Origin of the sequence: Halogranum amylolyticum, assembly GCF_900110465.1 — an archaeon.
Lineage (GTDB): Archaea > Halobacteriota > Halobacteria > Halobacteriales > Haloferacaceae > Halogranum > Halogranum amylolyticum.
The window spans coordinates 439,395-494,974 of the sequence record NZ_FODV01000002.1; the positions used below are offsets into that span (position 1 = coordinate 439,395).

55 protein-coding genes and 3 pseudogenes (1 of these 58 only partly in view) are annotated in these 55,580 nt (G+C 67.0%); 26 read left to right on the forward strand and 32 right to left on the reverse strand.

From position 1 onward, the window contains the following. Window positions 1-883, forward strand: partial view of an AAA family ATPase gene (locus tag BSG17_RS05445; RefSeq protein WP_089821792.1) — the 3' portion only. 68 nt of this gene lie to the left of the window's left edge; the window shows 883 of its 951 coding nt (coding positions 69-951); the start codon falls outside the window, past its left edge; its stop codon occupies window positions 881-883. A 262-nt stretch (window positions 884-1,145) separates the two neighbouring features. On the opposite strand, the gene BSG17_RS05450 is transcribed toward BSG17_RS05445, so the two are convergent. The 4 genes from BSG17_RS05450 to BSG17_RS05465 are packed head-to-tail and all read right to left on the reverse strand — an operon-like array spanning window position 1,146 to window position 4,586. Beyond that, complete coding sequence (locus BSG17_RS05450) at window positions 1,146-1,643, reverse strand: DUF7519 family protein (protein ID WP_244531486.1); 498 nt, start codon at window positions 1,641-1,643, stop codon at window positions 1,146-1,148. Continuing rightward, a complete protein-coding gene (locus tag BSG17_RS05455; protein ID WP_089821796.1) occupies window positions 1,640-3,019 on the reverse strand; it encodes a DUF58 domain-containing protein in 1,380 nt (459 codons plus the stop codon). Before BSG17_RS05455 ends, BSG17_RS05450 begins: the two co-directional genes overlap by 4 nt. Then, entirely contained in the window at window positions 3,016-3,579 is a 564-nt protein-coding gene (locus BSG17_RS05460; protein ID WP_089821798.1) for a DUF7269 family protein, read from the reverse strand. The genes BSG17_RS05455 and BSG17_RS05460 overlap by 4 nt, the downstream gene beginning before the upstream one ends. Next, on the reverse strand, window positions 3,576-4,586 hold the full coding sequence (locus BSG17_RS05465; RefSeq protein ID WP_089822017.1) for a DUF4129 domain-containing protein: 1,011 nt from the start codon (window positions 4,584-4,586) through the stop codon (window positions 3,576-3,578). The genes BSG17_RS05460 and BSG17_RS05465 overlap by 4 nt, the downstream gene beginning before the upstream one ends. A 94-nt stretch (window positions 4,587-4,680) precedes the next feature. On the opposite strand from BSG17_RS05465, the gene BSG17_RS05470 reads away from it, so the two are divergent. The 3 genes from BSG17_RS05470 to BSG17_RS05480 all read left to right on the forward strand — a co-directional run bounded on the left by BSG17_RS05470 (window position 4,681) and on the right by BSG17_RS05480 (window position 6,312). Then, window positions 4,681-5,220 (forward strand): NTPase, encoded by a 540-nt coding sequence (locus BSG17_RS05470; RefSeq protein ID WP_089821800.1) that lies wholly within the window; start codon window positions 4,681-4,683, stop codon window positions 5,218-5,220. A 244-nt stretch (window positions 5,221-5,464) separates the two neighbouring features. Further along, on the forward strand, window positions 5,465-5,962 hold the full coding sequence (locus BSG17_RS05475) for a DUF7261 family protein (RefSeq protein ID WP_089821802.1): 498 nt from the start codon (window positions 5,465-5,467) through the stop codon (window positions 5,960-5,962). Window positions 5,963-6,078: 116 nt separating this feature from the next. Further along, on the forward strand, window positions 6,079-6,312 hold the full coding sequence (locus BSG17_RS05480; protein WP_089821804.1) for a helix-turn-helix domain-containing protein: 234 nt from the start codon (window positions 6,079-6,081) through the stop codon (window positions 6,310-6,312). A gap of 290 nt (window positions 6,313-6,602) precedes the next feature. On the opposite strand, the pseudogene BSG17_RS05485 reads toward BSG17_RS05480, so the two are convergent. The 5 genes and pseudogenes from BSG17_RS05485 to BSG17_RS05500 form a co-directional block, all read right to left on the reverse strand. After that, a pseudogene (locus BSG17_RS05485) lies at window positions 6,603-8,218 on the reverse strand (Na+/H+ antiporter NhaC family protein). 212 nt (window positions 8,219-8,430) lie between these two features. After that, a complete protein-coding gene (locus tag BSG17_RS05490) occupies window positions 8,431-8,643 on the reverse strand; it encodes a hypothetical protein (RefSeq protein WP_089821806.1) in 213 nt (70 codons plus the stop codon). A 100-nt stretch (window positions 8,644-8,743) separates the two neighbouring features. Beyond that, entirely contained in the window at window positions 8,744-8,893 is a 150-nt protein-coding gene (locus BSG17_RS26785; RefSeq protein ID WP_170864716.1) for a hypothetical protein, read from the reverse strand. Between the two features lie 56 nt (window positions 8,894-8,949). Continuing rightward, window positions 8,950-9,285, reverse strand: coding sequence for a HalOD1 output domain-containing protein (locus tag BSG17_RS05495; protein WP_089821808.1), 336 nt, complete (start codon window positions 9,283-9,285; stop codon window positions 8,950-8,952). 152 nt (window positions 9,286-9,437) lie between these two features. Beyond that, window positions 9,438-10,226 (reverse strand): helix-turn-helix transcriptional regulator, encoded by a 789-nt coding sequence (locus BSG17_RS05500; protein WP_089822019.1) that lies wholly within the window; start codon window positions 10,224-10,226, stop codon window positions 9,438-9,440. A gap of 215 nt (window positions 10,227-10,441) precedes the next feature. Between BSG17_RS05500 and BSG17_RS05505 the strand changes: the two genes are divergently transcribed. From BSG17_RS05505 to BSG17_RS28580, 3 genes and pseudogenes are all read left to right on the forward strand, one after another. Then, window positions 10,442-11,395: a DMT family transporter gene (locus BSG17_RS05505; RefSeq protein WP_089821810.1), complete on the forward strand. Its 954-nt coding sequence runs from the start codon at window positions 10,442-10,444 to the stop codon at window positions 11,393-11,395. Between the two features lie 85 nt (window positions 11,396-11,480). Further along, the gene (locus BSG17_RS05510; protein WP_089821812.1) at window positions 11,481-11,852 is read left to right on the forward strand and encodes an Hsp20/alpha crystallin family protein; all 372 of its coding nucleotides are present in this window, start codon (window positions 11,481-11,483) and stop codon (window positions 11,850-11,852) included. A gap of 66 nt (window positions 11,853-11,918) precedes the next feature. Then, window positions 11,919-12,350: pseudogene (locus tag BSG17_RS28580) on the forward strand (AAA family ATPase); the annotation flags it as partial. A 78-nt stretch (window positions 12,351-12,428) separates the two neighbouring features. On the opposite strand, the gene BSG17_RS05520 reads toward BSG17_RS28580, so the two are convergent. From BSG17_RS05520 to BSG17_RS05535, 4 genes are all read right to left on the reverse strand, one after another. Beyond that, window positions 12,429-13,439: a metal ABC transporter permease gene (locus BSG17_RS05520; protein ID WP_089821814.1), complete on the reverse strand. Its 1,011-nt coding sequence runs from the start codon at window positions 13,437-13,439 to the stop codon at window positions 12,429-12,431. Further along, on the reverse strand, window positions 13,436-14,218 hold the full coding sequence (locus BSG17_RS05525) for a metal ABC transporter ATP-binding protein (RefSeq protein ID WP_089821815.1): 783 nt from the start codon (window positions 14,216-14,218) through the stop codon (window positions 13,436-13,438). The genes BSG17_RS05520 and BSG17_RS05525 overlap by 4 nt, the downstream gene beginning before the upstream one ends. Then, the gene (locus BSG17_RS05530) at window positions 14,215-15,300 is read right to left on the reverse strand and encodes a metal ABC transporter substrate-binding protein (protein ID WP_089821817.1); all 1,086 of its coding nucleotides are present in this window, start codon (window positions 15,298-15,300) and stop codon (window positions 14,215-14,217) included. The genes BSG17_RS05525 and BSG17_RS05530 overlap by 4 nt, the downstream gene beginning before the upstream one ends. A 141-nt stretch (window positions 15,301-15,441) precedes the next feature. Further along, window positions 15,442-15,924: a hypothetical protein gene (locus tag BSG17_RS05535; protein WP_139246554.1), complete on the reverse strand. Its 483-nt coding sequence runs from the start codon at window positions 15,922-15,924 to the stop codon at window positions 15,442-15,444. A gap of 268 nt (window positions 15,925-16,192) precedes the next feature. Here BSG17_RS05535 and BSG17_RS05540 point away from each other — a divergent pair, with 268 nt between their 5' ends. The 9 genes from BSG17_RS05540 to BSG17_RS05575 all read left to right on the forward strand — a co-directional run bounded on the left by BSG17_RS05540 (window position 16,193) and on the right by BSG17_RS05575 (window position 22,932). Then, window positions 16,193-16,957 carry a sugar phosphate isomerase/epimerase family protein gene (locus tag BSG17_RS05540; RefSeq protein WP_089821821.1) on the forward strand — a complete coding sequence of 255 codons (765 nt, stop codon included), beginning with the start codon at window positions 16,193-16,195 and terminating at the stop codon, window positions 16,955-16,957. A gap of 96 nt (window positions 16,958-17,053) precedes the next feature. Then, the gene (locus BSG17_RS05545; RefSeq protein WP_211609062.1) at window positions 17,054-17,545 is read left to right on the forward strand and encodes a hypothetical protein; all 492 of its coding nucleotides are present in this window, start codon (window positions 17,054-17,056) and stop codon (window positions 17,543-17,545) included. Beyond that, window positions 17,542-19,104, forward strand: a complete 1,563-nt coding sequence (locus tag BSG17_RS05550; protein WP_089821825.1) for a sodium:solute symporter family transporter — start codon at window positions 17,542-17,544, stop codon at window positions 19,102-19,104. The genes BSG17_RS05545 and BSG17_RS05550 overlap by 4 nt, the downstream gene beginning before the upstream one ends. Continuing rightward, window positions 19,104-19,550, forward strand: coding sequence for a hypothetical protein (locus tag BSG17_RS05555; RefSeq protein ID WP_089821827.1), 447 nt, complete (start codon window positions 19,104-19,106; stop codon window positions 19,548-19,550). Before BSG17_RS05550 ends, BSG17_RS05555 begins: the two co-directional genes overlap by 1 nt. Before the next feature lie 107 nt (window positions 19,551-19,657). Beyond that, the gene (locus BSG17_RS26790; protein WP_170864717.1) at window positions 19,658-19,813 is read left to right on the forward strand and encodes a hypothetical protein; all 156 of its coding nucleotides are present in this window, start codon (window positions 19,658-19,660) and stop codon (window positions 19,811-19,813) included. Between the two features lie 227 nt (window positions 19,814-20,040). After that, window positions 20,041-21,222, forward strand: a complete 1,182-nt coding sequence (locus BSG17_RS05560; RefSeq protein WP_089821829.1) for a LolA family protein — start codon at window positions 20,041-20,043, stop codon at window positions 21,220-21,222. A gap of 303 nt (window positions 21,223-21,525) precedes the next feature. Next, the gene (locus BSG17_RS05565) at window positions 21,526-21,897 is read left to right on the forward strand and encodes an ArsR/SmtB family transcription factor (RefSeq protein ID WP_089821831.1); all 372 of its coding nucleotides are present in this window, start codon (window positions 21,526-21,528) and stop codon (window positions 21,895-21,897) included. 1 nt (window position 21,898) lies between these two features. After that, a complete protein-coding gene (locus BSG17_RS05570; protein ID WP_089821833.1) occupies window positions 21,899-22,216 on the forward strand; it encodes a DUF7521 family protein in 318 nt (105 codons plus the stop codon). 437 nt (window positions 22,217-22,653) lie between these two features. Then, complete coding sequence (locus BSG17_RS05575) at window positions 22,654-22,932, forward strand: YgaP family membrane protein (RefSeq protein ID WP_089822021.1); 279 nt, start codon at window positions 22,654-22,656, stop codon at window positions 22,930-22,932. 310 nt (window positions 22,933-23,242) lie between these two features. Here BSG17_RS05575 and BSG17_RS05580 read toward each other — a convergent pair whose 3' ends face one another. Next, window positions 23,243-23,968 (reverse strand): helix-turn-helix domain-containing protein, encoded by a 726-nt coding sequence (locus BSG17_RS05580; RefSeq protein ID WP_089821835.1) that lies wholly within the window; start codon window positions 23,966-23,968, stop codon window positions 23,243-23,245. A gap of 106 nt (window positions 23,969-24,074) precedes the next feature. On the opposite strand from BSG17_RS05580, the gene BSG17_RS05585 reads away from it, so the two are divergent. Further along, window positions 24,075-24,944 (forward strand): SDR family oxidoreductase, encoded by an 870-nt coding sequence (locus tag BSG17_RS05585; protein ID WP_089821837.1) that lies wholly within the window; start codon window positions 24,075-24,077, stop codon window positions 24,942-24,944. Here BSG17_RS05585 and BSG17_RS05590 read toward each other — a convergent pair whose 3' ends face one another. From BSG17_RS05590 to BSG17_RS05600, 3 genes are all read right to left on the reverse strand, one after another. Next, window positions 24,945-26,384, reverse strand: a complete 1,440-nt coding sequence (locus tag BSG17_RS05590; protein WP_089821839.1) for a short-chain fatty acid transporter — start codon at window positions 26,382-26,384, stop codon at window positions 24,945-24,947. Between the two features lie 197 nt (window positions 26,385-26,581). Next, entirely contained in the window at window positions 26,582-26,941 is a 360-nt protein-coding gene (locus BSG17_RS05595; protein WP_089821841.1) for a DUF7344 domain-containing protein, read from the reverse strand. Window positions 26,942-27,090: 149 nt separating this feature from the next. After that, on the reverse strand, window positions 27,091-27,708 hold the full coding sequence (locus tag BSG17_RS05600) for a DUF6663 family protein (protein WP_089821843.1): 618 nt from the start codon (window positions 27,706-27,708) through the stop codon (window positions 27,091-27,093). A 92-nt stretch (window positions 27,709-27,800) separates the two neighbouring features. Here BSG17_RS05600 and BSG17_RS05605 point away from each other — a divergent pair, with 92 nt between their 5' ends. Further along, window positions 27,801-29,138: a hemolysin family protein gene (locus BSG17_RS05605; protein WP_089821845.1), complete on the forward strand. Its 1,338-nt coding sequence runs from the start codon at window positions 27,801-27,803 to the stop codon at window positions 29,136-29,138. Window positions 29,139-29,235: 97 nt separating this feature from the next. Here BSG17_RS05605 and arcD read toward each other — a convergent pair whose 3' ends face one another. The 4 genes from arcD to BSG17_RS05625 form a co-directional block, all read right to left on the reverse strand. Continuing rightward, window positions 29,236-30,741, reverse strand: a complete 1,506-nt coding sequence (gene arcD, locus BSG17_RS05610; RefSeq protein ID WP_089821847.1) for an arginine/ornithine antiporter ArcD — start codon at window positions 30,739-30,741, stop codon at window positions 29,236-29,238. Between the two features lie 100 nt (window positions 30,742-30,841). Next, on the reverse strand, window positions 30,842-31,720 hold the full coding sequence (locus tag BSG17_RS05615) for a universal stress protein (RefSeq protein WP_089821849.1): 879 nt from the start codon (window positions 31,718-31,720) through the stop codon (window positions 30,842-30,844). 54 nt (window positions 31,721-31,774) lie between these two features. After that, window positions 31,775-32,308, reverse strand: coding sequence for a VIT1/CCC1 transporter family protein (locus BSG17_RS05620; protein ID WP_089821851.1), 534 nt, complete (start codon window positions 32,306-32,308; stop codon window positions 31,775-31,777). Window positions 32,309-32,363: 55 nt separating this feature from the next. Continuing rightward, window positions 32,364-33,797 (reverse strand): dihydrolipoyl dehydrogenase family protein, encoded by a 1,434-nt coding sequence (locus tag BSG17_RS05625; protein ID WP_089821853.1) that lies wholly within the window; start codon window positions 33,795-33,797, stop codon window positions 32,364-32,366. A 155-nt stretch (window positions 33,798-33,952) separates the two neighbouring features. Here BSG17_RS05625 and BSG17_RS05630 point away from each other — a divergent pair, with 155 nt between their 5' ends. Further along, a complete protein-coding gene (locus BSG17_RS05630) occupies window positions 33,953-34,375 on the forward strand; it encodes an arsenate-mycothiol transferase ArsC (RefSeq protein WP_089821855.1) in 423 nt (140 codons plus the stop codon). Between the two features lie 13 nt (window positions 34,376-34,388). Here BSG17_RS05630 and BSG17_RS05635 read toward each other — a convergent pair whose 3' ends face one another. Both BSG17_RS05635 and kdgK1 read right to left on the reverse strand, forming a co-directional pair. Further along, window positions 34,389-35,612, reverse strand: coding sequence for a hypothetical protein (locus tag BSG17_RS05635; RefSeq protein ID WP_089821857.1), 1,224 nt, complete (start codon window positions 35,610-35,612; stop codon window positions 34,389-34,391). Window positions 35,613-35,723: 111 nt separating this feature from the next. Beyond that, window positions 35,724-36,683 (reverse strand): bifunctional 2-dehydro-3-deoxygluconokinase/2-dehydro-3-deoxygalactonokinase, encoded by a 960-nt coding sequence (gene kdgK1 / locus BSG17_RS05640; protein WP_089822023.1) that lies wholly within the window; start codon window positions 36,681-36,683, stop codon window positions 35,724-35,726. Window positions 36,684-36,931: 248 nt separating this feature from the next. Between kdgK1 and BSG17_RS05645 the strand changes: the two genes are divergently transcribed. The 3 genes and pseudogenes from BSG17_RS05645 (at window position 36,932) to BSG17_RS05655 (ending at window position 38,613) form a co-directional block, all read left to right on the forward strand. Further along, window positions 36,932-37,738, forward strand: a complete 807-nt coding sequence (locus BSG17_RS05645) for a winged helix-turn-helix transcriptional regulator (RefSeq protein WP_089821859.1) — start codon at window positions 36,932-36,934, stop codon at window positions 37,736-37,738. Between the two features lie 214 nt (window positions 37,739-37,952). Beyond that, window positions 37,953-38,252 (forward strand): annotated as a pseudogene (locus BSG17_RS05650) (hypothetical protein); the annotation flags it as partial. Further along, on the forward strand, window positions 38,245-38,613 hold the full coding sequence (locus BSG17_RS05655) for a response regulator (RefSeq protein ID WP_170864718.1): 369 nt from the start codon (window positions 38,245-38,247) through the stop codon (window positions 38,611-38,613). The pseudogene BSG17_RS05650 and the gene BSG17_RS05655, both read left to right, overlap by 8 nt. A gap of 3 nt (window positions 38,614-38,616) precedes the next feature. Here BSG17_RS05655 and mutL read toward each other — a convergent pair whose 3' ends face one another. The 4 genes from mutL to BSG17_RS05675 all read right to left on the reverse strand — a co-directional run bounded on the left by mutL (window position 38,617) and on the right by BSG17_RS05675 (window position 44,245). Next, window positions 38,617-40,992, reverse strand: coding sequence for a DNA mismatch repair endonuclease MutL (mutL, locus tag BSG17_RS05660; RefSeq protein ID WP_089821865.1), 2,376 nt, complete (start codon window positions 40,990-40,992; stop codon window positions 38,617-38,619). Continuing rightward, the gene (locus BSG17_RS05665) at window positions 40,989-41,393 is read right to left on the reverse strand and encodes an NUDIX hydrolase (RefSeq protein ID WP_089821867.1); all 405 of its coding nucleotides are present in this window, start codon (window positions 41,391-41,393) and stop codon (window positions 40,989-40,991) included. The genes mutL and BSG17_RS05665 overlap by 4 nt, the downstream gene beginning before the upstream one ends. Then, entirely contained in the window at window positions 41,390-41,806 is a 417-nt protein-coding gene (locus tag BSG17_RS05670) for an NUDIX hydrolase (protein WP_089821869.1), read from the reverse strand. The genes BSG17_RS05665 and BSG17_RS05670 overlap by 4 nt, the downstream gene beginning before the upstream one ends. A gap of 246 nt (window positions 41,807-42,052) precedes the next feature. Then, window positions 42,053-44,245 carry a glycoside hydrolase family 3 N-terminal domain-containing protein gene (locus BSG17_RS05675; RefSeq protein ID WP_089821871.1) on the reverse strand — a complete coding sequence of 731 codons (2,193 nt, stop codon included), beginning with the start codon at window positions 44,243-44,245 and terminating at the stop codon, window positions 42,053-42,055. 393 nt (window positions 44,246-44,638) lie between these two features. On the opposite strand from BSG17_RS05675, the gene BSG17_RS26795 reads away from it, so the two are divergent. Beyond that, a complete protein-coding gene (locus BSG17_RS26795) occupies window positions 44,639-44,923 on the forward strand; it encodes a hypothetical protein (RefSeq protein ID WP_170864719.1) in 285 nt (94 codons plus the stop codon). Between the two features lie 194 nt (window positions 44,924-45,117). Here BSG17_RS26795 and mutS read toward each other — a convergent pair whose 3' ends face one another. From mutS to BSG17_RS05700, 4 genes are all read right to left on the reverse strand, one after another. After that, the gene (mutS, locus tag BSG17_RS05685) at window positions 45,118-47,802 is read right to left on the reverse strand and encodes a DNA mismatch repair protein MutS (protein WP_089821875.1); all 2,685 of its coding nucleotides are present in this window, start codon (window positions 47,800-47,802) and stop codon (window positions 45,118-45,120) included. 185 nt (window positions 47,803-47,987) lie between these two features. After that, entirely contained in the window at window positions 47,988-48,653 is a 666-nt protein-coding gene (locus tag BSG17_RS05690; RefSeq protein ID WP_089821877.1) for a hypothetical protein, read from the reverse strand. 68 nt (window positions 48,654-48,721) lie between these two features. Beyond that, window positions 48,722-50,131 carry a bifunctional hydroxymethylpyrimidine kinase/phosphomethylpyrimidine kinase gene (gene thiD / locus BSG17_RS05695; protein ID WP_089821879.1) on the reverse strand — a complete coding sequence of 470 codons (1,410 nt, stop codon included), beginning with the start codon at window positions 50,129-50,131 and terminating at the stop codon, window positions 48,722-48,724. After that, the gene (locus BSG17_RS05700; protein ID WP_089821881.1) at window positions 50,131-51,171 is read right to left on the reverse strand and encodes an AIR synthase family protein; all 1,041 of its coding nucleotides are present in this window, start codon (window positions 51,169-51,171) and stop codon (window positions 50,131-50,133) included. Before BSG17_RS05700 ends, thiD begins: the two co-directional genes overlap by 1 nt. 153 nt (window positions 51,172-51,324) lie before the next feature. Here BSG17_RS05700 and BSG17_RS05705 point away from each other — a divergent pair, with 153 nt between their 5' ends. Continuing rightward, on the forward strand, window positions 51,325-51,846 hold the full coding sequence (locus tag BSG17_RS05705; protein WP_170864720.1) for a DUF6789 family protein: 522 nt from the start codon (window positions 51,325-51,327) through the stop codon (window positions 51,844-51,846). 84 nt (window positions 51,847-51,930) lie between these two features. Then, on the forward strand, window positions 51,931-53,688 hold the full coding sequence (locus tag BSG17_RS05710; RefSeq protein WP_089821883.1) for a cbb3-type cytochrome c oxidase subunit I: 1,758 nt from the start codon (window positions 51,931-51,933) through the stop codon (window positions 53,686-53,688). Window positions 53,689-53,717: 29 nt separating this feature from the next. Here BSG17_RS05710 and BSG17_RS05715 read toward each other — a convergent pair whose 3' ends face one another. Next, on the reverse strand, window positions 53,718-54,323 hold the full coding sequence (locus tag BSG17_RS05715; RefSeq protein WP_342028325.1) for a MaoC family dehydratase: 606 nt from the start codon (window positions 54,321-54,323) through the stop codon (window positions 53,718-53,720). A gap of 190 nt (window positions 54,324-54,513) precedes the next feature. Here BSG17_RS05715 and BSG17_RS05720 point away from each other — a divergent pair, with 190 nt between their 5' ends. Continuing rightward, window positions 54,514-55,146: a DsbA family oxidoreductase gene (locus tag BSG17_RS05720; RefSeq protein ID WP_089821887.1), complete on the forward strand. Its 633-nt coding sequence runs from the start codon at window positions 54,514-54,516 to the stop codon at window positions 55,144-55,146. Window positions 55,147-55,580 lie beyond the last annotated feature (434 nt).

Genomic DNA, 55,580 nt, shown 5'->3' on the forward strand with positions numbered 1-55,580 from the left:
CGAGGACGAGTTCCTCGAGCGCGTCATGCTCGGCGTCCTGTCGCGCGGTCACGTCCTGTTGGAGGACGTCCCCGGCACAGGGAAGACGCTGACTGCCCGCAGCATCGCGAAAGCGCTCGGGCTGTCGTTCTCCCGCATCCAGTTTACGCCCGACCTCCTCCCCTCCGACGTCACCGGGACGAACGTCTTCAACGAACAGGAGAGTAGCTTCGAGTTCTCGCACGGCCCCATCTTCGCGAACGTCGTGTTGGCCGACGAGATCAACCGCGCGCCGCCGAAGACGCAGGCGGCGCTGCTCGAGGCGATGGAGGAGGCGCAGGTGACCGTCGACGGTGACACCTACCAGCTGCCGAAACCGTTCTTCGTCATCGCGACGCAGAACCCCGTCGAACAGGAGGGGACGTTCCCCCTCCCCGAGGCGCAGGTCGACCGCTTCATCGTCAAGACGGCCATCGGCTACCCTGACCTCGACGGCGAGGTCGAACTCCTCCGCCGGCGAGTGAGCCGCGAAGCCCGCAGCCCGTCGGTCGAACAGGTGCTCTCGGAGGACGCCGTGTTGGACATCCGGCGCGCCCCCGAGACGGTCCGCGTCGACGACGATCTGCTCACCTACATGGCCGAGATCGCGCAGGCGACGCGACGCGACCGCCGAGTCGCCATCGGCGTCTCGCCCCGCGGAACCCAGCGACTGCTGGAGTCCGTCCGGTCGCAGGCGGTGCTCCGCGGGCGGGAGTTCGTCACTCCGGACGACATCAAACGGATCTGCCAGCCGGTGCTCGCCCACAGACTGGTGTTGACGCCGGACGCGAAGGTCAACGACGTCTCGAAGGCCGACGTCATCGACGACGTCCTCTCGGAGGTCGCCGTCCCGACCGTCGAGTGAGAAGCTACGGTGACGCCGTCTCCTTTTCGGACTCGGCGAACGACGATCCGACGACGACACCACAGCAGTCGAGTACCGATTCCCCGGGACCGATAGTGACGACGACGCCGGGGGGTCGAGTGCAGTCAGTGTTGTATTCACACATGGTAGGCACGGTGGGATAGGGGGTCCATCCAGTCCTTAGTTCAATCTCTCTTAGCATAAAACTATCCTCAGTCAGATATAATGTATAATATTCTGTAAGGAGAGAGGATGTACTCGGTCATCGACCGAGCGCCGAGACGAGGACGACTGCGCCGACGAGGAGGAAGACGAGCGCCGTCAACGGTTGGCCGCCGGTCGCACCGCGGTAGACGCCGTAGCCGAGTCCGGCGGTGATCGCACCGACGACGAGACTCGACGCGGCGTGGACGAGTTCCGCACGGCGCGTGTCGGCCGCACGCCCCAACTGCGCGCCGATGCCGATACCGTTCTCGCCGACGTCCCAGGCGACGACGGCACTGATGGTCCCGACCAAGAGCGGTTCGGGACCGGCGCCGGACGCTCCCGCGAACAGGACGCCGGCGAACAGCAGCCCCGCCCCCGCGGTGACTGCCGCACGGGAGGCTCGGACCACGCCCAGACCGAGGACGGCGAGTCCGGCCGCCGCCGGGATCGCACCGCCGATTGATCCGACCGCCGACCCGAGCAGACTCGCCACTCCGGCCCCGACCGCGATCGCCGTACTCACGACGGCGGGCGACCGGTCGATCTCGGTCACGCCGACCACCTCGCGGCCGCCCGCGTCAACACCGGCGCCAGCGACCCCTCGCGCCAGTCGACGACCCGGAGACCAGCCTGTCGGAGTCGGCTCGCACGGTTCCGTCGTTCGAGACGGGCGAGACGGTGGCCGGGCGTGTCGTCGGCCGTCGGGTCGGGACTGACGACCGTCACCGGGTGGCCGGTCGCGTCGAGTTGCCGCGCAATCGAGGCCGGGTAGTCGTCGGTCAGCGGCGAGAACAGCAGTATCTGCGCGTCCGTCGGCAGCCGTCTGAGCAGTCGCCGCAGTCGGATCGAGGGGAAGAACTTCCCGTCGCTCGGTGTCGACGACAGCGCGGGATGCGTCGCCAACAGCTCCCGCGCGCGAGCGCGGTGGTCGTTGCCCGCACCGGGCGCGAGCCAACACTCCTCGGGACCGAAGGCGGCGATGCCGACGCGGTCGCCGCTGTCGAGCAGTGAGGAGAACGCCTGGCTCGCTGCGTCGACGCTCCGCTCGACCGCGTTCTCCTCCTCGTCGCCTGCGAGATACGCCTCCGTCCGGGCGTCGACGACGAGCACCACCGTCGCTGCGCGCTCCTCGCGGAACTCTAGCGTGGCGAGGTCGCCGCTGCGGGCCAGCCGTCGCCAGTCGACGCGCTTCAGCGGATCGCCGTGACGGTACTCGCGCGTCGAGTGGAACTCCAGCCCCGTCCCACCGACGTCGGTCGCGATGCGACCGGTGTACTGCGTCGTCAACCCGCGCAGCGGGAGGTCGGCCGTCGCGTCCAGCGCTGGCAGACAGCGAAGCGACGTCTCGCAGTCCACCTCCGAGCGGCGCTCCCGCGACCCGCTGGCGTCGCGGGTGATCGCCGTCGCCGGCTCCCACTCGTGGTCGCCCCGGACCGCCGTGACGACGTAGCCGAACGTGGCCCGTTTGCCGGGCCGTAGCGCCGTCGCGTGTCGCGGCGACCCGTCGCTGACGGACAGCGCCGGCGGGACGCCGTCGACGAGTCGGAGGTCGGGCAGCGTCGTCTCGCCGACGTTCGTCACCCGGACGGTCACTCGGACCTCGTCGTCGACGGCGGGTGTCGTCGTGCTCAGTTCGCGTTCGATCCGGAGGTCGGGGACGGGCGCCTCGCCGCCACGAGCGTAGGCCACGTAGGCGATGCCGACGACCGCCGTCAACAGGAGTCCCTGCCGACGACCGAAGATGACGGCGACGCCCACCGCGAGCAGGGCGACGGTGCCGACGCCGACCCAGCGGTTCGTGTCGAAGGCGCGACCGGCCGTAGTCGGTGTCTCCGCCGTGTCTGCGGTGTCGGCCGCATCCGTCTCTGTCGTCTCCGTGGCGTCCGTCGTCGGCCAGTCCGACGACTCGGATGACTCCGACGCCGTCATCGACCCTCCTCTTGAAGTCGCGCGAGGGCGGCGACGGTGTGTCGCACCTGCCGGTGGAACCGCGACCCGCGTCGGAACAGCGCCCGCACCCGCGTTCGCAACGGGAGCGCCGGTGCACCGTCCGAGAGGAACCGCGCGGCGACGGCGTCGTCGGTCCACGTCCCGGTCTCCACCTGCTCCTCCGCCTCGTCGACCGAGCAGTTCTCGTGGACGACGAGCGTGTCGACGACCGTCTGGTGGAGCCGGTCGCGCACGTCGCGCTGTGCCGAGACGTTCCGGAGCGACCACCCGACGCCGCTCGCGACCTGTTCGTCGAACTCGTCGCCCGGCGTCGGGACCCGAAACCGCCGTTCGGGGTCGTCCGTCTCCGTCTCCGCGTACTCGACCCGTCGGCGGCGACTGCCGGCGCGGACGCCCTGTGCGACCGCCAGCGCGCCGACGAGCGTGACGAACGTGTAGCTCAGCGAGAAACCGAACGTCTCCCGTAGGGCGACGCTCGCGAGACCGAGTGCGACCGCTCCGAGGCCGACGGCCGCGACGACCGCTGTCGTCCGACTCATCGGTCACCTCTCGTCGCACTCGCGTCGGTGTCGTCCGCGTCCACTCCGTCGCCGTCGCCGACGCTCGCGTAGGCCGACTCGATACGACGCAGCGCGTCCACCGCCCGTCGCTCGCGTTCGGGCGTCGCCTCGGCCCCGCCGTACCGGACGTCTTCGAAGAGCGCGGTGAGTTCCTCGACGTCCTCGCGGGCCATTCCGGCGTCGACGGCGGCCGTCGCAAACTCGCCGGCGGTACTCGACTGCGGTCGCGGCACGTCGAGCAGTCGCGTCATCTCGCCCCACGCACGGTACACCTCGTTCTCCAGGCCGGCGTCGTCCTCGATGCGGTCTGCGGCGTCGCCGGCGGCGCGGCCGATGGCGGCGACGTCCGGGGACGACTCGTCGACCTCGGCGTCCGGTTCGGGGGCCTCTTCCGCCGAGTCACCCGTCGACAGGAACAACAGGAAGACGCTGCCGACGACGGCGACGACGAGCACCACTCCGAGAAGGGCGGAGGGCGTCGACAGCGCCTGTCCGGACTGATTGAGGCCGGTCGCGCCGCTCGCCGCCGGGACGAGGCTCGACCCGTTCGTCGGCAGCGGCAGCGGTGACGACTCGCCCGACTGCGGAGGGGCGAGACACGTCGTGAAGAGGGCGTGAAGGAGGACCACCGGCGGACCGACGCTGAACAGCACGCCGCCGGAGACGATCGGCGAACGGGTTCGACGGTAGACCTCACCCACGAGGAGCGCTACACCTAGAACCACCGCCGTGATCACGAGCGGGTCGTTCAGGAACGGGAAACACGGCAGCGAGATGTCGGCCGACCCGCCGAGCATCGCCCCCTCGTTACCGAGGTCGCCGTCGCTCGACGCGTCGTCGCCGATCCCCGACTCCTCGTTCGGACCGGCACCGAGACTCCCGCCTCCCTCCGACGTCGTCGCCGTGTCCAACGTCGCGGCGGCGACCGAGAGGGAGACGACGGCCAGGAGGGCGAGGACAACTGTCAGGGCAGTGTTTCGATTCACGACACAGGGTAGCATGAAACGAGGTAAAGACGTTTCGAGGTGGGACGCACGTTTAGGTCGCTCGTCCACGTCTCTCCACCGTGGAGGCCAGCCCATGCCGAACAACTTCCTCGTCACCGGCCAGCCACGGAGCGGAAAGACGACCGTCGTCCAGAAGACGGTCGAACTGTTGCGCTCGAACGGTCTCGTCGTCGGCGGCGTCTTCTGCCCCGAAGTCCGCCTCCGCGGGGAGCGTGTCGGGTTCGAGATCGAAGACGTGCTGAGCGGCGAGACGCGGACGCTCGCACACGTCGACCGCGACTGGGGGCCGTCGGTCGGCAAGTACCGCGTCGCCGTCCAGGAGGTCGACGAACTCTGCGAGCAGGCGTTCTCGCGTGCGTCCACCGAGGCGGACGTGCTCGTCGTCGACGAGATCGCACCGATGGAAGTCCACAGCGACGTGTTCGTCCGGCGCGTCGAGGCGGCGCTCGACGACGAGAAACCGCTCGTCGCGGCGATCCACGAGCGCGCCACCGACGGGTTCGTCGGCGAGGTGAAGCGCCGCGACGACGTCGAACTGTTCGCGGTGAGCGCACAGACGCGGGAGGCACTCCCGGGACGGATCGACGCGCTCGTGGGCGACTGTCTGGAGTGAGAGACGGCGACGCCGCCGCGAGTTTCGACCGACGCCTCGACCTGACCCACCGTCGAACCAACACGTCTCCATCGAGAGAGGAGGGTCGTCTCCCGAACCCCGTCGGCCGCTCGTTCGTCTGCTTCCAGTGGAGTCTCGCCGTCTCCCACTCCGAGATATATATATCACTTTCACAAAATTTAAATTCCAAAAGACGACGAGACGCAGTCATGTTCAGCGACGGACCGTTGGAGGTCGCCAGTCGATGACGGGAGACGTCCCCGCGCCGCTCCCGCCGGACGACCCCGACGCGTGGTACGCCTCAGACGTCCGGGCACAGTCCGAGGTACACGCCGACGTCGTCGCGACGATACGCGAGACGCAGACTGGTTTCGGTTACGAGATTCGAGAGCCGGTTTTCGGCGCGAGAGGCGAGTACACCTGGTCCCAGCGGGCGTTCGCCGCCGACGGCGTCAACCGGTCGCTTGAACCGTTCGTCCGACAGGTCGAACAGTCACGACTGGAGGCGGGCGTCGTCTACGAAGTCGCACAGAACGGGTCGGCGGCGACGACGTGGGCCGGACGGAACTGCCCCAGCGGCCCGAATCGGGAGTTCGGCCCCTGTGAGACTCGTGGCGGTGTCGTCGTCCAGGAGCGGGCCGGCGAGACCGACGTGCTCGCGGTGGCGTTCGACGTCCGCGTGACGACCGACGACGGGACGACGGACGTGACGTTCGTGTTCCGTGGTGTGGGGGGTCGGTGACGGTCGTTGTCGACTCGAACGGTGTATTACGTGTACTGATTCACGGGAGGGGAGCGTTCCTCGCGTGGTGATCTCTCGCACCTAGATTTATAGTACTCGAGAGCGAGTTAATAATTATGAGTTCGCAACTAACCCTCGACACCACCCCGCAGAACGCCATCCCGGGCACGCTCACATCCCCAGCGACGAAACTCGTCTACCTCTACCTGCAGACCCGCGAGAACAGAACGATCACCGACCTCACCGAAGACCTCGGTCTACAGAAGATCTCACTGTACCCCATCCTGCAATCGTTGGAGTCGAAAGGACTCGTCCACCGTGATGGCGAGTACGTCGCCACCGCGGCCTGATCGGGTTCTACGTAGGTGGGATACGGTCGCCGACGCCTCGTGAAGCCACGCTTCCTGTTCTCTCCTCACCCCGAAGGCCGAAGACCTGGTTTGCTGTACGTCGCGTGAGACCGTATGCACTCAGTGTTCAGGAGTCCTGAGCACTGCAGCTACCAAGATGGGTTTCCTGTTTCCGAAACCGTAAGCGAAGAATATGTCTGTAGCAACTCGAACGCCTCTCGGCGGAACTACCGGTAGTTTTCAGTCGAGTACCGCTCTGGAAGAGCGGATCCGCCAGGACCGCGTGCGTCTCAGTCGTCGCCGGTGGTACCCCGTACCGACGCCTGTGTCGCCGCCGGTTTCGCCGGGACGTCCTTCCGTCGGGCGTCGAGTTCCGAGAAGCCGTAGACGAGTCCGACCAGCGTCAGGACGCCCACCGGCAGCAACACGAGCGGCGAGAGGTTCGTCGCGCCGTATAGGAGGTAGACGACGACCGTCGCGAGGAGAACGGTGAACGCGTAGTACATCTGCGTTCTGACGTGGTCGATGTGGTCCGACCCCGCGAACGTCGAGGCGAGGACGGTGGTGTCGGAGATGGGCGAACAGTTGTCGCCGAAGATCGCGCCGCTGAACATCGCGCCGATGGCGACCGCGACGAACTGCGGCGAGTTCCCCCCGATCTCCCACGCCAGCGGGATCACGATCGGCGTCATGATCGACATCGTCCCCCAGGAGGTGCCGATGGCGAACGCGATGAACGCGGACGTGACGAAGACGACGACCGGAACCAAGAGCGGCGAGACGACGCCGGTCGCGAACTGCGTGACGTACGCGCCGGTGCCGAGCGCGGTCGCGACGGCGCCGATCGACCACGCGAGGACGAGGATGCTGAGCGCCGGCAGCATCGTCGCGAACCCGTCGAGGATCGTCTCCATCGCCTCGCCGAGCGAGAGCAGCCCCTCACCGACTCCCACCACGACGCCCGCCGCGACCATCGCGAACGACCCCCAGACGAGCGCGGTCGCGACCTCGGTGTTGTTTATCATCTCGACGAACGTCCGGCCGGGGGCGTACCCCATCGTGGCCGCACCGCCGACTACGACGGCGACGAGCGCGACGACGGGGACGACGAACACGCGAAGCGGTGCGTCGTCGGTGACCGGTTCGCCCAACTCCCCTTTGATCTCTTGGAGCGGTTGGGCGTCGTCGCGGATGACCGCACCCGTTCGCTGGGCGCGCTCTTCGGCGTCGAGCATCTCGCCGAAGTCCCGTTGCGTGACGACGATGATACCGACCATCGCGATGGCGAGGATCGAGTACACGTTGTACGGGATGCTCTGGATGAACGTCGCGGCCGCGGACGGCGTCTGTCCGGCGATTCCGAGCTCCTGGTACTGGTTGGCGATGAGTCCGATCTCGAAGGCGACCCAACTCGAGAGGCCGATCGTCGCCACGGGTGCGGCCGTCGAGTCGAGGAGGTACGCGAGTTTCTCGCGGGACATCCGCATCTCGTCGGCGAGCGTCTTCATCGAACTGCCGACGATCGCGTTGTTGGCGTAGTCGTCGAAGTTCCAGAGGAGGCCGAGCAGCCACGTCGAAATCCCGATCTTCCGGTGGGAATCGATCCGTTCGGTCGCGAACCGAGTGATCGCGATCGCCCCGCCCAGCCGCCAGATCAGGGCGATACCGGCCCCGATCTGAAGCGTGAAGACGAGGATCTTCGCGTTGAAGGTACTCTCCCCGATGGAGGAGACGACCCACTGGTACAGCTGTCCGACGCCGAGCCCGCCGGAGTAGATGACCCCCCCCCCCCCCCCCCCACCCAGACGCCGAGGAAGAGCGACAGCATCGCCCGACGCGTCACGATCGCCAGTGCGATCGCTAACAGCGGCGGGACCAGTGACAGAGCGCCGAACTCGGATGCCATGTTACACGAGTACACATAGCACGGTTTAAAGCGCTTTTTGACAACATCTTGTCACGAGTTGCGGAAGCGAACAGCTGCTCGCCAGGAAGAGAGCGGAAAGAGAGCATCTCCAGGTCGTTCGGCGGTCTCCCGCCGGACGACGCTCACGACGGCGAGCGACTGTCTGTCGAACGCCGTCTCACGGCTGGCAACGGCGAACGCGGTCGCGGCGTTCAGGTCACTCGGACGACGCCGTCGACCTCGTAGAGATAGCCCTTCAGGAGCAACCGTTCGAGGAGGTGGGCCGCGTCTTCGGTGTCCTCTTCGTCGATGACACCGAGCACCTCCGTGCGCGTCAGCTCACCGTCCGTTCGGGTCGCACGGCGACGGATGCGCTCGAACGCGTCGGTTTCGAGTCCCGTGAGTGGCGTATCGGTGGCTCGCATCACGTACTACTGAGACGTCATCCACCATGAATATACGGCCTGAGTAGTACCCCCCGAGTGGTCGCGTTCCGGGGGCGTCGGTCAGAGGGCGAGACGCGATCTATCGCTCGACGGGGACCGAGTACGTCGAGAGGAGCCACGCGCCGGCTCGCGTCGGATCCTCGAGCAGGACGACAGTGCCGTAGCGGTCCTCGTACTCGGTGAGTCTCGTCGAACCGTCGACGTGGGAGTGAGTGTTAGAGTAGTCCATCGAAGGGCGTCTCTCGGAGTCTCGTTCGCAGCGCTAGCGACGGGAGGATGACCGGATCAGGGGGCGTTCGCGGAGGCGACGGAGGGGTTCGACCGCTCCTCGGAGACCGGCGAGTGGGGTTCGACGCGGACCTCGGCGGTTCCGTCGGTCTCGACGGCGATCGTCACTTGGAACGTCTCGACGGGGAAGGAGATCGTCCCCTGTCGACAGATCCCGGGTGTCGACGAGTCGAACAACCCGTCTAGCGCACTCGGGTCGACGTAGTGATAGACACACAGATCCAGATCGCTCGGCTCGACGCCGCGGGCCTCCGCGAGGGCATCGAAGAGGACAGTGCTCAGAGACTCCCGCGAAGTATCGTTTTCGAGGCGAAAACAGACCGTGTCGCTCATAGGTAGTACAGCCATACTGTTCGTCCTACTAAAATGTTCACATTCAGTGGATAATGTTACAGAGACCGCGACTCGTACCATTGGGGGCCGCACTGGAGACCAACCGCGGCAGGAGATCGACCGACGCGTCGCCGACGACCGGATGTCGACTCCTACAGCTGTTCGGGGTCGAGCGGCGTCGCCGTCTCCCAGTACCGGGCGAACGTCTCGTCGGCCCACGCGAGCACGGCTGGGTCGTCGACGTCGAGCGAGGCCTGCAACAGTCCCCGGTCGTCGCGTAAGAAGAGGTGGACGACGGAGTCGGCGACCGTCGCCGCGACCGGAATCTCCTCGTCCGTGATGCGGATCGAGGCGTGCTCGGCGGTGAGCAGTTCGTGGAGCTGCTGTCGCAGTCGCGAGTCGTCGGCGATGGCGTCGATGGCCGACGACGAGAAGACACCCTCGAACCGCTGTTGGCCGGCAGCCGTCCGGTCGGTGATGACGTCGAGGCTCTGTTCGTTGAACGCGTAGGAGAAGATGCGGACCTCCTCGGCGTCGCCCAGGAGGTCGAGTGCCCGCTTGACCGGCGCGTTCGGTCGCACCTGACTCGGGGTGGTGATCGTCGCGTCGGCCAGCCGTTCGAGGTCGAACCCGATGGCGTCGGTCGGAAGCCACCGGACGACTGGCCGGAGTTTCTCCTCGGTGTCGACGATGGAGAGCAGGTCGTCGAACCCCTGGGCGACCAGCGTCCCGGTCGCCGTCGTCCGGTACTCGCCGCCGTCGCGGACGACCCACGACCGCTCCTCAAAGTCGCCGAGAATCCGCCCCACCGTCGGCTGTGACGCGCCAGTCTCCGCGACCAGTTCGCGCCGCGTGTGCGGCCGGTCGGCCAGTAGCCGCAACGTCTCGACCCGGTTCGGCGAGAGCGCGAGAAACTCGATCTCCGAGAGCGCAGACTCCATACCGAAGCTGTCGAGCCGCACCGGGATACGGCTTTCGTGTCGTGAAATAGTTTCATGGAGTGAATTGCGGGCAAGCGATGGGCACATTTCTTACCGTGAATTTATTTCTGAATAAATGTTTAACCCCGGCGTGCGTACCGAAGAGTAATGAGACAACACTCGCAGACTGACGACGGATCGGCCCTCGCGGCCGGCACCGTCGGTGGAGGTGGACAGTGAACGGAACGCGCCGTCGACTCGTGCTGTTCCTGCTCACGAGCGTCTTCTTCGGAGGGACGTTCGTCGCGGCGAAGGCGGGACTCGACTACTTCCCGCCGCTGCTGTTCGTCGCCTTCCGGTTCGACATCGCCGCCGTCGTCCTCCTCGGGTACGCCGTCGCGACGACACCGCGCGACGAGTTGCTCCCCCGGACGGTCCGTGACGTCGTCGGGGTGCTGGCGACCGGCGTGTTCGTCATCGGACTCGCCAACGCCTTCCTCTTCGTCGGTCAGCAGTACGTCTCGAGCGCCGTGGGGTCGATCATCTTCAGCCTCAACCCCATCCTGACGCCGGTGTTCGCGGCGGTGTTGCTCGCGGACGAACGGCTCTCGCGCCGGGGGGCGATCGGGATGGTCGTCGGACTGATCGGCGTCGCCCTCGTCGTCCAACCGGACCCGGCGACGCTGCTCGGCGGCGGCGCGCTCGGAAAGGGGATCGTGTTCCTGGGCGCGGTCAGCGGGGCGCTCGGGAGCGTCCTCGTCCGGTGGGCCGACACCGATCTGTCGAGCACCGCACGGACGGCGTGGGCGCTCCCCGTCAGCGCGGGCCTCACCCACACACTTAGCGGCGTCAGCGGCGAGTCGCTGGCGGCGGTGACGTGGACGCCGACGGCGCTCGTCGCGCTCGGCTACGTCGGCGTCTTCGCCGGGGCGGCGGCCTACATCACCTACTTCGGCCTACTCGACGACGTCGGTGCGATTCAGGGGAACCTCGTCTTCTACGTGGTCCCCATCGTCGCCACGCTCGGCGGGTCGGTGCTGCTCGGCGAGTCCATCTCGGCGCTCACGCTGGTCGGCTTCGTGACCATCTTCGCCGGGTTCGCCGTCCTCGGCGGGGAGTCGCTTGTGAGCGAACTCCGGCGCGCCTACGCCGCCGCCTCGACGCGGTGGCAGGCGAACGACGTCGTCTGATTGCAGCTCGAACTGGCCGAAAAGCATCAGTAATATTCATTTAGACCCGCGCGCATACTACCGGATGGAATCGAGGTGACGAGCTATGGCCCTACCGACAGGTCCCGCTACCTCGTGGCTTCAGCGAACAGGGTTCCCGAGCCAACTGTTCGAGACCGGTGACAACGACTACGAGCTGTACGAAGCGGAAGACGAGTTCGTTCTGAGCGTCGAGATGCCGGGCTTCGAGCCCGACGAGATGAACGTGTCGTGGAGCGACGGCGTCCTCAACATCGTCGCCGAGCACGAAGACGAGCAGCGCGACAGGCGCGAGACGTATCACCGGCGGTTCCGCTTCCCGAAGGACGTCGCCGAAGACGAGATCACGGCGAAGTACACCAACGGCATCCTCGAAGTCCGGCTGCCGGTGATGAGAGGTGCCACCGTCAGCGGTACCGAAATCGAGATCCAGGGCTGACGGAACGACAGCCGAAGCGGTAGCGACCGAGAGCCGATTTTTCGCGTCCGAACCGAGGTGAGAGCGATGCGTCTCACGGTCAAACAGCACAAGAACAGAGAACCAGGCAACGGGATGGCCGTGATCGACCGAGAAGCGATGCGGGAACTCGGCGTCAGCGGTGGCGACTTCGTCACCATCGAAGGCGGTGGCGGCTGAACCGTCGCCCGCGTCTGGCCGAGGGACGTGAGCGACGCCGGTCGCGGCGTCGTCCGCATCGACGGTCGACTCCGGCAGGCGGCGAACGTCGGTATCGACGACACAGTCGCGGTCGAACCGACCGACGTCGACCCCGCCGAGCGGGTCACCGTCGCATTCCCGCGCAACCTCCGAATCCGGGGTGACTTCGGCTCGTTCATCCGTGACCGCCTCGTCGATCAGGCGGTGACGGCGGGGCAGACGCTCGGTCGGCGACGGCCGTGTTCGCTACCCAGCCGTGCCGTCCCTGGCCAGTCGGTAGATGTGGCGGAGCGCGTCTTCCATCGCGGGTGTGACGGACGCTCGTGGCGGCGACGACGTTTCGGTGTCCGGCGAAGATCAGTCCGAGTGTACCTCGGCCTCCTCTGCGGTGATGCTCCCGACCTCCAGCGGCGTGTCCTCGCCGAGCGACCCGAGCACCTTCCCGAGTGCGACAGTGACCACGTAGATGGCCACGGCGACGAGGACGATGACGCCGCCAGCGGTCGCCTCACCGTAGTAGGCGACGCCGATGCCGAGCAGCACGGCGAGTTCCGCGAGGACGACCGAGACGAGTAGCGACTCGGAGAAGCTCCGCGACACCTGCGCCGCGCCCGCGACGGGGACGACGAGCATCGCGGCGACGAGGATGACGCCCATGATCTGCATCGCACCGACGACAACCAGCGCGGTCAACATCACCATGATTCGGTTGTACCAACTCACCGAGAGACCGGACACCGCAGCGGCCGTCTCGTCGAACGTCACGTAGAGCAGTTGGTTCCGGGTGAGTGCGACCGTCCCGACGATGATGCCGAACAACACGAGGAGGATGGCCGCGTTCTCCGCCGAGACGGTCGAGAGATTGCCGAACAGGAACTGGTTGACGCCGACCGCCAGTCCACCGGCGTTGATGCTGATGAGCGTCGACCCGAGTGCGAACCCCGTCGAGAGCACGATGGCCATCGAGACGTCGTTGTAGGCGTCGGTCGCCTCCGAGATGAGTTCGATGAGCAAGGCGGCGATCATCGCGACGACGACCGCCGTCAGGTACGGCGAGACGTTCAACTCGAGGACGGCGTTGATAAACAGCCCGACCGCGACTCCCGCGAAGGCGGTGTGTGCCAGCGCGTCGCCGATGAGCGCGAGCTGCCGGTGGACGAGGAACGTCCCGATGAGCGGCGCCATCACCCCGATGCAGAGCCCGACGATGATGGCCCGGTGCATGAATCGGTACTGCAGGAGTTCGAGCCCGGTCGTCCCGGCGAGCCAGAACAGCAGCTCCGACCAGATGCCGAGCAGCCAGTACAGCGGAGCGAAGACGGGGTCCAGCGGACTGCCCTGCAGCGCCACCGCGAGCAGTCCCGTCATCGGTTCTCACCCACGAAGTTCGCCGCCGTGCCGAAGGCCCGAGCGAGCGCGTCGCTCTCGACGAACTCCGCGGTCGGGCCGTCGAAGTAGACCTCGCGGTTGAGGCAGACGACCCGCTCGGCCTGTTGGGTGACGGCGCTCAGGTCGTGTTCGATGAGCAGAATCGTGATCCCCGCCGCGTTGAGCGCGTCGAGCAGGTCGTAGAACGCCTCGACGGACTCGGCGTCGACACCGACCGTCGGTTCGTCGAGGACGAGCAGGTCGGCCTCACCGGCGAGCGCCCGAGCGATGAACGCCCGCTGTCGCTGCCCACCGGAGAGCTGTGTCACGCGACGGTCCGCGAACGAACTCATCCCGACCGTGTCGAGCGCGCGGTCGACGATCGCGCGGTCCTCTGCGGAGAGTCGCCCGAAGCCGACGTGCGGGAACCGGCCCATCTTCACGACCTCGCGGACGGTGATGGGCATCTCCTTCGACGCGCTGGCGTGCTGAGCGACGTAGCCGATGCGGGCACCGTCGTCGAACCGGTGCGACGGGTCACCGAACAGCCGTGCCGTCCCCTCGTCGGGCGTGAGGAGACCGAGCATGAGCTTCATCAGCGTCGACTTCCCGGAGCCGTTCGGACCGACGACGGCGACGTACTCGCCGGGAGTGATGCGGAGCGAGACGTCTTCGACGACCGGCGTGGCGGTGTAGCCGAACGTCACGTCGGTGAGCGAGACGACCGGCGCGTCGGTAGTGGCACCGTTGCGGCGCGCTCGTTCGCCGGTGAGACTCATTCGAAGTTCCTCCACTGCTCGGCCCACCCGTCGGGACCGGCTTCTTCGGGTGTCTCGTTGCCGAGAACGACCTCGAAGGTGGGCATATTGATGTTGTCGGCGATCTCTTCGTACCCCCACTCGTTCTCGACCCACTCCTTCCGGACGCCGGCGTACGGCGTCACCGGGAAGTAGCCCTCAACGGACGTCTCGGCGAGTAGCTGTCTCGCCGGCTTCCGTGTCTCGAAGACGCCGGCACCGATGTATCTGATGTCGTTCGTCTGAATCGTCTCTTTCGCCTTCGTGATGTCGGAGGGTTTGACGTCGCCGCTCGCCGCGAGGTTGAACACGAGCGGCCGCATCTCGACGCCGTACCGTGCACCGATGTACTGGAACGCGTTGTGTGCGGCCAGTTGGACGACGCTCTTCGACGCCTCGTCGAAGATCCGCTGGTAGTCGCGGTCGATGCGGTCGAGGACGTCCGTCTTGTAGGCCGAGGCGTTCGCTCGGAACGTCTCCTCGTGGTCCGGGGCGAGTTCGACGAACCCCTCGGTGATGTTGTCGACCGACGTCTTCGCTCGTCGTGGGTCGAGCCAGAAGTGGGGGTCTTTCCCTCTCCCCTCGCCGACGCCCTCCTCGTCTCTGTCGAGACTGGCGGCGAGGTCGACGAGTTCGACTCCCTCGCGGACGTTTATGAGTTGCGTCCCCACCTCGTCGTCTTTCAGTGTCTGAATCGCGCGGTCGGCCCACGGTTGGAAGTCCTCTCCGACGTGGACGAACGCGTCCGCCTCGATGATGTCTCTCGTGACGCTCGCGTTCGGTTCCCAACCGTGGCCGTGGAGACCGGTCGGAACGAGGTTTCTGACCCGAACCGGGGTGTCGCGTGCGATCTTTCGTCCGAAGTCGTAGAAACTGAAGAACGACGCGACGGCGACTGGTCCGTCGCCGGACTCGTCGCTCTGCGTGTGCTCGGTACTTCCACCGTTCTCGTCACCGCTGGCGAGACACCCCGCCAGGCCGGTCGTCAGAAGGCCGGAACCGGCGACCAACGCCTGTCGTCGCGAGATTCTCTCGCTCACCGCTGGACCGGACGTGTCGTTCATGTTCGACCGAAGATGCCGACTCTAATGTAATAGTACTACTGGTCGAATCTGTAGATTAGATGCATCTAATCTATAGCGCGGTACTCGGCGGTCGCCCGGGAGACGCGGAGTGAGAGAGAAGGCGGAAGGGGACGGGTGGGTTCAGTTCTGCGGCTGTTCGTTCGGGACGGCTTCGAGCGTGACCGTGTACTTCTTGACCTTCGCGGGGTCGACGTCGGGGAACTGCGCCGCGAGGTCGTAGCTCTGGCCGGACTCGTACTCGCTGAGAATGTCGACGTCGTTGCCGACGGTGATCTGGCTGTAGCTCACGTCGCTGCGGAGATAGATGTCGCCGTCGACGGCGTCGGCGTCGGTCACTCGCACTGACGCCTCGACGCGCAGCGACCCGTCGTCGACGGATGCACCGTGCGAGACGAGTTCGACTGCGCCCTGCAGCGTGTTCTCGACCTCGCTCTCGTAGGAGCTAGTGTCGACGTCGCTACCGCCGGACTCGGTGGACGTGGTGGAGGCCGAGGGAGTGTCGCCGGCCGCGCTGTCGCCGCCGCCGTCGCTGTCGTCACCGGAGAGCCCGGAACAGCCGGCGAGGGCGACAGCGCCACTGGTTGCGAGTCCGATACGAGTCAAGAGCGTACGTCGAGTCGAAGTCATGAGTCGGATGCCTCTGAACTGACTGTCTGTCGTGACGACCAGTCAGATGAGACGAACGTGAAACGCCGGTAAGTGTCTTCGGGCCGTTGTCTGACGCACGTCTGTGGGTCTCCGTATCAGGTTCCGGTGGTTCGACACGTATGACTAACACGTTCTTTACACATCGGCTACAACCATCCGTGACGGCACCGGAGGGGACAGCGCTATCTCCTCGCTCGCCTAACCGTCGGTCGGACACACGACGATGCACTACGGCGCGTCACTCGATCTGCGGTTCGAGGAGTCGGTCGAGGAGTTCGTCCTGTTTCTCCGCGAACAGGGGCTCTCGCACGTCGAGATCAGACGTGGCTATCTCGACGTCGCCCCGGACGCGCCGACGCCGGCCGACCTCCGTGACCTCGCCGACGCCTACGACGTGACGTACACGTTTCACGCGCCCCACCTCGACAGCAACATGGGGAACCTCAACGAGCAACTGCGGCGTGGAACCGTCGCCTCGGTCGTCGAGACGTTGAACGACGCCGCCGCGGCCGGAGCGGGAGCGGTCGTCGTCCACGGCGGCGACGTCCCGAGACGCTACCCCGAGCGAGTGTGGGACCACTCCCGTGAACAGGCGGTTCGGTCGCTCCGAGCGTGTGCGACTCACGCCGCCGACGTCGGCGTCCCCCTGTGTCTCGAGAACCAACGCGAGACGGCACGTCGACGGCGACACACGTCGACGCCGGAGCGACTCGCCGCCCTCCTCGACGACGTCGGTGCCGACGCGACCGCTCTCGGCGTCACGCTCGACGTCGGCCACGCGAAGGCGACCGGCGTCGACTACCGGGCGTTCGTCGACCGCTTCGGCGACCGTATTCGGGTCGCCCACCTCCACGACAACGACGGCACCGGCGACGACCACGACCCGTTACCGACGTTCCGGGAGGTGGCCGCAGCGATCGGCGCCGAGTACAACGTCCTCGAGATGAAGTCGCTCGCCGACGTCGAGCGCTGCGTCCGCGGCGAGTGACCGAGACGGGACCGGACGGAACGGCGCACCGACGGACCGATCGTTTACATATCAACCGCCCGTTTTTCGCCGCTCGCTACCCTGTTCCAAGTAGGCATGGTGGAAACACATGGCACACGAAACACGCTGATGGGCGTCCTCGCCCTGCTCGCCGCGGCGTTGCTGGTCGCCGCTGCGGTACAGGCGTATCGAGTCTTCTCGTATCTGGCGATCGGACTGCTGGTCGGGTCGATCGCGGCCGCCTCTATCGAACGCAACGCGAGCGAACTGAACGTCGCCCCGTACAACGGGCTGGTCGTCGGATGGACGGTCGTGTTCGCGGCCGGCTTCACCGGCATCTGGCTGCTGTGGAACCCCTCGGTGACGTCGTACAGCTACGTGCTGGGACTGCCGACGGCGACACTCGTCTACGTCGTCTGTATCTGGCTGCTGCCCATCCTCGGGGCGTTCTACTACGCGTTTGTCTTCGCACGGATCGGCGACGACGAGGTCGTCGACGGTATAATGGACGACGCACGCGAGGCACAGCGGGGACGGAGCCTCCCGCTGTCGACCCGCGTCGAGGCGGACGGAGGTGACGACCAATGACGTCGACCGTCCTGCAGGCGATCCCCATCGCCGACAGTCCGTTCGTCCTGTTCTTCGGCGGCCTCTACATGCTTCTCGTCCTCGGCATCGGCGTCTGGGGCTACATGCAGACCGAGAGCACGAGCGACTTCCTCATCACCGGCAAGTCGATCGGGACGTGGGTGCTCGCGCTCACGGCGTTCTCGGTCATCCAGTCGGGGTTCGGCTTCGTCGGCGGCCCCGAACTCGTCTACTCGTTCGGGACGACGGCGCTGTGGATCTTCTTCACCGCGCCGCTGGGGTTCGTCGTCACGTGGGTGCTGCTGGCCAAGCGGATGCGCATCCTCGCGGACATCCGGAACGTGATGACGCTCGCCGACGGGATGTACGTCCGCTACGAGAGCGACGCGGTTCGAGGACTGACGGGCGTCGCGGTCGTCGTCGGCGTCGTCGCCTACCTCGCGACCAACCTCGCGGCGTTACAGTACGTGATGCGTGCCATCTTCGGTCTCCCCGTCATCTGGGGGCTGTTCATCGGCGCAGCCATCCTGCTGCTCTACAGTATGCTCGGCGGGATGATCGCCGGCGTCTGGACCGACTTCGTGCAGGCCATCACGATGATCGTCGGCTCGGTGCTCGTGTTCGCGTTCGCACTCGGGTTCGGTGGCGGGATGGAGAACATCTCCCGGAACCTCGCCAGCGCCGATCCGGCGCTCATCTCGCCGTTCGGCGCGCTCGGCGAACCCGCCGCAGCCGTGTTCGTCGGTCTCGGCTGGTGGATCCTGTTCTCGCTCGGCGCGGCGGGACAGCCCCACCTCATCACGAAGTTCTACATGTCGAAGAACCTCAAGATACTCCGGTGGGGCGCACCCATCGCGGCGGTGACTTACGCCATCTCCAGCCTACTGGCGTTCTCGACCGGGCTGTCGATGCGGGCGATGGTCGAGGCGGGCCAGACCGCCGCACCGAAGAGCGCGTCCGTCGTCGGCCCGGTGTTCGTCCTCGAACACACTCCCGGCGTCGTCGCGGGACTCATCCTCGCCGCACTGCTCGCGGCCATCATGAGCACCAGCGACTCGTTCCTCAACATCGGGGCGGCGGCCGTCTCCCGGGACATCCCGCGGGCGCTCGGCCGCCCCATCGAGGACGACCGGACCGAACTCCGCGTGACGCAGGGAGCGCTCGCCGGGCTGACAGTCATGTCGACGCTCATCGTCTTCTACTCGGAGACGCTCGTCGGCATCCTCGGAACCATCGGTTGGGGGTTCTTCGCGGCCGCCTTCGTCGCTATCGCGGCGCTCGGGCTGAACTGGAAGGGAGCGACGAGTGAGGGTGCCGTCGTGGCCATCGTCGGCGGGCTCGCCATCAACCTCCTGTTCAGCGCGGTGCCGCGCATCGCCGACGTCGCCGGGCTACCGGGCGTCGCCGAGAACGTCATGGCGCTCTACCCGTTCACCTCCGGCTTCCCGGTCGGAACGGTCGCACTGCTCGTCACCATCGTCCTCTTCGTCGGCGTGTCGCTGGCGACGCAGGAGGGCCGAACGGTACCGAAGGACATCGCGATCCTCCTCGAGCGCTGATGGCCGAAGAACGACTCGCCCGGTTCACACAGTGGTTCCGGCAGCGACCGACCTCCCTGGAGTTCTGGGAGGTGGTCGTCACCGACGAGCGACTCGTCTGGTGTTTCGTGGGCGAGTCGTTCTCCTCACTGCTGCTTCGGGCGGACGTCGGCGAGACCGGTCGCCGTGAGATCGAGCGGAGTGAACTAGACGACCTGCTCGCGCTGAACGAGGAGAACTTCGCGGTTCCGCTGGCAGACGTTCGTAGTATCGAACTCGACGAGGGGTCGCGCTTCCGACGAGCGTCGCTGACGCTGACGTGGGAAGACGACGGCGGAGAACAGTCGTGGACGCTCTCGAACACGAGCGACGGCGACAGTCAGCGCGACGTCGTCGAGTCGCTGGCGGCCGACGAGCGGGTGGCACACGTCGACGTCGACGTCGAAGAGCAGCGCAGCCTGTTTTGAGCACCGGTTCCGTCTCGTCGCGTCTCCGAGAGCGGACGTTCGGCGCGAGTGACACTACTTTGATTACGTCCCGACGACAGCGTCCTCAGAAGGGGAGTTATCGATAGATGGCCGATTCTTCCGAGGTCGTCAGCCTTCTGGTCGTACTCGAGTTCGTCGTCGTCGCCGTCGTCGTGCTGTTCTTGGTCCCGCTCGAAGCTGCAGCACCGTTCGTTCCACTGTTACTGTTCTTACTGGTCGTTCTCTATCTGTATCGTTCTTGAGTCGCCCAGTGCGTTCCCCGTCGCGACCGATCCGCCGACCTCTCGGTACGTGACGTTTCACAGAACTAGTTGGTTCCGTCCGCTGCGCTGAGAGCTGTCTCGGAAGTAGCTCGTTTCTGGTCCCACTGTTACGGAGTTCCGGCGGGATCCGACTGCCGGGCGTGCGGAACTCTTTACCAACCAGTTATCCGACACGCGGTCAAACCTCCACTCAGCGTGCTACTAGCATGACTCGCCCTCCACTCCGATTCGACCGACGCACACTCGTCGCGCTCGTGCTCCTCGGCGTCGCGCTTCCCGCAGTCCTCTGGACGTCGGGGGGTGCGATAGGAGATACCAGCCCCTCGGTCGACGCGAACGTGACAGAGCGCTACCGCTCCGTCGATACGCTCACTGGAACCCAGACAGTCGTGATGCGAACTAACGACACTGTCACGTCCCGGAACGTCGCCGACGTCACGCTCGTCCCCGGAACCGACCAGAGACGGGTTCGCTTCCGGAACGCGTCGGACCGACAGTACGAACTGCAGGTCTCGAACGGGTCGACGCTCTGGCTCCACGATACCGACCGAAACGCCGTGACCGCCATCGAGTTGACCGGACCGCCGACCGAGGGGACGGCCACTCGACTCCAACAGCTCGTCGCGGCTGCGGGACTGACCGACGACGCCGGTCGACCGCAATCCGTCGGCGTGTCGCCGTTACCCGCCCTGCCGCGACACGCCGGGGTCACCCCTCAATCCGACGCGAACAGTAGTTATGCCGTCGAGTTCGTCGAAACCGATACCGTCGGCGGGCGAGACGCGTACGTGCTCGACGTCTCCTCTGCGGCCAACCGGAGCGAGGCTCACTACCGACAGCGGCTGTGGGTCGACGCCGAACGGTTCTACCCACTGCGCCAGCAGACGGCGTGGATCGACGACGGTACCCGACGGTCGGTGACGACCACGTACACGAACGTAACGTTCGACGCGCAGGTGTCGGCGGACGCGTTCCGCCCCGAGGTAGACGCCGACACGACGGTACGGCGGCCGGACACTCCCGACACTGAGTGGTACCGGAGTAGCGCCGACCTGGAGGCGCAGAGTTCGATCTCGGTGCCGGAGCCGACTGTACCGCCCGCGTTCGAACTGGTCTACGCCACGCGAACGACCGGCCGAATCGACGGGGTCGGACTCCGATACGCCGCCGACGGACGCGATCTCACGGTCGCGAAGTTCAGCTACACGCTCGACATCGACCCCGACGAGCGCGACGTGACGATCGACGGCCGGCCGGCGACCTTCGACTACGGGCCGACCACCTCGCTCTCGTGGAACTGTAACGGCTACGGCTACACCGTCCGAGGAACCGGCGTCGAGGCGGATCGCTTGACCGAAGTCGCCCGGTCAGTGGACTGTCGAGCCTGAGACCTCGCGAACTTCTGGGTCAGAAACTCGCCCCCTTTTTATATCATCCGCCGGCCCATCGGTCGAACTGCAATGGGGCCTCGCCGAGCCGAAGACGTGCTGCCCTTCCCGGTAGTATCGTGACGTGCCCTCTGACAGCGCACTCCGCCCCATTGTGGTCACTGCTGACGCATCAGCCCCTCCAAGGTATCGACGTACCGCTCCGACAGCCCGCCGTACTCCCGTCTCGAACCGGCCGCCGCGACCGTCCGTGTTCGAAACCCGTGGGCATATTAACCCGACAGGCAGTCGTTCGACCGAACCGTGAGTGAGGATCCGGCACTGGATGAGATTCTCGACATCCTCAGCGACGAGTACGCCCGGGACATCCTCGCAGCGACGAGTATCAAACCCATGTCTGCACAACAGCTCGCCGACGAATGTGAGATGTCCAAACCGACGGTCTACCGCCGGGTGGAACAGCTACGAGCGTACGGTCTTCTCGACGAACAGACCAAGGTCCAGACCAGTAACAACCACTACAGCGTCTACACGGCAACGCTCTCGGAGGTCTCTATCGAGTTGGACACCGGATCCTTCGAGGCGGCCGTGACGCGCACCGACGGCGACGCGTTTCCCGGAGAGGCGGAGAGCGACACCGCCGACCGCTTCACGAAGATGTGGGAGGACCTCTGAGATGGCTCCCGTTCCCGTGGCCGCCGTCGTCGACTGGGTCATCGTCGCGCTCGCCCTCGGGTCGACGCTCGTCGGTAGCTACGTGGGATACCAGGCCTATCGCGGATATCGTCGCCACGACAGCCGACCGATGCAGGCGCTCTCTCTGGGTCTGTTTCTCCTCACGGCCGTCGCGTTCAGCATCGCCTTCGTCGGCTCGCTGCTCCTCCGGGAGGGATATCTCGGTCTGCAGTATCAGCAACTGCTCACGCTCGTCACGCGACTGTTCCAGTTCCTCGGCGTCCTGTTGATCGCCTACTCGTTACATTCGCGAGCGTAGTTCGCTCGCGAGTCGGTGCGGACAGTGCTGCTTCCATCTCTCTCGGAGGTATCTCCGTGCCTGTGCACGGCGGAGCAGGTCTTCTCCTGCATCCGTGTGAAACGTCTGGGCACCATATCTCGTCCGAGAGGCTCGGCACTCGTTCTTCAGCAGCCACAGCCCGACAGCAACGAGGGAAGCCTCAGCTGTCGTGCCGAATAGAGCGCGCGTCGAACACCAGTTGGACGTCGACGACCGTCCCTCGAACTCGAGTTCGGAGACGTATCGGGACCCGATCCGAGACCGTGGGCCGTGACAGTTGCAACCGCACGCATCCGAGATGGTTCGAGTTTCCGGACGGCCGCACTGAACGAGTCCGCATTGAATTCCCAGTCTGAGAGAATCGACTGCGCGGTTTATCCGCTACGAGCGCGTAGTACGTGTACGAGGAAGATATTATGAAGAAAAACGTCGGTGGCATGGACCGCACTGCTCGTCTCATCGTCGGGCCCCTCCTGGTCCTGACAGGAATCGCTGGCTACGCTGGCATGTTGGCCCTCGCAGTCGGCCCGTTACCCCAAGCGCTCACCTCGGTGGCCGTGTTCCTCATCGGAACGATACTACTGGTCACTGGACTCGTCCAGAAGTGCCCGTTAAATCGGGTCCTGGGGGTCAACACGTACCGTCGAGCGGAGACCGGGGAGTCGGACGTACAGGCCGTACCCAGCCAGAAGTAGTCGGGTCCGCTTCGCGGACAGCGATACAACCCCGGCACAGCCAGTGACGGGGATCGGGCGATGGCTCGGAGAGCAAGCGAGAATATAATCTGTCAGACACAATCTTTTCTATTCAGCACACGACTTCTAACAAAGACCGGAGAAGTTGTCGCGACCGGCTCGAAGACGGAGACCGAGTCTGTGGTAGGAGTACCCCTCTACTAGTGGTCTCCCACAGACGTGAACAGCGAACCAGTTACGCTGAATTCGAGACCGGAACCGAAGCCGCCGATCGACCGTCTCGAGCACCCGAAATCAGAGAGGCGTCTCTTCACTCCCGTTCCGTCACCGCCGTCTCGTCGAGGCTCGACGCCGCCGAGATGACCCGCTCCAACACCTTCTGTTCGCTCCGACGCAGGTTCTTCGAGGCGGCGGTCTTCGAGACGTCGAACTCCTCGGCGAGCGTTCCGAGCGTCGCATCTCGCGGCGTCTGGAAGTACCCCCCCTCGACGGCGCGTTCGAGCGTCTGCCGTTCCACCTCGGAGAGCGCCCGACAGCCGTCGAGCAGCTCCTTCGCCGGGTCGACGTTCTGGACGATGTCGAGATAGTCGTCCAGCGAGGTGGCGTTGCGCGCCTCGACCGAGAAGTCGTTCTCGCGTTCGAGTTCCGCCAGCGCGTCGTCCGCCGCGTCGCCCGTGTCGAAGCCGACGTTCCACAGTTCGCTCCCCTCGCGGATGCGGAACGGCCCAGTGATGTAGCCGTCGTTCTCGCGGATGACCTTCATCGCGTTCGTCTGCTCGATGTCGGATTTGATGACGGCCGACTCCCCCTGTCGAGAGAGGAGGTCGAACTCGCGCATCCCCGTCTGTTCGCCCAGTGCACCCAGCCCGTTTGTCAACGCACCTCGGTCGTCTCCCTCGACGAGGATACGCGTCTCCAACGTCTCCCGGGCGGCGTTGAAGTCCCAGTGCATCGTGTAGAAGGAGACGTCGACGTCGTCGGTGACGGCGATGTACGGGCAGTCGTACTGCACCATATCCATCGTCAGAGAGATCATAGCTACGTGCTACTCACTCACAATGCGTAATTAATCGTGTGGTACGTGCCGCGCGACTTAACATATCAACCCGCCGTTTTTCGCTCGTTCGTCACCTCTCTCGAGTATGTCCCACGACACCGACTCCGAGCATCTCACCGCGCCGACGTTCGATCCCGACGACGTCCTCGTCGTCGACGACGACCACTTCACGACCGACACAGTCGCCGTCGTCACGGGCGGCGGCTCCGGCATCGGCCGCGCGACCGTGCTCGCGCTGGCGACGAACGGACTAACGGTCGTCGCCACCGACGTCGACGACGAGGGACTCGACGGCACCGTCGAGAAAGCCGCCGAGTTCGACCTCACCGGGACGGTCGAGACGGTCACCGCCGACCTGACCGACGATGAGGAGGTGGAGGGGATCGTCGAGGAGGCGGCCACGTTCGGCGACGTCCGCTATCTGGCGAACGTCGCCGGTCTCCAGCATATCGACCCCATCGACGAGTTCCCGATGGAGCAGTACGATCTGATGCACGACGTGATGCTCCGAGCGCCGCTGAAGCTCTCGCAGCTCGTCATCCCACACATCCGCGAGACCGACGACGGCGTCGGCGCGATCGGCAACATGGCGTCGGTCCACGGCCATTACGTCACCTCCGACAAGGTCGCCTACAACGTCTCGAAGTTCGGCCTGCGCGGGCTCACCCAGTCTATCGCCGCCGAGGGTGACGGGGACCTCCGCGCCTTCTCCGTCAGCACGGGCTACGTGAAGACGCCGCTCGTCACGGACCAGATCCCCGACACCGCCGAACAGCGCGGGATCAGCGTCGACGAAGTCGTCGAGGACGTGATGCTCGGCCAGTCGCGAACGAAGGAGATGATGACGCCGACGGAGGTCGGCAACCTGTTCGTCTTCGGCTTCTCGAAGCACGGGAAACATCTGAACGGCGGCGACCTGACGTTCGACGGCGGGATGACGTTCACCTACGAGTGACTACATCGGCAGGAACGTCACGCCGACGAGGACGATGCCACCGACGCCCAACAGCACTAGCACGCAGTAGCCCATGATGTCGCGAACGGAGAGGCCGCTGATCGCCAGGAGCGGGATCGCCCAGAACGGCTGGATCATGTTCGTCCAGGCGTCGCCCCACGCCGCGGCCATCGCGACGCGGGGAACGCTGGTGCCGCTGGCTTTCGCGGCCGTCACGAGCGTCTCGCCGATGACGGCCCACTCGCCGCCGCCGCTCGGGACGAACACGTTGACGACGCCGGCCGTGAGGAAGGCGATGGCGGGGAGGAAGAAGCCCTCCGGCGACAGTTGGACCATCCCCTCTGCGATCTGCGTCGCGAGACTCGTCGATCCCTCGGGCGCGTAGGCCATGATCCCCATGATGCCGGCGTAGAACGGGAACTGGAGGATGATCCCCCAGACGTTCTCGACGGCCTCCTTGACGGCCTCGATGTAGGCGGCGGCCGACCCGTGGAGCAGGAGACCGAGAAAGAGGAGGGTGAAGTTGACGATGTTCAGATCGAGGTTGTTCCACGGCATGACGCCGTCGGCGACACCGGCGAGGAAGTAGAGGACGACCGCCGTCAGTCCCACGAGACCGACGACGACGCCGAGCGCAGTCGACCGTTCGATGCGGTCGGCGAACGTCGCGTCCGCCCTCGAGGCGCTCGTCGGGGTCGCCGTCTCGCCGCCGTCGGCGGCGGTGTCGAGGTCGGCGGGGTCGATCGGCGTCTTCTCGTCGTCGCGCGCGGGGTACATCAGCGCGAACAGCGCCGGCAGGAACAGAAACGAGACCACCGCGAAGAGCACGAGGTTCAGCGGCGTGAAGATCGTCGCGGCGGTGCCGATCGTCGACTCTAGAACGCCCGCTTCCAGCAGGAAGTTGCCGTCGTCGGGGCTGGAGTTCAACACGAGCGGGATCGACCCCGCGAGCCCGCCGTGCCAGACGACGAACCCGGAGTACGCGCCGGCGACGACGATAGGGAAGTCGATGCCGCGCAGCTCGTTGGCGACCTTCTGTGCGAAGAGCCCGCCGACTACGAGGCCGAGTCCCCAGTGGACGAACGAGGCGGTCGCGGCGACGACCGGGACGAACGCGGCGGCGCTCCGCTCGCTCGACGGCAGTGTCGCGAGACGCGACAGGAGGTCGTCGACGACGCTCGTCTGCGCGAGAGCGTACCCGGTCGTCAGAACGAGCGTCATCTGCATCGCGAAGGAGAGCAGGTTCCAGAACCCGCCGTACCAGCCGGTCGTGAGGATCGACCGGGCGTGCGCGAGCGTCGACCCTTGTGGCTCCACGAAGACGAACGCCATCCCGTAGGTGACGAACGTCAGGAGGATCGCGAACAGGAACGCCTCGGGAAGAAACCGTTCGACCAGTCGTGAACTCCCCTCCGCCATCCGACGGACGATGTTTGCCATGGATGCGGATAGCTGTCGCCTAGTCGTTCATAAAAATATGGCATAGGACCGCGCAGCCGACAGCGAAGCGACACGGCGTGACCGCCCGAGAGACGGGGAGACAGATGGCTCTGGTGACGACGGCCTGCTGCCCGGAGGGGGCGTTCGCCGGCGTCGTCACTCAGATGTGTGGATGGCCGGAGAAAACGCGGTACGGGTTATGCGAGAACCTCGAATGCAGCTGCGTTTCCGGTCACGTGGACGCCGTTGGTCTGCGTGATCGAGACGATGCTCGCGTCGGCCAGTTTCGGCAGGTGGGTGTGGTGCAGCGAGACGAGGACGCGCTCGAAGCGGTCTTCGGGCACTTCCTCACGACTCGTTCCGAACTCCTCGGCGGCGACGGCTTCGGCCAGCTCGTCTATCTCCATCGTCGAGTCACGGTCGCGGAGACACGTCAGCACGGCGCGGCGGCGGGCGTTCGCGAACACGTCGCTGGCGGTCTCGGCGGGGATGTCCGCGTCGAGGTCGTCGTCGGTCGTTGCGATGGTGAACGTGCTTCCTCTGTCTTCAACGCTCATACATGGTGGCATACACGGAGTAGGTATAGCGTGTTTGCCAAAACAGATAGGTGCGAAATCCGAGGCGGCCGAATCACGGCGTTAGAATGCTGTCCGGACGGTTTCGTCGATTTAGTTTAAATACCCCCACCTCCCGCAGGACGACGAACTCACTCCCGGGGACAGTCGTACGTGTCGCGGACGGTCTCCGCCAGGATCCCCTCGGCTCGGAAGACGATGTAGACGAGTACGAACGGTTCGTCGGCGGGGCGCATCACGAACACCTCGCGGGGGCCCTCGTCGTCGCGGTTCTCGTTCACGCGCTGGACGAGCGGTTCCAGCGGGCGGGTGCCGCTACGGAACTCCTCGAACAGGTCGCGTGCGCCCGACTGCTTCGCGAAGACGTAGAGGACGCCGTTAGCCGCGCCGTCGGTGTCGTAGGTGACGCGGGAGTTCATCCCTTCGCCCTCGGCCTCGGCGGTCTGCCACGTCTCGCGGGCGGCCTCGAAGACGCCTGTGACGCCGTCGACGAACTCGATGCGACTCCGACTGTCGACGTCGACCGACGCGAACCGGGCCGTCCCGTCGTTCCAGGCGAGCGACGCGTCGACGACGTAGCCGGGGCGGAGATCGTCGACGGCGGTGTCGTCGACGCCCGCGAGATCGTCGTCGTCACCGTCGGTGCGGACGTACGTCGGCTCGAACGTTTCGAGGTCGATGAGCAGCAGCTCCGGTCGCTCGCGGGGGCTGTCGAGGACGCGGAACCGGCCGCTCGTGGTCAGTTCCATAGCTGCCGGTAACCGTCGCGGCCGCTTAAGCCGGGCGGTCCGGCCTCGACCGTTGGGCAAGGAACTATGTCCCGCTCTCCGAATGAGGTGGCATGGTGCAGGTCTTCGACGTGACGACGATAGTCGGCGTCGCGACAGTCGCAGTACTTCTCGTCTGCAGTGCGTTCTTCTCCGGGAGCGAGATCGCCGTGTTCTCGCTCGAACGCCACCGGCTGAGCGCGCTCCTCCAGCGCGAGCCCAACAGTCGCGTCGCACCGCTGCGACGGCTTCGCGACGACCCCCACCGCCTGCTCGTCACCATCCTCGTCGGCAACACCGTCGTCAACGTCGCGATGGCCAGTATCGCTACCGCCGTCGTCGCCCGCCTCTTCGACCCGACGACGGGTGCGGTCGTCTCGACGGTCGTCGTCAGCGGCCTCGTGCTCGTCTTCGGCGAGATCTCCCCCAAGTCCTACGGCGTCGCCAACGCCGAGTCGGTGGCGCTGTCGGTGGCCCGCCCGCTCGAACTGGTCCAGAAGGCGTTGTATCCGGTCGTCCTCTTCTTCGATCTGGTCACGAGCGGTATCAACCGCGTCACCGGCGGCGGACAGGACATCGAACGCCCCTACGTCACCCGCGAAGAGATCGAGGCGCTGCTCACGACGGGCGAACGTATCGGCGCTATCGAAGAGGCGGAACACGAGATGGTCCAGGGCGTCTTCGACCTCAGTTCGACCAGCGCTCGCGAGGTGATGGTGCCGCGGGTGAACGTCGTCGGCGTCGACGTCGAGACGCCGCTGGAGGAGGTGCTCGAGATCTGCTCGACGAACCGCCTCACCCGACTCCCCGTCTACGAGGGGACGCTCGAACAGATGGTCGGCATCGCCGACATCCGCGACGTCGAACGGGCCGCCCGCGAGGGGCTGAACCTCCGCGACGTGCTGTTGCCGACGCTGCAGGTACCCGACAGCCGCGAGATAGACAACCTCCTCACCGAGATGCAGGAGAAACGTGTCCCGATGGTTGTCGTTCGCGACGAGTTCGGCGAGATGGAGGGGATCCTCACCGTCGAAGACATCTTAGAGGAGATCGTCGGCGAGATCTTCGAGGTGGGCGAAGAGCGGTTCATCCGCCCGACCGCCGACGGCCTGCTCGTGAAGGGCGAGGTGACAGTCGGCGAGATCAACGACTTCCTCGACGTCTCGCTCCCACGCGAAGGCGACTTCGAGACGGTCGCTGGACTCATCAACACCGAACTGGGTCGCATCGGCGACGTCGGCGACACCGTCGAGGTGGCGAACGTCTCGCTCACGGTCGAACGCGTCGACGGCAACCGCATCAGTCGGGTACGCGTCGAGCGACTGGAAGACGTGGCGTCGGACGACGAAGGGACGGACGTGGACGCTGGTGCGAACACGGACACGGACGCGGACGCCGAGACGGGAGAGTAGCGCCGCCGCTCGTCCGTCGGGTGCGAGACGAGAGAGGACGGGACGAAGCGAGAACTGTAGATCGAACGGAGCGCGTCGGTCGTCGACGCTGGAGGCGTCAGTCGTCGTCGTCCGCGATGGACTTGACCGCGCCCTTGATACCCGCCTTCGTCTCCTCTTCCTGGGCCGTGATGCGCCACCCCGTCACGCCCATCAGAACGAGGATGGCCGGCGAGAGGAACCCGAGGAAGTAGTACGGCGCGTAGCCCGCGAGACCCCAGTCACCCGCCCAGACCGGGACGCCGAGCACGCCGGCCATGTAGACGCCGCCCGCGTTCCACGGGATGAGCGCGCTCGTCGTCGTCCCGGCGGCCTCGACGCCGCGCGAGAGGTTCCGCGAGTCGAGGTCGTACTCGTCGTAGAGCCCGCGGAGGCTCATCCCGGGGACGACGATGGACATGTACTGCTCGGCCGCGAGGACGTTCATCCCGATGGCGGAGGCCGCGGTGCCGACCGTGAGACCCGCCACCGACGAGATGAGTTTGCCGACAGCGTGTGCGATCACTGCGAGCACGCCCGTCCGCTCGAGCAGGCCGCCGAGCGAGAGCGCGGCGACGACGATGGTGATGGTCCACGCCGACCCGATGAGACCGCCCGTGTTCAGGAGACTGTTGACGAGTTCGACGTTCGTCTCGGGGGCGGTGCCGTTCTGGGCGACCTCCCAGGCGGTGACGAACCCCTCGACGCTGACGGGACCTTGGACGAAGATCTGCGTGAACGCACCGACGAAGATTCCCGCCGCGAGCGCCGGGAGCGCCGGGTAGCCGCGCAGCGCCAGCCCGAACGTGACGACGAGCGGGATGAACACCAGCGGCGAGACGCTGTACGCGCCGGCGATGGCGCTCTGGATCTCGTTGACGCGACCGGCGGGCGTCCCGCCCGTCGCGGACATCCCGAGCACCGCGTAGCCGACGACCGAGATGGCGAGCGCCAGCCCCGTCCCGACCCGCATCGTCCGGATGTGGGTCATGAGGTCGGTGTTGGTCACCGCTGCCGCGAGGTTCGTCGTGTCCGACAGCGGCGAGATCTTGTCGCCGGTGTACGCGCCGGTCAGCACCGCGCCGGCGGTCATCGGTTCGGGGATGCCGAGTCCGGCCCCGATGCCGATGAACGCGACGCCGAGCGTCCCCGCCGTCGTCCACGACGAGCCGACGGCGAACGCGACGAGCGTCGCGAGTAGCGCGGCCGCTGGCAGAAAGATCTGCGGCGAGAGGAGGTCGAGTCCGTAGTAGATGAGCGCTGGAATCGTCCCCGCGCCGGTCCAAACGGCGATGAGGATGTAGATGACGAAGATGATGAGTATCGCCTGCATCCCCATCCGCAGGCCGTCGACGATGCCTTCGTACATCCGCTGCCACGAGACGCCGATCCAGTAGCGACCGACCAGCCCCGTGAGCACCATCCCCCACACGAGCGGGAAGTGCGCGTCGAGTCCCAACCCGATGGCCCCGACGCTCAGAAACAACAGCATCCCGACGACGGGCACCAGCGCCTGCAGCAGCGTGGGCCGCTCGTCGGCTGGGATGTCGTCGTATGTCAGCGGTTCGAACGATAGTGTCGCCATGTGGGCGACGGTATTCCGTTAGCGCATATGTATCTGCGGTTTATATGCGTCCTAGGCATCTCTTGGCACGGCTGGGTCTCTCTCGCAATTATTGCCTGAGTTAGGTGATGGAGGCGGGCGACGTGCGAACTGTCAGGACGGGTCGTTCGGCCGACCGGAGGACGCGCTCGGTCGTACTGCCGAGCAACGTCGGTTCAACCCCGGCCGCCCCCTGTGTACCCATCGCCACGAGATCAGCGTCGACCTCCGCCGCGTAGTCGAGGATAGTCCGCGCCGGACGCCCCCGACGAACCGCCGTCTCCACGTCGACGCCGGCCTCCGTCAGTCGAGCGCCGACCTCGGTGGTGACGCGCGACCCGAGTCGGTCGAACCCGCCGATGAGGTCGACCACCAGGTCGGGGTCGTAGAGAGTGACGTCCACCACGTAGAGGACGTAGACGGTCGCGTCGAACGCCGTCGCCACCTGCTGGGCGTGGGCGACGACCGCGTCCGCTCCCGTACTGCCGTCGGTCGCCAACACGATCGACTCGTAGCTCGGATGTTTCACGTGTCGCCCACCCGCGACGAACACCGGTATCGACGCATTCGAGACGAGTCGGGAGGCCGTGCTGCCGAACAGCGTCTCCGCGAGGCCTCCACGGCCGTGGCTGCCGACGGCGAGGAGGTCGACGGCGTTGCGCTCGGCGTAGTCGAGCAGTGTCCGGTGGACGGTCCCGGACTCGACGCTGCTCACGACGTCGACACCACGTCCCCGTGCGCGGTTGGCGACCGTCTCGACGAACGCCTCGGCGCGGCGGCGCATGGAGCTCTGGACGTGCTCTCTCGTCTCCTCGTCGTCGGGGCCTTCGTAGGGCGGGACGACCGCGACGACGTGGAGCGTCGCGTCGAAGACGGCGGTGAGCGAGAGCGCGTGGTCGGCGGCGGCGGTCGCCCCATCGCTCCCGTCGGTCGCGAGGAGGACTGTCTCGAAGTCGGTCATACGACCACTACGTGGTCGAGTGCGATGCAGTTTGCGGCGTCGTGGCGCGGCGGGTCAGGCGACGCCTTTCAGCAGCGTGCCGACGACGAACGCCACCGTCGCCGCGAGCATCCCGACGACGAACATCTCACCGCCGTTGACGAACCAGTGCCGTGCGGTGACGAAACTCCGACTCGCGCCGACGACGAAGAAGGCGACCCCGGTGAACAGGATCGACGTCGGGAACAGCGGCGTGAGCACGAACACGTAGGGCGCCAGTGGGAGCGCGCCGGCGACGACGAACGCCAGGAAGGTGACGGCCGCCGTCCGGGCCGGACTCTTCCCGTCGTCGTCGACGTGGTTCCCCCGTGCGGCCTCGTAGTCGGCCTCCGAGCGACGACTGAGGAAGTTGCTCATCCCCATCGAGAACCCGTCGGCGAACAGGTTCGCCGCACCGAGGACGAGCACGATCGTCGGGTCCAGCGCCGCCCCGGCGACGCCGGCGACGACGGCGAACGTCGTGACGATGCCGTCGTTCGCACCGTAGATGACCTCGGCGATGTACTTCCCCGAGGGGTGAATCTCGTCGCCAAGCAGTGTCTCCAGCATACAGTCGAGTAGGTATGCAACCTGTTACGTTTTAGTTGGCGTGTCGACGCATCGACTACCGTCGGTCCAGTTTCTCCGTCGCCGCCCGGAACAGACCGTCGAGGATCTCTGGCGTCGTCGGGTGGTACGCGCGGTCCGGCAGGTCGCGGACGTCTAACTCCATCTCGACGGCGACCTGCATCGTCTTGGCCATCACGTCGGCGTGGTAGTGGAGTCCCTGATACCCCAGCACGGTGCCGTCGTCGGCGTCGACGACGAGCTCCGCGCGACCGCGGGGCGTCGTCTTCGTCTTGAACACGCCGTCGTCGCTCGCCTCGCGCATGACGGCGTGGTAGTCGAGTCCCGCCTCGTCGGCGGCGAACCGTGAGTAGCCGACGCGGGCGTAGGGGTAGACCGCCGCACCGGAGAAGACGACGTGGTGGTGGACGTTCTCGTACCGCTCCAGTTCCTCTCCGCGGGCGTGCGCGAGGATGTTGTCGCCGGCGACGTAGCCCTGTTCCTTGGCGACGTGGAGAATCTGCTCCTTCCCGTTGACGTCGCCGACGACGAACACCCGGTCGTCGTCGCGGCTCTGCATCGTGTCGTCGACCCATCCCTCGTCGATCGAGATCGACGTGTTCTCCAGTCCGAGCCCGTCGACGGCGAGGCGACGACCCGTAAACAGAAAGAGCTGCTCGGCCTCGACGACGTCCGACTCGCCGTCTCGGTCGACGTGCAGACGGACGCCGCCGTCCTCGGTCGGTTCGAGCGACCGCTCGTACGTGTTCGTCAGGATCTCGACGTCGAACTCCTCGCGGTAGAGCGCCAGCAGTTCGTCGCCGAACTCGGGGTCGGCCTCGTCGAGCGGCCGGTCGTCGTGCTCCACGACGGTGAGGTCGGAGACGCCCGCCTCCCTGAGGTACGGGACGAGCTCCATCCCGATGTAACCGAACCCCATCACGACGCCCGAGTCGGGGAGTTCAGTGGCGTCGAGCACCTCGTCGGAGGTCATGTAGTCGACCTCGTCGATGCCGTCGAGGTCGGGGACATTGACCGACGACCCGGTGGCGACGACGACGTAGTCGGCGTCGAGTTCCCGCTCGTCGGGTTCGCCGTCGACGTCGGCGACGTGTACCGTGTGGTCGTCGACGAACGCGGCGGTGCCGTGGAGGAACTCGACGCCCTCGCGGCCGGTCAGCCGGTGGACCGCCGCGCGGCGGTGTTCGGCGAACCCGAGAACGTGGTCGTCCTTCGTGGCGACCGTCTCCTCGAGGTCGATCGTCGGCGGGTCGCCGACGAGGCGGTCGTCGTGCCGCGTCTGATACCGGTGGGCCGCCGCCGACAGCACCTCCTTCGAGGGCATACAGCCGCGCAGGATACAGAGCCCTCCGCCCGGGGTTCCGTTGTCAACGAGGGTGAGACGGTCGACGGTCTCGCCGACGTGCTCCGAGAGCGTCTCGGCGACGGCGACGCCCGCACTTCCGTAGGCACCGATGATGACGACGTGCATACTCGGCCATCAGAGCGGAGCGGATTAGGTGTTGTGTCGAGCGAACTGCCCGACGGCGGCGGCCGAGCCGTCCGGTTCGACCCATCCACCGAGATATATACACCACAATAGCGCTCTTACGAACCGTTATCACCGAGAGCGTCTCCAGTACCGCCATGAGCGACGCCAGTACCCGGTTCGGATTCGTCTGTGTACAGAACGCGGGACGCAGTCAGATGTCGGCCGCCTTCGCCGAACGAGAGCGAGCTCGCCGCGGACTCACGGACGAGGTAGCGGTCCTTACGGGCGGGACGCATCCGGCCGACGAGGTCCACCCGGAGGTCGTCGAGGTGATGAGCGAACTCGGGATCGACCTCTCGAACCGGGTCCCACGGGAGGTCACGGACGAAGAACTGAACGCGTGTGACGTCGTCGCGACGATGGGATGTTCGACGCTCGAACTCGACGCCGACGTGGCGGTCCGCGACTGGGCGCTCGACGACCCGCACGGACAGGACACAGAGCGCGTCCGCGAGATTCGAGACGAGATCGAACGTCACGTCGTCGCCCTCTTCGACGAACGGTTCGGCGAACGGTGAGCCGCAGTTCCGCTCAGTCGCGCTGACGGGAGCGGGCGACTGAAGCGACGACGAGGGCAGCGAGCGCGGTGACGGCGGCGACGAGACCGAAGCCGGGACTCGACGTCTCGGTCTGAGTGGTCGTCTCCGTCTCGGTTCCCGCGTCACTCTCGGTGGCCGGCCCCGAGTCGCCGGCGGTGGTCGTCTCGCCCGACGTGTCCGTCGCAGAGCCGTTCGCCTGTCCGCCCTGAAGCGCCACCGTTCGCTCGGAGAAGTGGTTGACTGCGACGGCGGCCTCGGTCGTCGAGTCTACGGAACTGCTCGGTTGCGTCAGATACTTCGAGCGCTGTCCGCCGTCGGCAGCCATCGGCAGTTCGCTGTACGCCGTCGCCCTCGCGGCCGTCTCGCCGTCGACGGTCACCGAGAGGCCGCTCGCGCCGTCGAGCGCCTCGTTCGAGACGCTCGCGAGGAGAACCGTCCCCTCCTGAGTCGTCCGGTCGACAGCCAGTTCGACCCGGTCTGCGCTCTGTTCGCTCGTTCTCAGCGAGGTCGTCTCTCCGTACGTGACAGTGTCGACGACGCGTTCGCCGTCCTGCTGCATCACGTACGCCTCCGCGGTGGCGACGCCGTCGGCGATGAGACTCTCCTGGTTTCTGTCGTCGGTGCCTCGCCGGCGGTCGTACGTGCGGACGACGAGATAGCCGTCCTCGCCGACCTCCGCGACGACGTCGCCGTCGTCGTTGACACCGACCGTCCCGTTGCCGACGACGAACGCGGCGGCCTCGGGGCCTTCGTCGGTCTCGATGACCGCCGTCGCGTCACCCCAGTAGCCCGCCTCCCCCTTCTCGCTGACGTTCAACTGGACGTACTGCGTCGCGTTCGTGCTCTCGACGACCATGATCCCGTGGGGGTTGTCGTGGACGTCGATGGTCGCGCCGCTGTCGGCGGTGATCGTCGCGTTGGTCGTCGTCCGCGAGTCGACCGTCAGCCCGCTCCCCGAGAGCGAGGCGACGGAACCGACGTCACTGCCGACTCCGAGCGGTCCGTCGTCCTCCGCAGTCTGCTTCGACTGGACGGATACGGAGTCGAAGAAGGTCGTCCCGTCGACGCGGTAGTCCGTCAGCGCGTTGGACTGCGTCCCGAACGTGACGTGCGCTCCGTCGTACGCCGAGGCGTTCTGTGCACCGGCGACCGAAGCGACCCCGGCCGTCGCCGACGTGACGAGCAGTACCGTCGCTACTACCGCGAGAATACGCATGAGTACGCGAACGCTACTCCGGGTCTGGTCTATAATCTTGTGGCCTCGAGGGTCGAGAACCGGTGTTCGGCCCCCGTCCAGCGGTCGATAGCCGTCGGTCGGTCGTCGGCCTCACCGCGAGATGGCGTCGGCCTCGTCGGCGACGACCCGCTCGACCTCCTCGCGCGTGACGAGTGCGACGTCGCCGCTGATCGTCCGCTTCAGGGACGCGGTCGCCGCCCCGTACGCTAGCGACTCGTCCATGGTTCCGCCCTCGATGCGCTTCGCCAGGAAGCCGCCGACGAAGGCGTCGCCGGTGCCGATGGCGTCGTAGGTGTCGGCCGAGAACACCGCCTGCTCGTAGGTCTCGCCGTCGTGCAACGCCAACGCGCCCTCGTCGCCGCGGGTGACCACGACCGTCTCGAAGTCGTGAGTCGACGCGAGGTGGCGGGCCATCTCGGCGGCCGACCCGTCGAGGTTCAGACACGTCCGCGCGTCGCTCTCGGGGGCGACGAGCACGTCGACGTGGGGGAAGAGCTCGCGATACCCCTCGGCGGCCTCGGCGGGCGACCAGAGCTTCGTCCGGTAGTTCAGGTCGAACGCCGTCTCCGTCCCCGCCTCCTGCGCGCGCTTCAACAGCGCCTCGGTCGTCTCCGCGGCCGTCGCCGAGAGTGCAGGCGTGATGCCGCTCGTGTAGAACACCTCGGCCTCGTCGACGGCGTCGGCCGGGAGTTCCTCGACGGTCGCCGTCGTGACGGCGGCGTTCGCCCGGTCGTAGATGACGTTCGTCCCGCGGGGTTCGCCGCCGTACTCGAGATAGTAGGTACCGACCCGGGCGTCGTCGCCGTCGTCCCACGCGACCCCCGTATCGACGCCGTAGCTCTCCAGTTCGGCGACGATGCGGCGCCCGAGCGGCGACGCCGGAAGCTTCGAGAGCCACGTCGCCTCACAGCCGAGGTTCGCCGCGGCGGTCGCGACGTTACTCTCTGCGCCTCCGGCCTGCACGTCGAGCTCGCGAGTCCGTTCCAACCGGTCGCCTCGGGGGGGAGAGAATCGAAGCATCGTCTCCCCGAAGGTGACGATATCTGGCATACCGAGAGAGTCTGACGTCGGCGCACATAAGTTCCGGTCGTTCCGTCGGAACTCGCCGAGCGTCACAGAGCGATCAATCGTCCGACGAGTGGCCACCACTCTTAACAGCGGACTGGTCATATCAGGCAGCGAGAACGGTCCACGACGTCGTCGGACCGTCGGCGCACGTGACGACTGTACGACCACACGGCAGGTCACAGATCACCGGGCACACACTGCGACCGCCACTCCCACCCTGACTCACATCCATGTCTCGTTTCATTCGGCGTATCACACTGCTCGTAGTCGTCGGCATCCTCGTCAGCACTCCGACTGCCGTGGCTACGACCGCTGCACAACCCACGACCACACCGTCCGACGTGACGGCGAAACACGCGGCTGCACAGGCGACGGCGACTGCCGACGCGGCGTCGCTCCCCGAGACGATCGACGCGTCACTCTCCGAGACGCCGTTCGGGCCCGACCGTCCGCGGACGGCCGTCGGCGGCGAGTTGCCGGAGAGGCTCACGCAGTTCGTCCAGGAGACGCCGCTCGAGATCGCCGTCCCCGAACTGCTGATGGCTGCCGGCGTGAACCGCCGCTCGGAGTCGACGACGCTGGAGAACGACACCCGAAAGGCGCTCTACGAGACCGTCCGCGAGTCGCCGGGGACGTACCTCAGCGAACTCGCCTCGGAGTTCGGGCTCTCGGTGTCGACCGTCCGGTATCACGCCCGGATCTTGGAGAACGACCATGCCGTGACGATCGTCGAGTCAAGCGGAAAACACCGGCTGTATCCGGTCGACGGGACCGACCCGACGCTGTCGGCCGCGCTCGACGAGGAGTCGACCGCACGGATCATCTACGGGATCGACCGGCTGGGACCGGTGACCGTCGCAGAGCTCGCTGCCGAACTCGGACTGGCCGACAGCACCGTCTCTCATCACCTCAAACGACTCGACGACGACGGATTGGTGACTCGCGAACGTCGCGGCCGCGAGGTGCTCACCGAACTGACGCCGACGGTCGAGACGGCCGTCGGAACCGACGACGACACGCTCGAATCGGCCGATTGACCCCTCCGACAACCAACTATTCGACGCGTTTGAGGGAAAAATTATATAGACGTGTCGGCGTAGCTCGCGTAGTGGACCACAGCCCGGGCGTCTCCGTCGATATAGTCGTCCCGCTCGTCCCACATCGTTCACCTCTCCAGCCATGACTGAGACGATCTCTCGACTCTCGAGCGGTATCGACGGCCTCGACGACGTGCTCAACGGCGGCTACCTCGAGGGCGACGCCTACCTGATACGCGGCGAACCCGGAACCGGGAAGACGCTCCTCGGTCTCCACTTTCTCCGTCACCTCGAGCGTCGCGGCGAGATGCGGAAGGCGATCGGCGTGCTGAAGAAGCGGACGAGCGACTACGAACGCCAACTGCGGGAGTTCAGCATCACCGAACACGGCATCGCGGTCGGCGAGTCGCTCTCCGGCCTCCGCGACGTGCTCACGGGGACGCCCGAGGAGGTCGTCGCTCAGGGCCGCGGAGCCATCGAGAACGCGCATTGGGGAGCGACGGACGGTGAGTGACCACCGGACGGTGGTCGTCCTCGCTGTGAACCCCCGGAACCGGGAACTGCTCGCGGCGGCGCTGGACGACGGCTACACCGTCGAGAGGTTCTCCGACCTCTCGTGCGTCGAGAGACGACTCGACGACGGGATCGGACTGGCCGTCGTCGACGTCGACGGGTTCGATCGCTCGGTGCTCTCGGTGGTCGAGTCGTTCCACACGCGGGGGACGCCCGTGGTCGTCCTCTCGCGGCGGGTCTCCTCCGTGCTCCGGCGGCGAGCGATGGACGCCGGCGCGCTCGTGGTTCTCGAGAAACCGGTCTCCAGAGCCGAACTCACCCACCGGGTACAGATGTTGCTCCCGGCGAACCCTCGACCGTAGGCGTCACTCCTCGCGTCGCCGTCCGGCGTGCCCCGGATAGTCCCGCTCGAAGCGGTCTTCGATCTCCCCGCGGTCGAACTCGATGACGACGGGGCGGCCGTGCGGACAGGCGTAGGGGTTCTCACAGGCGTCCAACGCCTCCAGCAGTTCCACCACCGACCCCTCGGTCAGCGACGTGTTGCCCGTGATCGACGGGTAGCAGGCGAGGTCGGCGAGCAGCGAGTCGACGACGGCGTCGACCGTCTCCCGGCCGCCGTCGTCGGACTCGGCGACGAACGCCGTCAGCGCGTCGCGCAGGAGTTCCGGGTCGAGCGCCGCGTCGAAGACGGCCGGGACGGAGCGCACGGCGACGGTTCGCTCGTCGGTCCGCTCGGCGTCGAACCCGAGCTCGGCGAGCGCGTCGGCGTACTCCGCGAACAGCGCCGCCTCGCGGGCGGTGAGTTCCAGCTCGACCGGTTCGGCGAGCCCCTGGGTCGGCGTGTCGCCGCGAAGCTCTCCGCGGAGTCGCTCGTAGTTCACCCGCTCGTCGGCGGCGTGCTGGTCGACGAGCACCAACCCGTCGGCCGTCTCGGCGACGAGGTAGGTGTCGAACAGTTGGCCGAGCACTCGCAGCGAAGGCAGCGAGTCGAACTCGCCGCCGACGGCCGCCGCCTCGCCGTCGAGCGTTCGTTGACTCGTCGGGCCGGCGACGGTGAACGCGGCCGACTGCTCGGTCGCGTCGGTCTCGCCAGGGTCGTCTCCGTCCCGGTCCTCGTCGAGCGACGACTGTTGCCACGACCGGGGTGACGGACGGCTGGCGGCGTCGTGGTCGCCGGCGTCGACGTCGGGGCTCTCCGCCTCTCGCTCTCGGTCGTCCGTCCGCGCTCGCTGCTCGGGGAACTCCCACTCGGCGGTGGCAGCCTCGAAGTCCGGCGTCGCCTCGGCGGCGGTCGAGTCGGCCGTCTCCGACCCGGACCGCGACGACCGCGCGTTGTCGACGACCCACGCCTCCTCGTCCGTCCCTGCGTCGTCGGGCCCACTGGTCGACGGCGACTCGGGGTCCGTGTCCGCAGTCGCGTCGGCGGGGTCCGTCGCCGCGTCGTCCGCGGAGTCGACCGTCGTCGCCGCCGACGACTCGGCCGTCGCTCCGTCTCCGTCCGGGTTCGACGACGTCGTCGCCGTCACTGCCTCGTCGGTGTCGCCGTCTCCGCCGTCTCCGTCTGCGACGTCCTCCGACGGGCCGTCGTCCGGTCGCTCCGGGGCGACCTGCGTCTCGTCGGGTGCCGACCGCCCTCGCGGTGCGGACGACCGGATCAACCCCTCGTCCAGCAGCGCCGACTCGACGGCCGCCTCGACGGCCGACTTCACGCCCGACTCGTCGTCGAAGCGGACCTCCATCTTTCGCGGGTGAACGTTGACGTCGACGGAGTTCGCCGGCACGTCGAGAAAGAGGACGGCGAAGGGGTAGCGGTCGGGAGCGAGTTGGCCGCCGTAGGCGTCGAGCACCGCCTCGCGGAGGGTACCGGCAGTGACGTACCGGCCGTTGACGAACGTCGAGAGATACTCCCGCCCCGCGCGGGTCGTCTCGGGGTGGCTGACGAGTCCCGACACCGAGTCGACCGTGTCGCCGTCGGGGTCCGCGTCGACGGTCGTCATCGCCTCGGCGACCTCCCGGCCGTACACCGACAGCACCGTCGACTCCAGGCTCCCCCGGCCTTCGGTGGCGAACACCTCGCGGTCGTTGTGCTCCAGCGAGACGGCGACGCCGGGGTTCGCCAGCGCGTACTGCGTGACGACGGTGTTGACGTGGTCGAACTCCGTCGCGTCGGTCTTGAGGAACTTCTTTCGCGCGGGGGTGTTGAAGAAGAGGTCGTCGACCTCGATGGTCGTCCCGGCCGGGCAGCCGGCGGGTCGGACCTCGCCGACGTCGCCGCCCTCGACGGTCAACTCCGCACCGGCACCGGCCGCGCCGCGGGGTTTCGACCGGACGGTCGTCCGCGAGACGGCGCCGATGGTGTGCAGCGCCTCGCCGCGGAACCCGAGCGTGGCGACGCCGGTCTCGAGGTCGTCGATGTCCGAGATCTTGCTCGTCGTGTGCTCCTCGACGGCGACGGCGAGTTCGTCTTCGGTCATTCCGACGCCGTCGTCGCGGACGCGGACGCCGTCTTTCCCGCCGTTGCGGACAGCGACGGAGACCCGCGAGGCGTCGGCGTCGAGGCTGTTCTCGACGAGTTCCTTCACGACGCTGGCGGGGCGTTCGACTACCTCACCGGCGGCGATTCGCTGGACGGTCGTCTGATCGAGTGCCTGGATGGTCGGCCGCTCGTCGGCCGGCCGGCCCGTTCCGTTCGTCTGTGCCGTCTCGGTCGTCTCGTCCCCTCTGTTCGTCTCGTCGCTCATCGGTCGCTGACCTCCCGCGTGCGGTCGACCGCCTCGCCCTGCGTGTCGCTCAGGCGAGTTACCGCGTCCGACGGCGACAGCCACTCGTAGTCGGTGTGTTCGGGGCTGAGCGAGATCGAGCGCCGTTCGGTCGTACAGTAGTAGTAGACCGCGAAGCGACCGTTGCCGCGGTCGTTGCGCCACGCTGCGGTGTGAGTGGGCCGCCGAACCGCCGCGTCGAGCCCGGTCTCCTCGCGGACCTCGCGGCAGACCCCCTCGACCGCCGACTCGCCGACGTCGAGTCGCCCGCCGGGGAGTTCCCACCCGTCGTCGGTCGTCCGGCGTACGACGAGCACGTCGCCGTCAGGACCGAACAGGACGGCCCGCTGGCTCACCGTCGCCCGGAGCGGTTCGTCAGTCACCGCACCACCGCCCGTCGCTCCGCGGCCCGCTCGACCGCCGTACGGAGTCGCGGGGTCGAGAGAACGTCTTCGACGGCGACGTCGGGAGCGACCCAGCGCCAGTCGTCGTGTTCGTCGCTCGGCGAGACCGCGCAGTCGTCGGTCGAACACCGGTAGACGACGGCGTATCTCCCCTCGCCGTCCTCGGTCGACCAGGCGTCAGTGTAGACGGGTTCCTCGACGGCGACGTCGAGCCCCGTCTCCTCGCGGACCTCGCGACGGAGTCCGGGGACGACGTCCTCGGTCGTCCCGATGCGGCCGCCCGGGAGCTCCCACCCGGCGGTCGCCGCCCGAGAGAGCAGAAGCAGGTCGCCGTCCGGTCCGAACAGCGCCGCCTTCTGGCTGATCGTCGCCTGCAGATGTTCGTCGCTCATGGTTCGTTCGCAAGTGGAGCTTGGTGGTTTTGAACGTTCGTACCGCACGACACGAGTGGCGTCGGCGGCGCTGGGCGTGGCTGACCACCGTCGAAGAGAACGCGGCGTCTGCAGAGAGAGTCGATCGGAGGCATTACTCATCACGACACGGGAGACACGTATCAATCCAGTGCTGTCGTGGGAGTGGGCGGGAGGACGATCACCGTCGAAACGTTCACCTCGATGCCGGCGTCGACGCTCGCAGACTCACTCGGAGACGACGTCCAGCGAGACGTCGAGCGACTCGCAGGCGACGGTCACCGTCCCCGGTTCGACGACGCGACTCCCGTCCGGTTGGAAGACCGCGAACGCCGACGCCGAGAGGTCGAACTCGACGGTCGTCGCCTCCCCCGCCTCGAGGCTGACTCGCTCGAAACCGACGAGTTCGCGCACCGGGGTGACGGTCGAACTGTACTCCCGACGGCCGAACAGCTGGACCACCTCGTCGCCGGCGCGGTCGCCGACGTTCGCCACCTCGACGGCGACGGTGACGCTCCCGTCGGGGGCGGCCGACTCCGCCGACAGCGACAGGTCGCGGTACTCGAAGTCGGTGTAGGAGAGACCGTGGCCGAACGCCCACAGCGGATCGTAGCTCGGTTCGTGTTCGTCCGCACCGATGGGGGCCGGATTTGGGAGGTGGTTGTGTCGAACCGGGAGATGGCCGGTCGACTTCGGCACGGAGATGGGGAGCTTCCCGCTCGGGTTGACCTCTCCGAACAGGGCCTCGGCGACCGCCTGCCCACCGTCGGCACCGGGGTAGTACGCCTGGAGGATGGCCGGGACGTGCTCTTTGGCCCACGGCGTCGCGAGCGGCCGCCCGGTGACGAAGACGAGCGCGGTCGGCGTGTCGGTGGCGACGACCGATTCGAGGAGCTCCCGCTGCGCGTCGGGCAGCGAGAGCTGCGTTCGCTTCGGGAAGCGGTCGGTCGGCCCAGTGATCTCCTGCATCCCGAACTCGTGGATGTACCAGTTCTCGCCGAGGACGACGACGGCGACGTCCGCGGACTCGGCGGCGGCGACGGCCGCCTCGACGTCGTCCGGGTCGTCGACGCCGGCACCCCGCTCGTAGGTGACGCGGGTGTCGTCGCCGACGACGGACTCGACACCGTCGCGGACGCTGATCCCGGTGAGGTCGTCGTCCTCACTCACGCTCCACCCGCCGACCTGATGCGAGAGCGCGTCCGCGTTCGGGCCAGTGACGAGCACCTCGTCGACGTCGGGGTCGAGTGGGAGCAGGTCGTCGTCGTTCTGCAGGAGCGTCACCGACTCGCGAGCCGCCTCGATGGCGACCTCGCGGTTGGCGTCGGTGCCGAGGACGTCTTCCACCGCGTCGACGTCGACGTAGGGGTCCTCGAACAGACCGAGCTCCTCCTTCAGTTCGAGCACCCGTCGGACCGAGTCGTCGACGACGGACTCCGGGAGGTCGCCCGACTCGACGAGGTCGACGACGTGGTCGGCGTGGTCGGCACCGCCGAGCGAGTGGACGTCGACGCCCGCGGCCATCGACTGCCGGACTGCCTCGCGCATCGAGTCGGCGACGCGGTGGTCCTCGTGGAGCATCCGAACCCCACCCCAGTCGGAGGCGACGTAGCCGTCGAACCCCAGTTCGTCGCGGAGCACGTCCGTCAGCCAGTAGGCCGACCCGTGGGACGGTTCACCGTTGATGGAGTTGTAGCTGGGCATGATCCCTTCGAGGTCGGTCTCCAGGATCGGTTCGAACGCCCGGACGAAGTCGCGGCGGAGCGAGGAGAGCGACCGGTCGACGGGGGCGGTGTCCTCGCCGCGTTCGGGTTCGCCGTAGGCCGGGAAGTGTTTGGCCATCGTCGCGACGTCGACGTCGGCGTCGTGAACGCCGCGGGACTTCGCGGCGGCGAGTTCGCCGCAGAGCAGCGGCGACTCGCCGAACGTCTCGAACGTCCGTCCCCACCGCGGGTCGCGGGCGACGTCGCAGGTCGGGCCGTAGGCGAGTCGCGCGCCAGTCGCGGCGACCTCCCGCGCCGTCGTCCGCCCGACCCGTTCGAGGAGGTCACGGTCGCGGGTCGCCGCCAGACCGAGGTTGTGTGGGAACACCGTCGTCTCTTGTACGTAGGCGTGGCCGTGGATGGTGTCGACGGGGAGGAGAAGCGGGATGCCGAGGCGCGTCTCCTCGACGGCGGCGCGCTGGAGGCGGTTGGCGATGTCGGCGACCTCCCTCGACCCGGTGTGCGGCGACCCGCCGAAGCCGAACGGCGTGGCGAACCCGAGACCGGGGTCGCAGACCAGTTCCTCGACATCGTCGAGCGTCTGCGTCCGGTCGACCTCGCCGACGAACGTCCCGGCGAGTTGGGCGGCCTTCTCGCGGAGCGTCATCTCCGCGAGCAGCTCGTCGACGCGCGAGTCGGCGTCGTCGTCTGTGTTCATACTACGGCGATGCCACGACACCGTATTGAGTGTGGGGGATGGGGCGCCCGAGCGACGGGAGACGCGGTGAACGTTCCGCTCTCGCGACCCGAGGCGTACGACGCACGCTCGGGTCACCCGCTGACGGTCCCCGCTATGAGGCAGTCCCGTGGGAGGTAAACCGCGACAGACTGTTCGCCCGGAATCCGTATCTCTGCCTCCGAGAGGAGAAAGCTGGTTTCACCGAAGGGGTCCGTGATTCGACCGTCGAGCGGTCCTGCGATGAACCGATACCGAGTGTCGGTCGACGTATCCAGATACCGCAGTGCGAGATAGTAATCGACGTCGGCCGGGTCGACCTGGATCGAGAACTCCGTACACGTGAAACAGACGGTGGCGATACACCGACGAAACGTGAACCGCTGTAGCTCGTCTCGACACGACTGCGTCGGGGCTGGTGGGGGTGTCGGCGTCGACGAGGCTGTCGGGGTCGGTGACGGAGTTCTAGTCGGCGTCGACGAGGCTGTCGGTGTCGACGAGGCTGTCGGGGTCGGTGAGGGGGTCGGTGTCGGTGAGGAGGTCGACGAACGAGGCGGGCGGGGTGGAGTGGCAGATGGTGACGACCGGGAACGGTCCATCTCGGTGTCGGTCGCTCGCGGATCTCCATCGGGTTCGTCGGCCGACGCGGTGGCGAGATAGCCCGTCAGACCACCTGTCGCAGCGATTCCCAGCAGTCGAAGATACCGTCGTCGGCCGCTCGTGTCCCGTTCACCCGCCGCTCGACTCTCCGTCCGTCGAGGTGAAGCCATGTTCGACAGTTCGTCGCCCGCGAACAAGTGTTACTATGTAGATAAGAGCAGAGTGTCGGCTTCAGCCGTGTCGAATCGCTCGTATCACTCGTCGTGAAGTGTCTCTTGCCACTGCTGGACCTTCGCCATCAGCTCGACCGGCGACGTCTCGGTGACGTCCGTCGAACGGAGTTCGTCGAGCACCGCCTCGGTCTCGGCGTCGAGTTGGGACGCGTCGGCGCGGCCGTTCGTCGCGGCGACGACTGCAGTACCTTCGTCGCCGGATGGTCCCGACGACTCGTCCGCGTCTGACGACCCGCTCTCACCCGAGAACTGCCCCGACCCGAGGTCGAAGACGGCCTGGACGGGTTCGCCGCCACCGTCGCCACCTTTCGCCTCGATCGCCTTCTCGTCGCGCAGGCGGTCGAGCACGTCCGTCGCGCGGTCGACTACGGGGCGCGGCACGCCCGCGAGGTCCGCGACGTGGATGCCGTACGAGCGGTCGGTCGGTCCGTCGACGACGGTCCGGAGGAAGGTCACGTCACCATCGCGCTCGTCTGCGGCGACGTGGACGTTCTCGACACGTGGGAGGTGGTCGGCGAGGCTCGTCAGTTCATGGTAGTGGGTCGCAAAGAGCGTCTTCGCGCGCACCTCGTTGTGCAGATACTCCGTGGCTGCCCACGCGATCGAGATGCCGTCGTAGGTGGCAGTTCCTCTCCCCACCTCGTCGAGGATGACGAGCGAGTCCTCGGTGGCGCTGTGGAGGATGTTGCTCAACTCCTGCATCTCGACCATGAACGTCGAGCGCCCCTGCGCCAACTCGTCGAGCGCGCCGACGCGGGTGTAGATGCCGTCGACGACGCCGACCGTCGCGCTGCGGGCGGGGACGAAACTGCCGACCTGCGCCAGAAGGGAAATCAGCGCCGCCTGCCGCATGTAGGTCGACTTCCCGGACATGTTCGGCCCGGTGACGACGAGAAAGCCGCGGTCGCGGTCGAGCCGGAGATCGTTCGGCACGAAGTCGGTGGTCTGCTCGACGACGGGGTGACGGCCGGCCTCGATCTCGAGCGCGTCGCCCTCGTTCAACTCGGGGCGGACCCAGTCGTTGCCGGCGGCGTGCGTCGCCAGCGACGACAACGTGTCCACCTCGGCGAGCGCGCGGCCGACGTCCTGCAGCAGTTCGGCCCGCTCGGCGACTCGGTCGCGCAGCTCTTCGAACAGTTCGTACTCGAGGTCGCCGCGGACCTCCTCGAGGCGGAGGACCTCGCGTTCCTTCTCCTCTAACTCCTCGGTGACGTAGCGTTTCGAGTTCTTGAGCGTCTTGATCTGGCGGTAGTGGTCGGGAACGCGGTCGGCATTCGACTTCCCCACCTGGATGTAGTAGCCGTCGGTCTTGTTTCGGTCGACCTGCAGGTGTTGAATGCCGTGTTCGCGCTTCTCGCGGGGGCCGAGTTCGTCGAGCCACCGCTCTGCGGCCTCGTGGCGCTCGATGAGGTCGTCCAGTTCGGCGTCGTAGCCGCGCTGGAACAACCCTCCTCGAGTCACTGTCTTCGGCGGATCCTCGGCGAGCGCGTCGTCGAGTTCGTCGTGGAGTGCCGTCGCCGCGTCCCGGTCGGGTGCCTCGACGACGTCGCGGAGCGGCGAGTCGACCAACCGACTGCCGTCGATGGCGTCGACGAGCGCCGGCAGGACGGCGAGCGTGTCGCGGACCGACAGCAGTTCTCGCGCGCCCGCGCTCCCGCTGGCCGAGCGACTGGCGAGGCGTTCGAGGTCGTACGCGCCGTCGAGGACGTCGCGAACCTGCTCGCGGGCGAGCGCCTCCGAGGCGAGCGCCGAGACACAGGCCTGGCGGCGTTCCAACTCGTCGGGGTCGCGGCGCGGGCGGGTCAGCCACTCGCGGAGCAGTCGCCCGCCCGGACTCGTCACGGTGTGATCGAGCGTGTCGAGCAACGACCCGTCGCGTCGCCCCTGCATCGTCTCGGTGAGTTCGAGGTTCCGCTGGGTCGTCGCGTCGAGTTCGAGATGGTCGCGGGCGTGGTACGCCTGCAGGCGCGTCATCGACTGGAGGACGCCCGCGCCCGTCTCGTCGACGTAGGCGAGGACGGCCCCCGCAGCTCGGACGGCGCGTTCGGAGTCGAGACCGACGCTCTCGAGTGCCTCCTCGCCGAACTGCTCGCGGACGCGACGGCGGGCGCGTCCCGGCGCGAACGCCTCGGCCTCGTGCAGCGACAGGGAGGCGTCGGTGCCGTCCCGCAGACTCGCGAGGAAGTCGTCGTCACCGCGGAGGTCCGGCCCCGGCAGCACCTCGGCGGGGGCGAAGCGGTAGAGTTCGGCGTGGGCGTCGGCCGCGTCGGCGACTTCGGTGACGAGGAAGCGCCCCGTGGTGACGTCGGCGAAAGCGAGGCCGAACCCCTCGGCGTCGCGGACGAGCGCGGCGAGATACTGCGCGTCGGCGTCCGTCGTCTCCAGCAGGGTGCCGGGCGTGACGAGACGACGGATCTCGCGGGCGTGGCCGGACTCCGTTTCGTACTGGTCGGCGACGGCGACCCGGTAGCCGCGTTCGACCAGCGCCTTGAGGTAGGGTGTGAGGTCGTCGAGCGGGACGCCCGCCATCGGGTAGGAAGAGCCGTGCGAAGACTTCTGTGACACCTTCAGGTCGAGTTCTTTCGCGACCAACTCGGCGTCGTCGGCGAAGAACTCGTAGAAGTCGCCGCACTGCATCGCCAGAATATCGGCGTCCGTCTCCTCCTTGAGGGCGAGAAACTCCCCGACGATACCCGTTGCAGTCATAGACAGTGCTGGGGGAGACAGCGGCTAAAGCGCTGTGGGTTCCTCGTATGTCGCAGGTCGCTCCACACGGGCCGTCCCTACCCTGTCCGTGCGGCGCGACCGACGCGACGTGTGAGTGGTTCGACGGGGAGAAAGTGTAGGTTTCGGCCTGTCAGACGGCCGTCAGACGCGACGACGACGGTCGTTCACCGGGAACGGCGAGCGACGAGCGCCACTGCGAGCGTCGCCACGAGCGCCGCGACAACGGCGGAGGCGACGCCGAATCCGGGACTCAACACGCCGGTCGGTGCGTCGCTCTCGACGTAGACGCGGGTAGTCGTGAACGCGCTTCGGCCGCTGGCCTCGTAGGTCACCGTCGACCCGTTCACCGAGGAGGCTCCCTCGGCGCGCTGGACGTCGCCCGGCATGTTCACCACGTACCGGAGTTCGAAGTCGGTGACGTCGACGCCGCCGCCCGCATCGCCGACCGAGGCGTTGTAGAACGTGGTGTCCTCGTAGACGACGGTTCCGTCGGTGCGGGTGACGTTCAGCCGTTCGGCGTCGACGGGGTCCCAGCCGGTGACCACGAGCGTCACCGAGGCCCGGTCGCCGTCGAGCGACTGGCTGATGCTGACGTTGTCGGCGTTCGAGGCGTTGATGTTCGCCCGGAGTTGGCCGGCCAGCGACTCGTACCCCTCGTCGACGGCGGCCTGATTCAGGAGGCCGTAGACGGTCGTCGAGGTGTTCAGATCCAGTTCGTAGCGGTCGATGGTGCCGTCGGCGGCGACGTCGGACTCGACGCTGACTGTCGCACACCCCGACAGGAGCAGGAGGACGGCGAGCGCCGCGGTCGCGGAGAAGCGGGTGTCCATGGTCGGCAAAAGGGCTCGGCGGCGAAATCGTTTGCGCCGGATCGGTAGGCCGTCCGCACCGTTTCGGGCTACTGTTCGGTCTCGACCGCCTCGAGCAGCGTCAGCGTCCGCTCGGCCACCGTCTCCGGGTCGGCCGCGAGCAGTTTCACGATGGGTTCCTTCCCGTGTGCGCCGCGGTCGACGACGGCGACGGGCGTCTCGCCGGCCGACTCGAAGGCGCGGCGCGCACCCCACTGCATCGTGTTCCCCTCGACCGCCGCGAAGTCGTCCGGTTCGGCCGCGCGGTCGAACTCGGCGACGGCGCCGTCGAGCGCCGACAGCGCGGCCTCGACGTCGTCGGCGAACCGGCAGTTCACGGCGAACCGGAGCGTCGGGTCGACCTCGCGGGCGGCCAGCAGGAAACGCGCGACGTGACTCGACGCGCCGAGTCGGACGCCCCGGTTGGGGTGGACCCCCGACAGCGTCCGGGTGATGCGGCCCTCGACGGCCGCCGTCTCGTCCGGTGACTCAGCGTACGGCGTCGCACCGACGACGTTCATCCCGACCTCGGGGACGAGCAGCGAGACGTCGCGGTCGACGAACCGCTCAACGACGGCGGCCACCTCCTCGACCGTCACCTGCTGATCGGCACGGTCGCGGAGACCGACGAGGTGGTGGACCGCGCCGGGACCCTTGCCCACGTCGAGACCGTACCGGACCGCTCGCTGGAGGAAGTCGGTGCCGGCCGTCACCGACTCGACCAGCGAGTTCCCTCGGGCGAGGGTGGCGGCGACGGCGCTCGACAGCGCACACCCAGACCCGTGGGTCGCCTCGGTGTCGACGCGAGGGTGTTCGAACCGGTGGGTGCCGAGGCCGGTCGGTGCGTCGTCGGTGTACTTCTCGCGGAGGCGATCCGAGACGACGAGCGTGTCGACGACGGTGTCGCCGTCGAGGTGACCGCCCTTCACGAGCGCCGCCTTCGCTCCCAGCTCGATCAGTGTCTCGCCCGCCTCGCGTGCGCTCTCGTCGTCGGTGACGTCGACACCGGTGAGCACTTCGGCCTCGTCGACGTTCGGCGTGACGAGCGTCGCGGCGGCGACGAGTTCCTCGTAGGCCGACTCGGCGTCCGACGAGAGCAGACGGTCGCCGCTCGTGGCGACCATCACCGGGTCGACCACGACCGGCGCGTCGACGTCGGCGAGTCGCTCGGTCACCGTCTCGACGACGTCGGCGGTGGCGAGCATCCCCGTCTTCACCGCGCCGAGCTCGAAGTCGTCGACGACGGCGTCGAACTGGGCCTCGATCTCGCTCGTCGGGAGGACGTGTGAGGACGCCACGCCGCGGGTGTTCTGCGCCGTCACGGCGGTCACCACCGACGTCCCGAAGACGCCGTGGGCTTCCATCGTCTTCAGGTCAGCCTGGATGCCCGCGCCGCCGCCGGAGTCGCTGCCGGCGACAGTGAGCGCGACGGGCGGCGAGGCGGGTGCGGGTCGGCGCATCACTCCTCGCCCTCCCGTGCCTGCAACTCGGCCATGTACTCCTCGAACGCCCCCCAGAACGGGTCGACCTCCGGATGAGGGACCTCCTCGCCGTCGACGCGGAGTCCGGACCCCTCTACCACCTCGCCGACGGCGGCCGCCGGGATACCCTCCCGGTCGAGCGCGCCGAGGACGGCGTCGGCCTCGTCCGGTGCGACCGTCACGAGGAGCGTCCCCTCGCTGATGGCGTGCCACGGATCGATGCCGAAGAACTCGCAGGCCTCGCGGACGCCCGGGAGGACGGGGACCGAGTCGCGGTCGACGTCGATGCCGACGCCCGCCGCGCGGGCCAGTTCGTAGAGGCCGCCGTAGACGCCGCACTCGGTCGCGTCGTGCATCGCGGTGACGTCGCCCGCCGCCGCGGCGACCATCGCGTCTCTGACCGGGCTCATGTCGTCGAAGCGGTCCTGCGCCGCGTCGACGGTCGCGTCGTCGAGGCCGCTCTCCCGCATGAGCGGGTCGAACTGGAGGCTCAGGAGACCGGTCGCCTCGACGGCCGGTCCCTTGGTGACAACGACGGTGTCGCCGACGCGCGCGCCGTCGGGCCGCACGAGATCGACGGGGTCGCCGACGGCGACGCTGGTCGCGCCGCCGACCATCGGATAGTTACAGCCGGCGTAGCGGGCGGTGTGACCCGTGACGATGCTGACGTCTAACTTGCGGGCCTCGGCGTCGAACGTCTCCAGCAGCGTCCGGAGCTGGGCGTCGGTGATCTCCGGTGGGAGGTTGAAGTCGACCGCCAGATGTGTCGGCGGCAACCCGGAGACTGCGACGTCGCTGACGAGGATGTGGAAGGCGAACCACGCCGCGCGCTCGAAGCCGAGCGAGGGCATCACGAAGACGGGGTCGGTCGCCAGCGCGACCGCTCGGTCACCGACGTCGACGACGCCGAAGTCGACGCCGTGCTGCGGTGGCAGGCGAACGTCGTCGCGGTCGGCACCCAGGTTCGGGTAGACGTACTCGTCGAAGAACGCCCTGTCTATCTTGCCGAGTTCGGACATACGTGGTGGTATTATTCGGTTGTACTAAGTTGTGTGCCTCGGGAAGACGTGACCGACCCTGTGGCTTCGGTGGCGACCGAGTCGACGCAGACGACAATCGCTCGGAATGTGACAGCCGGTGTCTTATTCAGGGACGGCCGTGTAGCGTGGCCCATGCAGACGCCGCGGACCGACGGAGGCAGCGACGAGGGGTATCTGGAGTACGCGCTACGGAACCTTCGCCACCCGGTGAGCGCCATCGCCGGCGGTGTCGCCGGGATGGCGGTGATGAGTCTCCTGTTACTCCTCTTGGAGGTCGAGACACGCGAACGGATCGGCGTCTTCGAGGCGGTCGCCCGCTTCGCCGGCCAACCGGGGAACATCTCTCTCGGGTTCGTCCTGTTCCTCGTGGCCGGCGGTCTCGCGTGGCCGCTGCTGTTCTTGGCGCTCGAGGAGTACATCCCGATGGGGCCGGACCCGGCCACTCGCGGGGCGGTGTTCGCGGCGGTGCTCTGGGTCGCCTTCGTCATCCTCGGACGCGGCGGTCTCGGCGGCCCGCTGCTCGTCATCTACGCCGCCTTCACGCTCCTCTCGCATCTCGCCTACGGGTTCGTCCTCGGCGCAGTGTACGGACGGCTCACCGGAACGACGGCCGACCGGCTGGGGGAGACACCGTCGGTCGAAACCTCACGGTAGTTCCTCCGGCGGGTAGCTATTTCACCTCCCCGTCCTAAGGGGGGATATGCTCGTCGGGACCCCCTGTACTGGGACGTGGTACCCGTGGTAGCGTTCGCATCTGGGCTGGTTCTCGTGACACTCGTTCTCACGACCCTCGCCGTCGGAGCGGTCGTACATCGGATTCGTCGAGACGGTGGAAGCGGCGCTAACACCAACACCGCCGCTGCCGACGGTGGGCTCTTGCGTGGGACACGTGTCCGAACCGAGAAGCCGCTCGGCGTGTTCCGCTGGTTGACGACCGTCGACCACAAGGACATCGGCATCCTGTACCTCCTGTTCGGGACCGTCGCCGCCCTCTGGGGCGGGACCGACGGGATGATGATCCGTACCGAACTGTTCACCGCGGCGACCGACGTCTGGGGCGCCGAGACGTACAACGCGCTGTTCACCACCCACGGGTTCACGATGCTGTTCTTCTTCGTGACACCCGTGTTCACCGGGTTCGCCAACTACTTCCTCCCCATCCTGCTCGACGCCGACGACATGGCGTTCCCACGCATCAACGCCATCGCCTTCTGGCTGCTGCCGCCGGCGTTCTTCATGGTGCGAGCGGGACTCATCACCGAAATCATGGCGAAGATGCTGCTCGCCGTCGGCGTCCGCAGCGAGGTCCTCTTCGCGCTCGAGCCACCGACGACGGGGTGGACGCTCTACACACCGTTGGCGACGCAGCTAGCAAACCCGCAGGTCGACATCCTCCTACTCGGACTCCATCTGAGCGGTCTCGCGACGGTCATGGGCGCGATCAACATCCTCGTCACGGTGTTCACCGAACGCGGCGAGGGCGTCGACTGGAGCAACCTCGACATCTTCACGTGGACGATGCTCACCACGAGCGGTATCATCATCTTCGCGTTCCCGATGCTCGGGAGTGCGGTCCTGATGCTGCTGCTCGACCGGAACTTCGGGACGACGTTCTTCGTCGTCGAAGGCGGTGGGCCCATCCTCTGGCAACATCTGTTCTGGTTCTTCGGCCACCCCGAAGTGTACATCCTCGTGTTGCCGGCGCTCGGTCTCGTCAGCCTCATCCTCCCGAAGTTCTCCGGACGGCGGCTGTTCGGGTTCAAGTTCGTCGTCTACTCGACGCTCGCCATCGGCGTGCTGTCGTTCGGCGTCTGGGCACACCACATGTTCACGACCGGCATCGACCCCCGTCTGCGGGCGTCGTTCATGGTCGTCACACTCGCCATCGCCGTCCCCTCTGCGGTCAAGACGTTCAACTGGATGACGACGATGTGGACGGGGCGGATCCGTCTCACCGCGCCGATGATCTTCTGCGTCGGCGGAATCGGGCTGTTCGTCATCGGCGGCGTCACCGGCGTCTTCCTCGCATCGATCCCGGTCGACGTCCTCCTGCACGACACCTACTACGTCGTCGGCCACTTCCACTTCATCGTGATGGGGATCATCTCCTTCGCCGGGTTCGCCGCGAGCTACTACTGGTTCCCCATCCTCACGGGGCGGATGTACAACAAGACGCTCGCGCGGACGCAGGCGTACCTCAGCATCGTCGGCGTCATCGTGACGTTCTCGCCGATGATGATCATGGGACAGATGGGGCTGCCGCGCCGGTCGGCGCAGTATCCCGTCCAGTTCGAGCTGCTCCAGCAGGTCGCCACCGCCGGCGCGTTCCTCCTCGGCTTCGCGGCGATCCTCTGGGTGGTCAACATGCTCCAGTCGTACCGACTGGGCTCGATCGTCACCGACCCCGACCCGTGGAACCTCAAGGAGTCGGGGCAGTTCACCCGCGAGTGGCAGTGGTTCGAAGAGCGGATCGACGACCGGACGAAGACGCGCTGAACGTCGCCGACCGCGGTAGCGACCGCCGCTTACTCTCCTTTCGGTTCGGTCGATCCGTTCTCGAGCGACGGCGACTCGTCGGCCGTCGACGCCGCACTCGTCTCCGGCAGTTCGTCGACGAGGACGACCGCCTCGCCGTCGATCAGTTCGGTCCCGGCCTCGTCGGTGACGACGGTCGTCAGTCGGTACTGCCAGTCGCCGAGCTCCTCGACGATCTCGCACTCGGCGGTGAACCGCCCGCCCATCGTCGCCGGCGCGTTGAACGAGGTGTCCTGTGAGAGGTAGACCGTCAGCCCCGGGAGGCGAGCGAGCGCGGCGCTGACGAGCCCCGAAACGAGCGTCCCGTGGGCGATGCGCCCGCCGAACCGCGTCTCACCCGCGAACTCGCCGTCGAGGTGGAGACGGTTGGTGTCACCACTCGTCCGGGCGAAGGTGTCGATATCGTCCTCAGAGAAGGACTTCTCGAAGACGACCGAGTCGCCGACGGCGAGGTTCTCCCGCCGTTCGACCGTCCGCGTCGCGGTCCACTCCTCGTCGTCGTAGGCGACGCCGGGGTCGCGTCCGCCCGCCGACTGCTCGTCTACGCTCGTAGCTCTCGTCGCGTCCATCGAGGCGTCTGGAGTTCGACTGGCCATCTCGTCACTCACTACTCCCGTCTTCTGCATTATTATTCAGGAGGTAAGCGTCGCTCGCAGCGGTGCTTAGTGACGTGTTAACATCAAACGAGAGACGTCACGACAGTTGTCGTACCTCGGACTCGCCCGCCCGCGAGGGTCGCACACCCGACCAACCCTCTTTTGTCCGCCAGACCACTCTCGACGTACGATGAGTCAGGAGCACTCCGAACGGATCACCGTGTACTCGGACTACGTCTGTCCCTTCTGCTACCTCGGTCGGCACTCGCTGCAGCAGTATCAGGAGACCCGCGAGGAGGAACTCGCCGTCGACTGGCATCCCTTCGACCTCCGGAGCGGGAAGCGAAAGCCGGACGGCACCATCGACCACTCGGTCGACGACGGGAAGGACGACGACTACTACGAGCAGGCCAAGGAGAACGTCCGCCGACTGCAGGAGAAGTACGACGTCGAGATGGATCTCGACATCGCCACGGACGTCGACTCGCTGCCCGCACAGATCGCCTCCTACTACGTCAAGGGGCACTACGACCACGAGACGTGGCTCGACTTCGACGTCGCCGTCTTCGAGGCGCTGTGGCAGGACGGCGAAGACATCGGCGACGAGGACCTGCTCGTCGACCTCGCCGAAGACGTCGGGATCGACGGCGACGAGATCCGCGCGGCGCTCGACGACGAGACGCTCCGCGAGGAGGTCCGCGAGCAGTTCACCGAGGCACAGCAACAGGGCGTCACGGGCGTCCCGACATTCGCCTACGAGGGCTACGCGGCCCGCGGGGCGGTCCCACCGGAGCAGTTGCGGCGACTCGTCGAGGGGACCTGAACGCGCGACCGTTCACTCTGAGCTCTCACTCTCCGCGCCGTTGGTCCCGGCAGCGGACGTCGCCGGGTCGTCGATGACGGCCATCGCCGCCGACGGCTTGGACTCGACGTTCTCGATGGCTGGTTCCGTACTCTGCTTCTAGAGCAACTAGGTACTCAATGTGAGTGACATCTCTTGGGGTAGAGATGTGTCGTCACGACGTTTCTCGTGCAAAAAGAGACTACAACGGCAGTTCACACCGCGGACAGTCGTGCCGATCCTCGGTCACGATGGGTCTGAACCCGCAGTGGGGGCACTCGTACCACGCCACCATCCCGTCGAACGCCTCGTGTTTCTCCATAACGATTAATTGCCACCGACGGAGTTAACCGTTGGCGTGGCTCCCACGCACCGAGAACGGACGAGACACTCGTCGTGGACGCTCGCACGCGGAC

Excerpts from the sequence above, each read along its gene's own strand:
- BSG17_RS05455 (WP_089821796.1), bottom strand. The coding sequence starts at position 3,019 with ATGACGGCGTCGGAGTCATCCGAGTCGTCGGACTGGCCGACGACGGAC.
- BSG17_RS05460 (WP_089821798.1), bottom strand. The coding sequence starts at position 3,579 with ATGAGTCGGACGACAGCGGTCGTCGCGGCCGTCGGCCTCGGAGCGGTC.
- BSG17_RS05470 (WP_089821800.1), top strand. The coding sequence starts at position 4,681 with ATGCCGAACAACTTCCTCGTCACCGGCCAGCCACGGAGCGGAAAGACG.
- BSG17_RS05475 (WP_089821802.1), top strand. The coding sequence starts at position 5,465 with ATGACGGGAGACGTCCCCGCGCCGCTCCCGCCGGACGACCCCGACGCG.
- BSG17_RS05480 (WP_089821804.1), top strand. The coding sequence starts at position 6,079 with ATGAGTTCGCAACTAACCCTCGACACCACCCCGCAGAACGCCATCCCG.
- BSG17_RS05490 (WP_089821806.1), bottom strand. The coding sequence starts at position 8,643 with ATGCGAGCCACCGATACGCCACTCACGGGACTCGAAACCGACGCGTTC.
- BSG17_RS26785 (WP_170864716.1), bottom strand. The coding sequence starts at position 8,893 with ATGGACTACTCTAACACTCACTCCCACGTCGACGGTTCGACGAGACTC.
- BSG17_RS05495 (WP_089821808.1), bottom strand. The coding sequence starts at position 9,285 with ATGAGCGACACGGTCTGTTTTCGCCTCGAAAACGATACTTCGCGGGAG.
- BSG17_RS05500 (WP_089822019.1), bottom strand. The coding sequence starts at position 10,226 with ATGGAGTCTGCGCTCTCGGAGATCGAGTTTCTCGCGCTCTCGCCGAAC.
- BSG17_RS05510 (WP_089821812.1), top strand. The coding sequence starts at position 11,481 with ATGGCCCTACCGACAGGTCCCGCTACCTCGTGGCTTCAGCGAACAGGG.
- BSG17_RS05520 (WP_089821814.1), bottom strand. The coding sequence starts at position 13,439 with ATGACGGGACTGCTCGCGGTGGCGCTGCAGGGCAGTCCGCTGGACCCC.
- BSG17_RS05525 (WP_089821815.1), bottom strand. The coding sequence starts at position 14,218 with ATGAGTCTCACCGGCGAACGAGCGCGCCGCAACGGTGCCACTACCGAC.
- BSG17_RS05530 (WP_089821817.1), bottom strand. The coding sequence starts at position 15,300 with ATGAACGACACGTCCGGTCCAGCGGTGAGCGAGAGAATCTCGCGACGA.
- BSG17_RS05540 (WP_089821821.1), top strand. The coding sequence starts at position 16,193 with ATGCACTACGGCGCGTCACTCGATCTGCGGTTCGAGGAGTCGGTCGAG.
- BSG17_RS05545 (WP_211609062.1), top strand. The coding sequence starts at position 17,054 with ATGGTGGAAACACATGGCACACGAAACACGCTGATGGGCGTCCTCGCC.
- BSG17_RS05550 (WP_089821825.1), top strand. The coding sequence starts at position 17,542 with ATGACGTCGACCGTCCTGCAGGCGATCCCCATCGCCGACAGTCCGTTC.
- BSG17_RS05555 (WP_089821827.1), top strand. The coding sequence starts at position 19,104 with ATGGCCGAAGAACGACTCGCCCGGTTCACACAGTGGTTCCGGCAGCGA.
- BSG17_RS26790 (WP_170864717.1), top strand. The coding sequence starts at position 19,658 with ATGGCCGATTCTTCCGAGGTCGTCAGCCTTCTGGTCGTACTCGAGTTC.
- BSG17_RS05560 (WP_089821829.1), top strand. The coding sequence starts at position 20,041 with ATGACTCGCCCTCCACTCCGATTCGACCGACGCACACTCGTCGCGCTC.
- BSG17_RS05570 (WP_089821833.1), top strand. The coding sequence starts at position 21,899 with ATGGCTCCCGTTCCCGTGGCCGCCGTCGTCGACTGGGTCATCGTCGCG.
- BSG17_RS05575 (WP_089822021.1), top strand. The coding sequence starts at position 22,654 with ATGAAGAAAAACGTCGGTGGCATGGACCGCACTGCTCGTCTCATCGTC.
- BSG17_RS05580 (WP_089821835.1), bottom strand. The coding sequence starts at position 23,968 with ATGATCTCTCTGACGATGGATATGGTGCAGTACGACTGCCCGTACATC.
- BSG17_RS05585 (WP_089821837.1), top strand. The coding sequence starts at position 24,075 with ATGTCCCACGACACCGACTCCGAGCATCTCACCGCGCCGACGTTCGAT.
- BSG17_RS05590 (WP_089821839.1), bottom strand. The coding sequence starts at position 26,384 with ATGGCAAACATCGTCCGTCGGATGGCGGAGGGGAGTTCACGACTGGTC.
- BSG17_RS05595 (WP_089821841.1), bottom strand. The coding sequence starts at position 26,941 with ATGAGCGTTGAAGACAGAGGAAGCACGTTCACCATCGCAACGACCGAC.
- BSG17_RS05600 (WP_089821843.1), bottom strand. The coding sequence starts at position 27,708 with ATGGAACTGACCACGAGCGGCCGGTTCCGCGTCCTCGACAGCCCCCGC.
- BSG17_RS05605 (WP_089821845.1), top strand. The coding sequence starts at position 27,801 with ATGGTGCAGGTCTTCGACGTGACGACGATAGTCGGCGTCGCGACAGTC.
- arcD (WP_089821847.1), bottom strand. The coding sequence starts at position 30,741 with ATGGCGACACTATCGTTCGAACCGCTGACATACGACGACATCCCAGCC.
- BSG17_RS05615 (WP_089821849.1), bottom strand. The coding sequence starts at position 31,720 with ATGACCGACTTCGAGACAGTCCTCCTCGCGACCGACGGGAGCGATGGG.
- BSG17_RS05620 (WP_089821851.1), bottom strand. The coding sequence starts at position 32,308 with ATGCTGGAGACACTGCTTGGCGACGAGATTCACCCCTCGGGGAAGTAC.
- BSG17_RS05625 (WP_089821853.1), bottom strand. The coding sequence starts at position 33,797 with ATGCACGTCGTCATCATCGGTGCCTACGGAAGTGCGGGCGTCGCCGTC.
- BSG17_RS05630 (WP_089821855.1), top strand. The coding sequence starts at position 33,953 with ATGAGCGACGCCAGTACCCGGTTCGGATTCGTCTGTGTACAGAACGCG.
- BSG17_RS05635 (WP_089821857.1), bottom strand. The coding sequence starts at position 35,612 with ATGCGTATTCTCGCGGTAGTAGCGACGGTACTGCTCGTCACGTCGGCG.
- kdgK1 (WP_089822023.1), bottom strand. The coding sequence starts at position 36,683 with ATGCCAGATATCGTCACCTTCGGGGAGACGATGCTTCGATTCTCTCCC.
- BSG17_RS05645 (WP_089821859.1), top strand. The coding sequence starts at position 36,932 with ATGTCTCGTTTCATTCGGCGTATCACACTGCTCGTAGTCGTCGGCATC.
- mutL (WP_089821865.1), bottom strand. The coding sequence starts at position 40,992 with ATGAGCGACGAGACGAACAGAGGGGACGAGACGACCGAGACGGCACAG.
- BSG17_RS05670 (WP_089821869.1), bottom strand. The coding sequence starts at position 41,806 with ATGAGCGACGAACATCTGCAGGCGACGATCAGCCAGAAGGCGGCGCTG.
- BSG17_RS05675 (WP_089821871.1), bottom strand. The coding sequence starts at position 44,245 with ATGAACACAGACGACGACGCCGACTCGCGCGTCGACGAGCTGCTCGCG.
- mutS (WP_089821875.1), bottom strand. The coding sequence starts at position 47,802 with ATGACTGCAACGGGTATCGTCGGGGAGTTTCTCGCCCTCAAGGAGGAG.
- BSG17_RS05690 (WP_089821877.1), bottom strand. The coding sequence starts at position 48,653 with ATGGACACCCGCTTCTCCGCGACCGCGGCGCTCGCCGTCCTCCTGCTC.
- thiD (WP_089821879.1), bottom strand. The coding sequence starts at position 50,131 with ATGCGCCGACCCGCACCCGCCTCGCCGCCCGTCGCGCTCACTGTCGCC.
- BSG17_RS05700 (WP_089821881.1), bottom strand. The coding sequence starts at position 51,171 with ATGTCCGAACTCGGCAAGATAGACAGGGCGTTCTTCGACGAGTACGTC.
- BSG17_RS05705 (WP_170864720.1), top strand. The coding sequence starts at position 51,325 with ATGCAGACGCCGCGGACCGACGGAGGCAGCGACGAGGGGTATCTGGAG.
- BSG17_RS05715 (WP_342028325.1), bottom strand. The coding sequence starts at position 54,323 with ATGGCCAGTCGAACTCCAGACGCCTCGATGGACGCGACGAGAGCTACG.
- BSG17_RS05720 (WP_089821887.1), top strand. The coding sequence starts at position 54,514 with ATGAGTCAGGAGCACTCCGAACGGATCACCGTGTACTCGGACTACGTC.